At 69.4% G+C, this 57671-nt stretch carries 48 protein-coding genes and 7 pseudogenes (1 of these 55 running past the window's edge); 18 read left to right on the forward strand and 37 right to left on the reverse strand.

From position 1 onward, the window contains the following. Window positions 1-43: 43 nt before the first annotated feature. The 15 genes and pseudogenes from AC5P09_RS30665 to AC5P09_RS30735 all read right to left on the reverse strand — a co-directional run. Window positions 44-1389, reverse strand: a pseudogene (locus AC5P09_RS30665) (AfsR/SARP family transcriptional regulator); the annotation flags it as partial. Between the two features lies 1 nt (window position 1390). Further along, a complete protein-coding gene (locus AC5P09_RS30670; RefSeq protein ID WP_493876995.1) occupies window positions 1391-2035 on the reverse strand; it encodes a transposase in 645 nt (214 codons plus the stop codon). A 296-nt stretch (window positions 2036-2331) separates the two neighbouring features. After that, a complete protein-coding gene (locus AC5P09_RS30675; RefSeq protein ID WP_493876996.1) occupies window positions 2332-2841 on the reverse strand; it encodes a hypothetical protein in 510 nt (169 codons plus the stop codon). Then, on the reverse strand, window positions 2841-3620 hold the full coding sequence (locus AC5P09_RS30680) for an aldo/keto reductase (RefSeq protein ID WP_493876997.1): 780 nt from the start codon (window positions 3618-3620) through the stop codon (window positions 2841-2843). Before AC5P09_RS30680 ends, AC5P09_RS30675 begins: the two co-directional genes overlap by 1 nt. Next, window positions 3617-4213, reverse strand: a complete 597-nt coding sequence (locus AC5P09_RS30685; protein WP_493876998.1) for an AAA family ATPase — start codon at window positions 4211-4213, stop codon at window positions 3617-3619. The genes AC5P09_RS30680 and AC5P09_RS30685 overlap by 4 nt, the downstream gene beginning before the upstream one ends. Then, window positions 4210-4812: a 3'-5' exonuclease gene (locus AC5P09_RS30690; RefSeq protein ID WP_493876999.1), complete on the reverse strand. Its 603-nt coding sequence runs from the start codon at window positions 4810-4812 to the stop codon at window positions 4210-4212. Before AC5P09_RS30690 ends, AC5P09_RS30685 begins: the two co-directional genes overlap by 4 nt. After that, window positions 4809-6002, reverse strand: a complete 1194-nt coding sequence (locus tag AC5P09_RS30695) for a radical SAM protein (protein ID WP_493877000.1) — start codon at window positions 6000-6002, stop codon at window positions 4809-4811. The genes AC5P09_RS30690 and AC5P09_RS30695 overlap by 4 nt, the downstream gene beginning before the upstream one ends. 26 nt (window positions 6003-6028) lie before the next feature. Continuing rightward, window positions 6029-7078 carry a nucleoside-diphosphate kinase gene (locus AC5P09_RS30700; protein WP_493877001.1) on the reverse strand — a complete coding sequence of 350 codons (1050 nt, stop codon included), beginning with the start codon at window positions 7076-7078 and terminating at the stop codon, window positions 6029-6031. Further along, window positions 7075-8097, reverse strand: a complete 1023-nt coding sequence (locus AC5P09_RS30705) for a thymidylate synthase (protein ID WP_493877002.1) — start codon at window positions 8095-8097, stop codon at window positions 7075-7077. Before AC5P09_RS30705 ends, AC5P09_RS30700 begins: the two co-directional genes overlap by 4 nt. 121 nt (window positions 8098-8218) lie before the next feature. Next, entirely contained in the window at window positions 8219-8689 is a 471-nt protein-coding gene (locus AC5P09_RS30710) for a DUF6082 family protein (protein WP_493877003.1), read from the reverse strand. 138 nt (window positions 8690-8827) lie between these two features. Next, on the reverse strand, window positions 8828-9493 hold the full coding sequence (locus AC5P09_RS30715) for a hypothetical protein (protein WP_493877004.1): 666 nt from the start codon (window positions 9491-9493) through the stop codon (window positions 8828-8830). Further along, window positions 9490-9686: pseudogene (locus tag AC5P09_RS30720) on the reverse strand (DUF5999 family protein). Before AC5P09_RS30720 ends, AC5P09_RS30715 begins: the two are co-directional and overlap by 4 nt. Before the next feature lie 54 nt (window positions 9687-9740). Beyond that, window positions 9741-10178 (reverse strand): DUF6302 family protein, encoded by a 438-nt coding sequence (locus AC5P09_RS30725; RefSeq protein WP_493877005.1) that lies wholly within the window; start codon window positions 10176-10178, stop codon window positions 9741-9743. Then, window positions 10166-10636, reverse strand: a complete 471-nt coding sequence (locus AC5P09_RS30730; RefSeq protein WP_493877006.1) for a DUF6415 family natural product biosynthesis protein — start codon at window positions 10634-10636, stop codon at window positions 10166-10168. The genes AC5P09_RS30725 and AC5P09_RS30730 overlap by 13 nt, the downstream gene beginning before the upstream one ends. Before the next feature lie 128 nt (window positions 10637-10764). Further along, a complete protein-coding gene (locus tag AC5P09_RS30735) occupies window positions 10765-11250 on the reverse strand; it encodes an ATP-binding protein (RefSeq protein WP_493877068.1) in 486 nt (161 codons plus the stop codon). Between the two features lie 239 nt (window positions 11251-11489). Here AC5P09_RS30735 and AC5P09_RS30740 point away from each other — a divergent pair, with 239 nt between their 5' ends. Both AC5P09_RS30740 and AC5P09_RS30745 read left to right on the forward strand, forming a co-directional pair. Next, window positions 11490-12743: an NsdA family TPR-like regulatory protein gene (locus AC5P09_RS30740; protein WP_493877007.1), complete on the forward strand. Its 1254-nt coding sequence runs from the start codon at window positions 11490-11492 to the stop codon at window positions 12741-12743. Continuing rightward, window positions 12740-13267, forward strand: coding sequence for a GNAT family N-acetyltransferase (locus tag AC5P09_RS30745; RefSeq protein WP_493877008.1), 528 nt, complete (start codon window positions 12740-12742; stop codon window positions 13265-13267). The genes AC5P09_RS30740 and AC5P09_RS30745 overlap by 4 nt, the downstream gene beginning before the upstream one ends. A gap of 374 nt (window positions 13268-13641) precedes the next feature. Here the strand turns inward: AC5P09_RS30745 and AC5P09_RS30750 are convergent, their stop codons facing one another. Continuing rightward, entirely contained in the window at window positions 13642-13851 is a 210-nt protein-coding gene (locus tag AC5P09_RS30750) for a hypothetical protein (protein ID WP_493877009.1), read from the reverse strand. Between the two features lie 23 nt (window positions 13852-13874). Between AC5P09_RS30750 and AC5P09_RS30755 the strand changes: the two are divergent. Next, window positions 13875-14375 (forward strand): annotated as a pseudogene (locus tag AC5P09_RS30755) (ISAzo13 family transposase); the annotation flags it as partial. Between the two features lie 47 nt (window positions 14376-14422). Here AC5P09_RS30755 and AC5P09_RS30760 read toward each other — a convergent pair. From AC5P09_RS30760 to AC5P09_RS30770, 3 genes and pseudogenes are all read right to left on the reverse strand, one after another. After that, window positions 14423-17905: a LysM peptidoglycan-binding domain-containing protein gene (locus AC5P09_RS30760; RefSeq protein WP_493877010.1), complete on the reverse strand. Its 3483-nt coding sequence runs from the start codon at window positions 17903-17905 to the stop codon at window positions 14423-14425. Further along, window positions 17905-18357 carry a TadE/TadG family type IV pilus assembly protein gene (locus tag AC5P09_RS30765; RefSeq protein WP_493877011.1) on the reverse strand — a complete coding sequence of 151 codons (453 nt, stop codon included), beginning with the start codon at window positions 18355-18357 and terminating at the stop codon, window positions 17905-17907. The genes AC5P09_RS30760 and AC5P09_RS30765 overlap by 1 nt, the downstream gene beginning before the upstream one ends. Then, window positions 18357-18659, reverse strand: a pseudogene (locus tag AC5P09_RS30770) (pilus assembly protein); the annotation flags it as partial. The gene AC5P09_RS30765 and the pseudogene AC5P09_RS30770, both read right to left, overlap by 1 nt. On the opposite strand from AC5P09_RS30770, the pseudogene AC5P09_RS30775 reads away from it, so the two are divergent. The 4 genes and pseudogenes from AC5P09_RS30775 to AC5P09_RS30790 form a co-directional block, all read left to right on the forward strand. After that, a pseudogene (locus AC5P09_RS30775) lies at window positions 18632-19183 on the forward strand (hypothetical protein); the annotation flags it as partial. The pseudogenes AC5P09_RS30770 and AC5P09_RS30775 overlap by 28 nt on opposite strands. Then, window positions 19180-20637, forward strand: a complete 1458-nt coding sequence (locus AC5P09_RS30780) for a hypothetical protein (protein WP_493877012.1) — start codon at window positions 19180-19182, stop codon at window positions 20635-20637. The pseudogene AC5P09_RS30775 and the gene AC5P09_RS30780, both read left to right, overlap by 4 nt. 134 nt (window positions 20638-20771) lie before the next feature. After that, window positions 20772-21377 carry a hypothetical protein gene (locus AC5P09_RS30785; protein WP_493877013.1) on the forward strand — a complete coding sequence of 202 codons (606 nt, stop codon included), beginning with the start codon at window positions 20772-20774 and terminating at the stop codon, window positions 21375-21377. 72 nt (window positions 21378-21449) lie between these two features. Beyond that, window positions 21450-22277, forward strand: coding sequence for an SAM-dependent methyltransferase (locus tag AC5P09_RS30790; RefSeq protein ID WP_493877014.1), 828 nt, complete (start codon window positions 21450-21452; stop codon window positions 22275-22277). Between the two features lie 665 nt (window positions 22278-22942). Here the strand turns inward: AC5P09_RS30790 and AC5P09_RS30795 are convergent. The 5 genes from AC5P09_RS30795 to AC5P09_RS30815 form a co-directional block, all read right to left on the reverse strand. Next, window positions 22943-23866 (reverse strand): replication-relaxation family protein, encoded by a 924-nt coding sequence (locus tag AC5P09_RS30795; RefSeq protein ID WP_493877015.1) that lies wholly within the window; start codon window positions 23864-23866, stop codon window positions 22943-22945. A gap of 136 nt (window positions 23867-24002) precedes the next feature. Further along, window positions 24003-24281, reverse strand: coding sequence for a hypothetical protein (locus AC5P09_RS30800; RefSeq protein WP_493877016.1), 279 nt, complete (start codon window positions 24279-24281; stop codon window positions 24003-24005). A 207-nt stretch (window positions 24282-24488) separates the two neighbouring features. After that, window positions 24489-25205 (reverse strand): hypothetical protein, encoded by a 717-nt coding sequence (locus AC5P09_RS30805; RefSeq protein WP_493877017.1) that lies wholly within the window; start codon window positions 25203-25205, stop codon window positions 24489-24491. 133 nt (window positions 25206-25338) lie between these two features. Next, window positions 25339-25677, reverse strand: coding sequence for a hypothetical protein (locus AC5P09_RS30810; RefSeq protein WP_493877018.1), 339 nt, complete (start codon window positions 25675-25677; stop codon window positions 25339-25341). Window positions 25678-25723: 46 nt separating this feature from the next. Next, on the reverse strand, window positions 25724-26746 hold the full coding sequence (locus AC5P09_RS30815; RefSeq protein ID WP_493877019.1) for an adenine nucleotide alpha hydrolase family protein: 1023 nt from the start codon (window positions 26744-26746) through the stop codon (window positions 25724-25726). 993 nt (window positions 26747-27739) lie between these two features. Between AC5P09_RS30815 and AC5P09_RS30820 the strand changes: the two genes are divergently transcribed. Further along, window positions 27740-28129 (forward strand): peptidoglycan-binding domain-containing protein, encoded by a 390-nt coding sequence (locus AC5P09_RS30820; RefSeq protein WP_493877020.1) that lies wholly within the window; start codon window positions 27740-27742, stop codon window positions 28127-28129. Window positions 28130-28140: 11 nt separating this feature from the next. Next, complete coding sequence (locus AC5P09_RS30825; RefSeq protein ID WP_493877021.1) at window positions 28141-28935, forward strand: hypothetical protein; 795 nt, start codon at window positions 28141-28143, stop codon at window positions 28933-28935. Window positions 28936-29459: 524 nt separating this feature from the next. On the opposite strand, the gene AC5P09_RS30830 is transcribed toward AC5P09_RS30825, so the two are convergent. Beyond that, window positions 29460-30941: a WD40 repeat domain-containing protein gene (locus AC5P09_RS30830; RefSeq protein WP_493877022.1), complete on the reverse strand. Its 1482-nt coding sequence runs from the start codon at window positions 30939-30941 to the stop codon at window positions 29460-29462. 513 nt (window positions 30942-31454) lie between these two features. Between AC5P09_RS30830 and AC5P09_RS30835 the strand changes: the two genes are divergently transcribed. From AC5P09_RS30835 to AC5P09_RS30855, 5 genes are read left to right on the forward strand one after another with little or no spacing between them, the layout of a single operon-like run. Next, a complete protein-coding gene (locus AC5P09_RS30835; protein ID WP_493877023.1) occupies window positions 31455-34121 on the forward strand; it encodes a DUF6603 domain-containing protein in 2667 nt (888 codons plus the stop codon). 9 nt (window positions 34122-34130) lie between these two features. Next, window positions 34131-37679, forward strand: a complete 3549-nt coding sequence (locus AC5P09_RS30840) for a hypothetical protein (protein ID WP_493877024.1) — start codon at window positions 34131-34133, stop codon at window positions 37677-37679. After that, window positions 37676-42325 (forward strand): ATP-binding protein, encoded by a 4650-nt coding sequence (locus AC5P09_RS30845; RefSeq protein ID WP_493877025.1) that lies wholly within the window; start codon window positions 37676-37678, stop codon window positions 42323-42325. The genes AC5P09_RS30840 and AC5P09_RS30845 overlap by 4 nt, the downstream gene beginning before the upstream one ends. Before the next feature lie 2 nt (window positions 42326-42327). Then, window positions 42328-44055 carry a hypothetical protein gene (locus AC5P09_RS30850; RefSeq protein ID WP_493877026.1) on the forward strand — a complete coding sequence of 576 codons (1728 nt, stop codon included), beginning with the start codon at window positions 42328-42330 and terminating at the stop codon, window positions 44053-44055. An 11-nt stretch (window positions 44056-44066) separates the two neighbouring features. Beyond that, the gene (locus tag AC5P09_RS30855) at window positions 44067-44993 is read left to right on the forward strand and encodes a Shedu anti-phage system protein SduA domain-containing protein (RefSeq protein WP_493877027.1); all 927 of its coding nucleotides are present in this window, start codon (window positions 44067-44069) and stop codon (window positions 44991-44993) included. 115 nt (window positions 44994-45108) lie between these two features. On the opposite strand, the gene AC5P09_RS30860 is transcribed toward AC5P09_RS30855, so the two are convergent. After that, window positions 45109-45591, reverse strand: a complete 483-nt coding sequence (locus AC5P09_RS30860; RefSeq protein WP_493877028.1) for a Mom family adenine methylcarbamoylation protein — start codon at window positions 45589-45591, stop codon at window positions 45109-45111. Between the two features lie 243 nt (window positions 45592-45834). Between AC5P09_RS30860 and AC5P09_RS30865 the strand changes: the two are divergent. Next, window positions 45835-46028 (forward strand): annotated as a pseudogene (locus AC5P09_RS30865) (transposase family protein); the annotation flags it as partial. Here AC5P09_RS30865 and AC5P09_RS30870 read toward each other — a convergent pair. The 3 genes and pseudogenes from AC5P09_RS30870 to AC5P09_RS30880 form a co-directional block, all read right to left on the reverse strand. Then, window positions 46028-46153: pseudogene (locus AC5P09_RS30870) on the reverse strand (IS5/IS1182 family transposase); the annotation flags it as partial. The pseudogenes AC5P09_RS30865 and AC5P09_RS30870 sit on opposite strands and share 1 nt — an antisense overlap. Window positions 46154-46284: 131 nt before the next feature. Next, complete coding sequence (locus tag AC5P09_RS30875) at window positions 46285-46677, reverse strand: hypothetical protein (protein WP_493877029.1); 393 nt, start codon at window positions 46675-46677, stop codon at window positions 46285-46287. Window positions 46678-46746: 69 nt separating this feature from the next. After that, window positions 46747-47061 carry a hypothetical protein gene (locus AC5P09_RS30880; protein ID WP_493877030.1) on the reverse strand — a complete coding sequence of 105 codons (315 nt, stop codon included), beginning with the start codon at window positions 47059-47061 and terminating at the stop codon, window positions 46747-46749. A 428-nt stretch (window positions 47062-47489) separates the two neighbouring features. On the opposite strand from AC5P09_RS30880, the gene AC5P09_RS30885 reads away from it, so the two are divergent. From AC5P09_RS30885 to AC5P09_RS30895, 3 genes are read left to right on the forward strand one after another with little or no spacing between them, the layout of a single operon-like run. Beyond that, entirely contained in the window at window positions 47490-48998 is a 1509-nt protein-coding gene (locus AC5P09_RS30885) for a hypothetical protein (protein ID WP_493877031.1), read from the forward strand. A gap of 17 nt (window positions 48999-49015) precedes the next feature. Then, window positions 49016-49633, forward strand: coding sequence for a hypothetical protein (locus AC5P09_RS30890; RefSeq protein WP_493877032.1), 618 nt, complete (start codon window positions 49016-49018; stop codon window positions 49631-49633). Window positions 49634-49687: 54 nt separating this feature from the next. Further along, complete coding sequence (locus AC5P09_RS30895) at window positions 49688-50413, forward strand: hypothetical protein (protein WP_493877033.1); 726 nt, start codon at window positions 49688-49690, stop codon at window positions 50411-50413. 387 nt (window positions 50414-50800) lie between these two features. On the opposite strand, the gene AC5P09_RS30900 is transcribed toward AC5P09_RS30895, so the two are convergent. The 8 genes from AC5P09_RS30900 to AC5P09_RS30935 all read right to left on the reverse strand — a co-directional run. After that, a complete protein-coding gene (locus AC5P09_RS30900; RefSeq protein WP_493877034.1) occupies window positions 50801-51064 on the reverse strand; it encodes an AAA family ATPase in 264 nt (87 codons plus the stop codon). Beyond that, window positions 51061-51729 carry a hypothetical protein gene (locus tag AC5P09_RS30905; RefSeq protein WP_493877035.1) on the reverse strand — a complete coding sequence of 223 codons (669 nt, stop codon included), beginning with the start codon at window positions 51727-51729 and terminating at the stop codon, window positions 51061-51063. Before AC5P09_RS30905 ends, AC5P09_RS30900 begins: the two co-directional genes overlap by 4 nt. Beyond that, window positions 51726-54320, reverse strand: coding sequence for a tyrosine-type recombinase/integrase (locus tag AC5P09_RS30910; protein ID WP_493877036.1), 2595 nt, complete (start codon window positions 54318-54320; stop codon window positions 51726-51728). The genes AC5P09_RS30905 and AC5P09_RS30910 overlap by 4 nt, the downstream gene beginning before the upstream one ends. Then, on the reverse strand, window positions 54317-55471 hold the full coding sequence (locus tag AC5P09_RS30915) for a tyrosine-type recombinase/integrase (protein WP_493877037.1): 1155 nt from the start codon (window positions 55469-55471) through the stop codon (window positions 54317-54319). Before AC5P09_RS30915 ends, AC5P09_RS30910 begins: the two co-directional genes overlap by 4 nt. A 132-nt stretch (window positions 55472-55603) precedes the next feature. Further along, a complete protein-coding gene (locus AC5P09_RS30920; protein WP_493877038.1) occupies window positions 55604-55963 on the reverse strand; it encodes a Mom family adenine methylcarbamoylation protein in 360 nt (119 codons plus the stop codon). Continuing rightward, window positions 55960-56478 (reverse strand): DUF6248 family natural product biosynthesis protein, encoded by a 519-nt coding sequence (locus tag AC5P09_RS30925; protein WP_493877039.1) that lies wholly within the window; start codon window positions 56476-56478, stop codon window positions 55960-55962. Before AC5P09_RS30925 ends, AC5P09_RS30920 begins: the two co-directional genes overlap by 4 nt. Then, the gene (locus AC5P09_RS30930; protein ID WP_493877040.1) at window positions 56475-57107 is read right to left on the reverse strand and encodes a hypothetical protein; all 633 of its coding nucleotides are present in this window, start codon (window positions 57105-57107) and stop codon (window positions 56475-56477) included. Before AC5P09_RS30930 ends, AC5P09_RS30925 begins: the two co-directional genes overlap by 4 nt. Before the next feature lie 84 nt (window positions 57108-57191). Continuing rightward, window positions 57192-57671, reverse strand: partial view of a hypothetical protein gene (locus tag AC5P09_RS30935; protein WP_493877041.1) — the 3' portion only. 30 nt of this gene lie beyond the right edge of the window; only the last 480 of its 510 coding nucleotides appear in the window; the start codon falls outside the window, past its right edge — the gene reads right to left on this strand; the stop codon is at window positions 57192-57194.

Here is a 57671-nt window from a genome sequence, read left to right on the forward strand (position 1 = left end):
ACTACCTCGCGGTCGAACCCCCCACGTCACTCCAGAAAGCCAGCTAACTCAGTCTCCACGAAACCCGGGGCTTGACAAGTTGGACGCGGGTGACGACGGTGTGCAGTCCCTGACGGTTCCCGCCGCGCTCTCAACCCTCACCCAGTCCCGATACAAAAGCTCCGCCGTATCGTCAACGTCGAGGCCGGTCGCGATTGCCTGACGGGCCGCGCTGAGGTCGTGGTGAGGGCTGCGGGGGTGCGGTAGGTGGCCACGGTGTGCGCGACGTCGATGATGCGCGTGATCATTTCCTGCTGGTAGGGCTCGGCCCAGGGCAGGGGCTTACCCCCGAACGGGCGGCCCCGCACCAGAGTGAGCGCCCGCTCCAGATCGGTCAGGCCAGCCGGCCCCAGCGGCAGCGCCCGTTCAACGAGCTGCAGGAAGCGGCTCCAGTCGCAGCGGACACCGGGGGAGAGCCGGTACGGGTCCTCGCCCGAGCTGCGGCGCGGCACGTAGGGATCGCCGGCGGGATCGCTGCCCAGGGAGCGACGCAGGCCCTGCAGCCGGGCGTTGAGGGTGCTCGACGACCAAGGGGTGACGGGATCCATGTCGGAGCACAGCACGTCCGCACTCCGCCCGGGCCGGAAGAAAAGCAAGGCGGCGAGCTGTGCCATCCGAGGGCCGTGGCATGTGCTGTCCACGCCGGTCACCTCGACCGGCCAGGACCCGGATCTCCGGCGCGTGCAGGTCATGCGCCTCGCCCTCCTCAGCCTCCGCCGCCTTGCTGTCCTTGGCGGACTCCTCGTGGCCGTTGGCCCCCTCGGCATCTTCAACGGCCGGAGTCTATGCGGGCGCCGGGGGCGCTGCTTCGGTGTCCGGGCCGGGCTCGCCGGTGGACTCAGTCGACGTCGTGGCGGTGGGCAGGAGGCGAAGTCCGAACGGATCAGTGGTGGCGGCGAGCAGGGCCGGGAAGCCTTCGCCGCTCACGCCCGCTGCCGCTGCCGGCGAGAGGCTCGTGGCAGCGGTGGCTGCGGGCGCGCTGGCTTCCTCCGGAGCGGGCTGGGCGGGCTCATCCATGCCGGCGGGCTCGTTGGGAACCTCCTGCCAAGGCCCCTCGGCCGCATGCGGCGGCTGCCCGGACACCTTCAACGCGGTGGTGATCTGCAGATAGGCAGCGTGTTCCAGGCGCTGCACCGTGACGTCGATGCCGGCGTAGTCGAGGTACTGCGGCCCACTGAGTGAGGCGTTGAGGATCTCCGCCTCGGGGAAATGCACGGCCGCCGAACTCGCCGGGGCGATCAACGTGACGGGGACGGTGCCGGACTTGTCGATGACATCGGCGAACTGCCAGGCCGTGTCCGCGCCCAGAGAAGACGCGCACAGCAGCAAATACGGCTGATGCTGGGTTTCCTCACCGACACCTCAGTCTCCTCCTCGGCATGTTTCCGCAGGTAGGAGCGGTGTTGGTGGCAGGTCTTCTCCACGGCCGCACCGAGGTTCTGCAGCAGGTGCCAGCGATCTGCGACCTCCAAGGCGTCCGGCGCGGCTTCCTTGATGGCCTTGCTGCAAGCAGTGGCACCCTGCAAATGACCTCGGCGCCGGGATGCGCGGTGAGCCAGGCGGCAAAGGTGTCGCACTCGCGGTCGGGCAGGACGTCGACAGCGCGGCCGGATTCGACGTCGACCAGCAGCGTGCCGTACCGCTTCCCCTTCCGGAACGCGAAGTCGTCGACGCCCAGCACCAGCGGCGCCCGCTCGGGGACGGCCGGCTCCGTGAGCAGGCCCAGCAGCCGCGTCCGGCCCGCCTTCAACAGCAGCCGCCGGCAAAGACGTTGACCGGGACGACCACCGAGCTCGACGGTGACCGCGTGCTGCCACTGCTTCAGCCCGAGGCTGGAGCGGCGGTACCGCTCGCTGAGCTGGGCGACCTGCTCGACAAACGTCCGCCGCGAACACCGACCGCGGTCGCAGAAGAACCGCCGGACCTGTAACCGCAGGGTCAGGCTCCGCCCGTTCACCGGCAGCCCGGCCACGCCCCGCTCGTACGACGAATGCACCCTCGATGCCCGCGAGTTACACCCCGGACAGCGTGGTGGGCGGCCTGCACGCGACCGCCTCGACGACCAGCCCCTCGGCGGCCTCGGTGACGCGCGTCAACCGCACATCGAAACCGGAGAACAGAACATCAGCGAGCGATTCGACCCCGATACGCAGGATGTCCCGCAGAGGAACGTTCCTGCATGCCGCCCCTGACCTGGGCATTCACGGAACTGCGGTCAGAACCGTTTTCAAGAATCGCCATCAACTCGCGGGCGCGGCCGCCGTCGCTGACGGTCGGCCGCGCCCGGGAGCGCTACGCGGCGAGATCCGAGGGCACCTGGGTGCGCACGACCCCGTCCTCGATGCAGGCCGTGTCCCCGGTCGCCAGGGCCTGCAGGCTGACGAGGAGACGCGCACGCCCGGTCGGCCACTGGTCAAGGAACTGCAGGGTGGGTATGACGCGCACGGTGGCCCGGGGGTCCCGGTATATCAGTCCCGTCACCGCCTCGCCGGTCATGGGCGCTGCGGCCATGACGTGGGTGATCACCTTCCTGCGTCGCATCTGCACCCAGTCGACGGCGACGCGCCGCATGAGCCGTAGTCGGCCGGAGGGATCGGTAAGGACCTGGTAGCCGGCTTCCTCCGGGGTCTGCCCGTCGTAGACGCCGCCCACGGGCAGCATCAGCATGCTGCGGAGTTCGGCGACGGCGATGCAGTCGGTTCCGACAGGGACGAGCAGTGAGACGCCGATGACCGGCGGCCGCCAGTTCTCGTATGAGGCGGGACGGCGCTGCACGGCTGCGGTGGCCGTTGCGGTGGGCATCAGGCCGGACCGTCCTTCACGGCGGCCACGATGTCGTCGAGGTGCTGGGGCTGGCTGGTGCTCGGGATGGGGACGACGTGCGGCCCCTGGGAGAGGAGCCAGTTCAGCGGGGCGGCGGGCCCGTGGGCGTGGGCCAGCACTCCGGCGTCCAACGATCGGTAGGCCACGTAGGGGATATTGAGGTCGCGGCACATCTCCACGGCGGGGTCGTCGCGGTCGGTGGTGTTGAGCAAGTTCTGCACCGCGGCGATGGGCACGTACTTGACCACGTACCGGATGTCCTCGGTCGTCACCTTCGACAGGCCGATGTGCCCGATCTTCCCCTCGACCTGGAGGGCGTGCAGCACGGCGATCTGGTCGTCCCGCGAGACTTCCGGGTCGATGCGGTGCAGATAGCACAGCTCCAGCCGCTCCACCTTCAGGCGGCGCAGGCTCGCTTCGACGCATGCCCGCAGGTAGAACGGGTTGCCCAGCGGCTTCCACTGGCCGGGTGCGGGGCGGACCATGCCCACCTTCGTGGCGATCAGTACGTGCTCGGGGTAGGGGTAGAGCGCTTCGCAGATGAGGTGTTCGACGGTGTGGGGGCCGTAGGCGTCGGCGGTGTCGATGTGGCTGATGCCGTGGGTGTGCACGGCCTGGCGCAGCACGCTGAGGGCGGTGTCGCGGTCGTCCGGGTCGCCCCACGTGCCGGGGCCGGTCAGGCGCATGGTGCCGAAGCCGAGTCGGGAGACGGTCTTCCCGGCGATGGTGATGGTGCCGGTGGGCGGCGCGGGGATCATACGAGTGCCTCCTTCAGGCAGCGCTGGACGGCGATGTCAACGGCGAGGGCCTGGCTGTCGGCGTCGCTGGTCACCCGCTGGTGGGGGATGACGTCGTTGGCCAGCAGACGGTGCACGCGGTCGTCGACGAGGCGCCGGAAGTGGACGTCGTAGTCGTGGCTGGTGTCGACGGGTACGCTCTCGTCGAGCACGGTCGCGAACAGCGGGTCGTACTTGGGGAGCTGCGTGGAGGCGAGGGTCAGCAGGCGTTCGCGTTCGAGCCGGGGCGGGGTCTCGGACCGGAACGCCTCCGCGGCCTCGAAGTAGGCGATGGCGTCGTGGGCGGCGCGGTCGATGAGAACGACCTCAGCTCCCTGCGCGGCCGCGTTGGTCTCGTCCAGGATGCCCTGGGCGATGATCCACTCGGTGGACAGGGCGGTGTGGTGCTGCATTTTCGGCAGGCCGGCCGCGGCAGCGCGTTTGCCGAGCTGCCCGGTGCGCGCCACGGTGAGGCCGTGGCCGCGCAGCTCCATCTCTATGCGCTTCAGGAGCGTCGTCTTGCCCGTCGAGTGGGTGCCGAGCACGGCGATCTGCAGGGGCTGGGAGGAAGTCACCACAGTGTTGGGTCCTTTGCTGGTTCGGGGGCGCCGGGCAGGCCGGGCGGCACGGCCGCGACGACCAACCGGTCCCAGGTGTCGTAGCGGGAGGCCATGGCGATGAGGAGCTGCGCCGTGGCGAAGGCGTCGAAAGTTGCACGGTGCCGGGCGCCCGGCGCTTCCTGCAGGTCGGGCTGTACGTGCTCGATCAGCTTGTCCAGGCTGTACTTGCCGAGGTCAGGGAAGGCGTCCTTGGCCAGCCGGAGCGTGTCCAAAACGCCAGCGGGCTTCCAGCCGGGCAGGTGCGCGCTGAGCACGCGGTAGTCGGTGTGCGCGTTGTGCGCGCAGATCCAGGCGTCGCCGAGGAAGGCGCTCACCTGGTCCGCGACTTCGGCCCAAGCCGGTTGCCCGACCAGGGCCTCGTTGGTCAGACCGTGCACCCGGGTGGCGAAGGGGGTGACGGGGCGGTTCGGACGGGTCAGCCACCAGCCCGCGGTGCTCTTGTCGGGGCGCCCGTCCCGGATGGGCAGCGCGGCGACTTCGACGAGGTCGGGCGGGTTGGTGCCGTTGCCTTCGACGTCGACAACGAGCAGCGCGGGCCAGGTGGCGAAGTTCATGGCGTTTCGGGTCCGTCCCCCGCCTCCCAGCCGATGGGGGCCCGGCCGTGCTGGCGGTAGTGGTGTGGCTTGCTCCGGTCGTGACACTGGTAGCCGAACCCGTGCTGCAGGTAGTAGCGGGGCGGCTCGCCCAGTCCCTCCACGACGATGGCACGGTCGTTGACCTCGATGTCGCCGACGGCGCCGAGCGCACGTGCCTCGCGGACGACGTCGTCCAAGTCCGGCTTGCGCCATGCCTTCTTGCACAGGGAGATCTGTTCGGGCGGGCAGATGTCGCACAGCTCGCGGACGCCGTAGTGGCCGTTGTAGTCGGCCTCGCCCCAGGCGTACGCCACGCCGCAGCTCCTCTTGCGGAACAGCGTTCCCCACTGGGCACCGCCGGCGGCCTTGTGGAGGTCGAAGGCATCCAGGATTCGCTGCTCCGCCTGCTCCGGCATGATCTTCCGCCGGGCCGTGTCGTCGTACGGCATCGGCATGCCGTGGCTCTCGAAGTAGGCCTTGATCTCGTCGCGGAAGAACAGGCCCGTGAAGACCGTGGCGTGTGCGTGCAGGGACAGCTCGCGGGCCCGCTCGATGTGCTCGTCGGAGTCGTTGAGACCGGGCACGATCGGCCGCCAGTACAGGACGGTCCGGTAGTTCTCGGCGTGCTCGTACAGCATGCGAAGGCTGTCGGCGGCGTATGTCGAGTTGACGGGCTCGATCTGCGGATGGTCGATGCCGGAGTGGGTGACCAGGACGGTCAGCCGCAGGTTCTTGAAGGAGTTGAGGACGGCGCAGTCCTCCGCGCTCACTCGCCACCGGGTGATGACAAGGACGTGGTTGGTCAGGCCCTGCTCGTCGAGCAGCCTCAGCACCGCGAAGGTGTGGGGCTTGACCACCGGCAGCATCGGGTCGGTGGCCCGGTTGAACACCTGGATCGGTGTCCTGTGCGGCCGGAAGTACGGGTGGCCGACGAGTTGCGCGACGGCGTCTTCGTCGCTCATCAGGCGCCGCGGCGTCTTCATCTCGAAGTTGTCGAACAGGTGCCGCACGCAGTAGCCGCACTCCAGCGGGCAACCGACGATGTGGTTCAGCGACAAGCCCGATTTGCGGTACTCGATCACGTCGGCGAGACCGGGGTTGAGCGTGCTTATCTGCTCAGCGCTCAGGAGGGGCAGCATGCGGCGACGCGGCATGGCGGGAGCGGACACGGGGGCCTCCATGGCAGGAAGACGGGTCAGCGGTGGGTGCGCGTGGTCTGGAGGGGCACGCCAGCCGACGGGGAGGTGAGCAGCACGCGGCGGCGGGCGCCGTACCAGGTGCCGAAGTCGCGGCGGGCCGCGTCCGGGTCGTCGGAGGTGTGCACCAGGTTGTGCACGAGGCGCTTCTGATCGAGCGCCGCCTGCAGGCTGTCGTTGCCGAGGTCGCCGCGGATGGTGCCGGCGGCCGCGCGGGTGGGGTCGAAGTGCCCGATGAGCTGCCGCAGACGGCCGTGAATGCCCGGCTCGCCGTACGCGAGGGCGATGGTGACCTGCTTGCCCGCGTACGCGTTGTCCAGGCAGGCGGGGATGTCCCGGTCGGGGAACCAGTCGGCATCGACCAGGAGGTCCCAATAGTGCACGTGGGCCTGCCACGGCTGCACGGTGACGTCGATTCGGTTGGCGATTGTGACGCCGGCGGCGATCCGGTCCAGTACGGCGTCGACCAGGCCCCGCGAGACGGCGTCCGGCTTGCATAGCACGACCGAGCAGCGGTCGAAGTCGGTGATCTGCAGGTGGCGGCCCGGTCCGTACCACGTGCCGTACTCGCGGCGGGCCCCGGCCCGGTCGTCGGAGGTGTGCACCAGGTTCCGCACGAGGCGGTTCTCCGCTCGAGCGACGGCGAAACTGTCGTCACCCAGGTCCCCGCGGATCGTCCCGGCCACAGCCCGGGTCGGGTCCGTGTGGCCGATGAGCTGCCGCAGCCGGGCGTGGATGCCCGGCTCACCGTGTGCCAGGGCCAGCGTGACGGGCTGCCCCGCGTAGGTGGCGTCGATGTACGAGGGCAGGTCTCGCATGTCGCGCCGGCCGGTGTCGGCGAGCATGTCGCGGTAGGCGACGTGCGCCTGCCATGGCTGGGCGATGACGTCCATGCGGTCGGTGATGGTGAAGCCCGCGGACGAGATCATCTCCAGGATGCGCGAGTTCAGGCCGCGCGCCACGGCGTCCGGCTTGCACAGGACGACGGCCCACCGGTCGAAGTCGACCCCGTCCACCACGGCGCCGCTCATCGGCTTGCCCGCGCTCACTGCGCACCTCCGTCGACCGCTGCGGCGCAGGCCGGCCATTTGCGGACCACCAGCCAGCGCAAGCCCGGGTCCAGGGCGTGCAGGAGCGCCGGGTCGACGGCCGCGACCTGGTCGTGCTCGATCTGCCGGTACAGCTCGAACAGCATCACGACCTGCTGCCAGTACGGATGCAGGTCGAGGCGGTTCTGGATGTGCAGGGCGTTGTAGCGCAGCTGGTTGGTGCGCAGCCCCTCTTCGTGGACCAGGAGGCGTTGGATGGTTGCCGCGGTGGTGTCCTCGGGCATGGACGGGAAGGCGAAGTTCACCGCCGGGCCGTTGGCGACTTCCTCCAGCACACCACGGACCCGGTCCGCGTTGTGGTCGTTGACGTGCGCCGAGCCGATCGTGTGCGTGTAGGTGCCCAGTTGCAGGCCGAGCTGGATGGCCGCGTACTCCTGAATCATCGTGAAGGAGAACACGTCGGACAGTAGGCCGCAGTCGAGATCGTTCGCCCGCATGTTGCACACCATGTGCAGGTGGCCATCGCGCGGGATCAGGTGCAGGCCGGCCAGGCAGGCAACGTCCGGGTTGGAGCGGTCGGCGAGTTCGGCCGCCGAGAACACGGGCAGGTAACCGCGCTTGCTGTCGGGCTCGGTCAACAGCAACTCGACGACGCCGTCGAAGGGCGACTGGCCTCCGCCGTTCGGGGTGAAGAGGGTGTAGCCGTACGCAGATCCGCCGAGGTGGGTGCCGTCCGCGCTGCTGGCACGCATGGACGGCGCGTAGTAGCCGATCATCTCCAAGTCGCGGCGGCCGGCGAGGTACCAGAGCGCTTCGGCGAACTGGAACACCGGGTTGACCTTGCGTTCGGCCAGGTAGGGCAGACGCTGACGGGGGTCGGACAGGCGGAAGCTGGCGCCGATGACTTCGCGGGCGGCGTTGCCGCGCGCGTTGATCCGGTGCTCGGGTTCCTTCGTGGCGAGCTGCAGTAAGGCGACGTAGGCGCCTTCGACGCTGCGGAAGGTCTGTGCTGTGAGCAAGACACCCTCCTGATCGGGGGACAGAGGTGCGGTGGGTCGGGTTGGTGCGCCGACGGTCCGGGCCGCGAGAGCACCGGGCCGCCGGCGGGTCATGGGGTGAGGGCAGGGTCGTCGCGGGGACTCACGCGGCGACGGTGTCCGGGCCGCTGAAGGCGACGTACTCGTCGGCCAGGATCTGGTTGAAGAGGCGGTCCACGCGGTCCTGGGCTTCCTGCTCGCGGAAACCGCCGAACTCGCGCCAGTAGGTGCGGCCGATCTCCCGTTCCATGAGCCACTGGGCCTGAACCCGCAGAGCGTGACGGTCCAGCAGCCCCGCCCGGAACTTGGCGGACAGCAGGGAGACCTGCCGGTTGCAGTGCACCAGCAGCGCGTAGTCGTTGGTCGACAGTTTCTCGCCCGGGGGCGCCCAGGCCGCCCGCAGCGTCTCGTCCGACGCGATGTCGGACAGCCACGCCTGGTGCATCTCCGCCGCGTGCAGTGCCAGCTTCCGCCGGTGGTACCGCTCGGCCTGCATGATCCGCACGATCCCGATCCCGATCCCGACCGCCGCGGCGGCGAGAACGGCGCTCGAGGTCTTCGAGACTGTGGGCAAGGCACTCTCCTGGTGTGTAAGGGGGTGAGGCGAGGTGACCGGTGCGGGGGGGGCCGAGGAGGAAGCGCCGTTCCCCACACCGGAGTGAGGCGTCCGACGGTCCAGGTTGAGGAGGGGGCACCGGACCGCCGGACGGGTCTATACGGCCAGGGCCATCAGGTGGTTGACGTCGACGGGCGTGCAGCCGTGCAGGGAGACGACGTCGCGCGCAGCGATGGTCCACGGCAGTCGCGGGGATTCGTAGGGCACGAAGGTCAGCTCTTGGCCCTTGCGGGCAGGAGGGATCGGAGCGAGCGTGAGGAGGTCGTACTCGATGCCGGCCACTCCCCAGGGCAGTGGGTTCTTCACCCAAGCGGCCACGGCCCCATCGCGCAGATGCGGGCAGTGCTGCAGCGATTCGGCGGCACAGGGCTCGTGGATGGGCGGCATGGCCGTCGTCTCGCCTTCGACGATTGGTACTCCGCCCCGTTCGGCCATGAGGAACAGGTGCGTGCCGTCCTTGCGGCCGAACGTGGAGCGACCGCAGACCTGGCACAGCATGTGAGCCATGGCCTGGCGTTGCCGCAGCGCGTGCACCTTGGCGAGACGCGGGTAGCCGACGCCGCGAACTGCCGGCATTCGCACCCAGAGGATGCCGTTGCGCCGGTCCAGCCGGGGGTGTTCACCCTGGTAGGCGATTCCGCCTCCGAGCAGGCTGGGGCGGCGCACGAGCGGGACGTCCGTCTGCTTCTCGCCGGCCCAAGGGGCGATGAAGGGCACCCGCATACCCCGCCAGCGGAACTGGCGCGGTCCGTCATTGCTCATGACGCCACGCTCGCGGGAACGAGGCGCAGCGGGGGGAAGACTCGGCCGTCGGGGAGCAGCTCGCCCGTGTCGTCGAAGAGCAGGACCCCGTTGCACAGAAGGACCCACCCCTGTTCGTCGCAGCGAGCGACAACGGCGGCTGCATCACGATCGGCCGCCTCCCCGGCGGGGCAGGGGGTTCGTGCCGACACATGGAGGTCTTCTTCCTTCCGGGCGTGCAGGACGGTTGGGGCCCTCTTTCGGCGTTCTACGGAGCCGTGGGGGAACAACTGGAAAAAGCCGAAGAGGGAGTGCAGGGGTGACCAGGGCCGGATCGCACAAGGCCGTAGAAGGTCAGGCGTTCGTTCTCGCTCGACCAGGTGGCCGGAGGGCGCTCGCCCCACTCGACGACGTACGAACCGCGCGGCTCGCTCTGCCAGGTGATGCGCAGGCCGGGGAACCCGCCAAGAGGCGCCAGGACGTCGCGAACAGCCAGCGCGATGGCCAGGTTGTCAACGCCGAACCAGCCGCCGCGCCTGGTCCGGCCCACCGGCACGGCGAGGAGTGGCATGCGGAACAGGCGGATAGCGATGCTGTGCGACAGCAGCTCTGCGGCGACCCGGCCCTGGAAGTAGTCGAAGTCGTAGGCCTCGGCCGGCGGCATGACGGTGATGTCCGGCTCTGCCAGCGGTGTCAGGAGGGCCACGGGGTTGCCTCCTCGTCGTCGTCAGGCAACAGGAGCTCCAGCAGGTCCTCGGCGGCGGAGGCCAGGCGGCGCAGGTGCCCGAGCGAAGCCCTGTCTGCTCCCGTCACCGTCTCCGCACGGACCGTGCGCGCCCGGAAGATGAGCCGTTCTCGTTCGTTCGGGTCGTCGCCGGACTGCTGCCTCTCGACGGCGTCGATCAGGACCATGAGGTGGCCAGGGGAGTCCGCGGTGCCCCGGAACCGGTCGATGAGGGTGGGGATCTCTTCCTCAGTCGGGGTGGAGCCGTCTCCGACGACCGTTGCGACGTCGTCGTACGCCTCGTCGACGGGCAGGCCCGCGCGGAGCAACTCGACGATGCGTTCCAGATCTCCGCGACTGTGCGTCCAGGACGGCCGACGCCAGTCCTGACCAGGCTCACGCAGCGCGAGGGGCTCTTCGGCGGTCGCGGTAGGCAGCATGGGATCAGTTCCTTCGGGGGATGGGGGGAGGTCATCGAGCTACCGCCGGTGCGGTGGGGCGTGGCCGGGCGTGTGCGACGAAGCTGAAGTGGTCGGAGAGCCACTGCAAGGTCTGTTCGTACGGCTCATCAGCGTCCGAGACCGCGGACCGATCGTCGGTCACCACGCCTTGGACGAAACCGCCGCGCAGCTTGCGGAGGACTTTCGGCCACTCCTCCCGCGCCTACGGCTGCGCATCCGCAGCGACATCGACTAAGCGGCCTACGACGAGCCACCCGCGGTCGTGCGCGTATGCCCCTGCCGCTCTCGGCGTTCTCGGTGGCCGTCTTTACGCGTGGGGCGGCATGCGATCGGTCGGACACTCCGATGCGAACGGCGCTGTCGCCCCGGCGCTCGATGGTGACCTTCGACAGGGGTGTCTCGGTGTGGTCGACGGCGTTCGTCAGCAGCTCCGAAATGATGACCACTCCGCAGCCGGCCACGTCGTCATCCATGCCCCAGACGGCCAGCACGCTGGAAACGAGAGCGCGGGCACGCCGCACGGACTCGGGGACGCATGGCACCTCCGCGGTGTAACCGGGGGCGCCGATCGCATTCGGTTTTGCGATGGTCATGGTCACGAGGTCTTTCCCTCCGGCGTGGGGGGCCTGGCCCTGACGGGGGAGGCAGAACCAGGCTTTCCTCCATGCCGCCGTGCCGATCGCGACTCGGCGGCTGCTAGCCAGTCAACGAGCCACAGGCGGAGGGCAACAGGAAGAGTTCCGGGCTCGTGCACGCCCACCAACCGGAAGACTTTACGTTCGCATTACCCAACTTCTGGGCAAGAGAGTGACGGCGGTACTACGTTCGGTACATGGGAGCGAACCTCGCCCTTCAGAGCCGGATGGATCAACTCGGCCTTACACAGGAAGAGTTGGCTACTCAGCTCAACACTGCGCTACAGGAGATCACCGGGCGGCCCGGGGAGATTTCCTCTCGGACGGTCCGCAACCTCCTCAACGGGTCAAGTCGGCGCCCAATCGGCCGCACTTGCGCTGCACTTGAGCGGGTGTTCGGCTGCCCCGTGGCGGACTTAGGGTTCAGCGCACCCAGCTCCATGCAACACCCCCCGGAGGACCCAGTGCGGCGTCGCGACTTCATCGTTTCCACCACCGGAACGGCAGCCGCCGCTGCTCCGATCATCAAGCAGCGCCGGTCAGTGGGCATGACGGACGTAGCCCGCGCCTCGGCGGGCATGAACCAACTCGTGGAGGCCGACGACCGCCAGGGCGGGCACACGTCCCTGGCGACCGCCGCTCTTGACGCTCGCGCCAAGGTGCTGGAGCTCCAGCAGCGGAACGCCAGTGAGCGCGTGCGCCGCGCCCTGTACGCGCTCGCGGCCGAGTTCACCACCATCGCCGCCTGGTCGTACATCGACCTACGTGACGTGGACACGGCCCAGACCTACCTGCACGAGGCGACCACGTTCGCTGGCCTTTCCCAGGACCCACCCACGGGAATGCGCGTGTGGATCAACATGGCCATGCTCGCCTACCAGCGGAAGAACTGGCCGGAGCAGCTCGCAGCAGCGCAGGCGGCCACCGTGTCCCCGGCCGCGCGCAAGGACCCGTTTTTCGGCTCCATGGGCCGCGTCCGCCTCGCCCTGGCCCACTCGTCGCTGGGCGACCCACAGGCTGCCCAAAGAGCCCTGGGCGCGGCGCAGGAAGCCCTCGGGAAGGCCGCCGACGACGACCGCCCCCGATGGACCGCGTTCTACGGGCCGGCCGAGCTCCACCACCTCTCGGCGATCATCCTCAACCGCAACGGGGAGTCTGCCGAAGCCGAGGCGATGGCGCATCATGCCCTGGCCAAGATCCCGGCAGAGTTCCAACGCAACCGCGCACTGGCCACGTGCCAGCTCGCGCTCGCGCAACTCCGTCAGGGAGAGCCAGAGCAGGCCACGGCGACCGCGGCCACCGTCTTCACGATCATGGATGGCTCTCCACTGCCTGGACGCATGCGCACCCTGATCGGAGACTTCCACCGACACCTGTTACGGCTGGCGCCGTCTACGACGCACGCCCGCGACTGGGCAGACCGTATGCGAGATGAATGGAGTCAAGCGTGACCAGGGTGAGCGACCTGCGGCATTACCGACAGGGGAGCCCCCCGGAGGGCTTCAAGCAGATGCTGATCGAGGTGCACGCCGATGCCTACGCCGATGCGATGGACGACGAGTTCAACCAGCGGTTCCCCTGGTTCGTCGATCACTGGTCAGGGATGGACGGCTTCACCTGCGTCGTCGCCTTCGACGGGGATGAGCCCACCGGCTTCGCGTACGGCGCCCCGCTTCAGCCGGGCCGCGAATGGTGGCGCTCCACCGACTTCGAGCCGAACAACGGCTACACCGCGACCTACGCCGTCTCCGAGGTCATGGTGCGCCCGAAGTGGCGGAAGCAAGGCATCTCGAATCGGCTGCACGAAGCCCTGCTGGAGGAGCGAAGCGAGGATCTCGCGGTGCTTCTGGTCGACGTGACTCACCCGAAGGTGCAAGAGCTGTACGAGACGTGGGGCTACGAGAGGGTGGGCGAGCAGCAGCCGTTCGCCGACTCCCCTGTGTACGCGGTCATGGTGAAGAGGCTGCACCCCTGACCGCCCCCCGGGGGAGCGCGGGGACGGGGGCGGTCACGCCGTCTCGGGCGACACCGCGGCGGCGGGCCTCCGCGACTGCTACTCGGGCGGGGCCGTCGTACTGCGGAACCCTGTCGAGTGGGTCGCGTGTTCCGACGCCGTGGCGGCGGTCGTAGACCGTGTCGGCTGTATGGGAGCCGTCAGCCCACCGGCCGGCGCGGTTGCGTTCGGCGAGCGGTACGCCCTTCTCGGCCATATCGGTGTTCGCGCCCGCCCGCCACGAGTGGGAGGTGACATCCGGCCGTGTCCAGAGCCCGCGCCGAGGGAAGCGAAGCATGCCCGTCTTCCGCCGGCCGCGTTGAGCTGTCTCGCAGGCCCGCGTGAGCGCAGCGCGATCAATCAGGCATACGCAAGGAGCGCAGCCGCTCGGCGATGGTGAACGAGCCAAGTCGCAAAGCGGTGATGTCGGCGATCAGATCGCGCCACGCCTCGAACTTCGTGTTCACGCGCTCCCCGTGCATCCCCAGGTACGCGACGGCCGCTCCGAAGCCGTACAGCTCGTTGCGAGCGGGCAGCGGGCGGAGTACGACGCATTCCTCCAACATCACGGCCGCCCGCCAGAAGGCAGCGTGTGCGGCGTCCGGGTGGAGGCCGTAAGCGGGTCGCGGATCTGGATCCGGGGCTCCTGTCGGCGCTGTTGGCGCTGGTGGAGCCGGATGTGCGGGGTGATCTGATGTCGCCGCTGCGGTGGACGGTGAAGCCGACCCGCACGCTCGCGCGGGAGCTGACCCGGGCCCGACACCGGGTCCGTGCCGACACCGTCGCCGGCCTGCTGCGTGAGGAGGGCTTCAGTCTGCAGACCAACGCCAAGGCCATCGAGGACAGCCAGCATCCGGACCGCGATGCCCAATTCCGCAATCTCAACGAGCAGGCCCGCGTGCACCGGGACACCGGCCAGCCCGTGATCAGCGTCGACACCGAGAAGAAGGAGCTCGTCGGCGAGTTCAAGAACAGCGGACGACAGTGGCGACCCGCGGCCGATCCAGTTCGGGTGAACGTCCACGACTTCGCCGACCCGCAACTGGGCAAGGCCGTCCCCTACGGGGTCTACGATCTCGCGGCCGGGACGTTGCTCCCAGCCAGTGGAGGGCACCGCGCAGGTCTGCGCGCCAACCCCTACAGTGCTTTGCGCACCGGCGAGCCTGGGCCGTTGAGGAGCTCGTTGATGAGGTGTTCAGTCTCCAACTCCAGGGAGCAGTCCAGCGCCTGATTGACCTGCTGGACGCGGGTGATGGCGGTGTGCAGCCCCTGCCGGTTGCCAGCCGCGCTCTCGATCCGGAGCCAGTCGCGGTAGAGCAGTTCTGCGGTGTCGTCGACGTCGAGCGCGGTCGCGACGGCCTGGCGCGCCTTGCTGAGGTCGTGGTTCGGGCCTGTGGGCGTGCGGTAGGTGGCCACGGTGTGCGCCACGTCGATGATCCGCGTGACCATCTCCTGCTGGTAGGGCTCGGCCCAGGGCAGCGGCTTGCCTCCGAGAGGCCTTCCCCGCACGAGGGTGAGCGCCTTCTCGAGATCGGTCAGACCGGCCGGGCCCAGCGGCAGCGCGCGCTCGACGAGCTGCAGGAAACGCGTCCAGTCGCAGCGCACGCCGGCAGCGAGCCGGTACGGGTCCTCGGCCGCCTTGCGGCGCGGGACGTAGAGGTTGCCGGACGCGTCGCTGCCCAGGGAACTGCGCAGGCCCTGGATCCGGGCGTTGAGGGTGCTCGTCGACCAGGGGCTGACGGGATCCATGTCGGAGCACAGGACATCCGCGCTCCGTCCGGGCCGGAAGAACAACAATGCGGCGAGCTGCGCCATCCGCGGGCCGTGGCCGGTGCTGGCCACGCGGTCTACCTCGACCGGGCCCAGCACTCGGATCTCCGGGGCGTGCAGGTTATGTGTCTCGCACTCGTCCGCCTCCGGTATCGGTGCCGCCTCGGCGGCCTGCTGGGCGGCATGGTCACGGTCATCCGGACCCTTGGCGGCCGGGGCCACGGGGGCGTCGGTTCCCGGCTCGCCTTCCTCCGCAACCTCAGGCGTTGGCGTGGTGGCGGGCAGGAGACGTAGTCCGGACGGATCCGTGGTGGCGGCGAGCAAGGCCGGCAAGACCTCGCCGTCCGCGCCCGATGCCGACTCAGGGGGCGTGCCTGTGTCGGGGAGCGGCCCGGCGGACTCCTGCGGCGCGGGCTCCTGCCAGACGTCGGGCTCGTCGGGGACGTCCTGCCACGGGCCCTCGGCCGGGTGTGCCGGCTGCGCGGACACCCGCAGCGCGGTGGTGATCTGAAGGTACGAAGCGTGCTCCAGGCGCTGCACGGTGATGTCGGTGGCGGCTGCGTCGAGAGACTGCTGGTCCTTGACCGAGGCGTTGAGGATCTCCGCCTCCGGGAAGTGCGCGGCCGCCGTGCTGGCCGGTGCGACCAAGGTGACGGGCAGCGTTCCGGCCTTGTCGATAACGTCGGCGAATTTCCGCGCGGTGTCCGCGTCAAGGGCCGCCGCGCACAGCAGCAGGTAGGGCTGATGGCTGGTCTCGGGCATCTGGTGCGCTTCCAGCAGCCGTTCACTCAGGTCACGCAGCGCGTGTGCGGCCTGCCGCATGTGGGCGATCCGTGCGGTGGGCAGCAGCTGCGGCAGGTCCTCGCCGAACTCCACGGTTACGACCTCGACTTCGCTGGCCCACGGGCTCATCCCGAACTCCAGGGCGAGTGCGGTGCACACCTCGGTGATGTGGACCGGGTTGCCGTCCAGCAGTACAGCGGGCAATTGCGCGAGGTTGAGCAGCAGCAGGTCGCCCGCCCCAGTGCTGCCGATCGTGACCAGCGCCGGGTACGGCGCAGGCACGTCCCGGGCGGCTTCGTCGTCCAAGAGGACGGCATCAGCGGGCAGGACCCACCAACCGGGCTTCCCGGACACAAAGGGCGCCTGCGGCTCCTGGGAGAGATCCTCGGGCAACACCTCCATCGTGCGGGCGCCGATCCGCGCGGCCCGCAGCGGCGGCAGGACGGCCTCCGCCTGAGCCACCCGGTGGGCCAGGGTCCGCAGCGCCACGTCCAAGCGGGCGGCCCCATCCGGCTCGGCGGCCGCTGCCAGCTGTGCCTCTGCCGTGGACGTCTCCGGTCCGATGGCGATCTTCTCGCCGGGCTTGCGGCGTCGGCGCTGCAGCGTCCTGCGCAGGGCGAGGGCGCCGGTGACGGCGGCGGCCAGCAGCGCGCCGGCGCCGAGAACAGTGCGCAGGTTCAGCGGGCTGCCGGCCGGAGCCGTCCCCGGTGACTCGGACGCCGTGGTGTCGGGGGAGGAGGCAGCGGAGCCGGACGATTCACCCGACGCCGACGCCGACGCCGACGCCGACGCCGACGCCGACGCCGACGCCGACGCCGACGGCGACGGCGAGGCGGCAGACGGCGAGACGCTGACGCTCGGCTCGGGCTGTGCGGAGGCCGATGCGGAAGGAGAGCCCTGATCCTGCCCGGGCTGCTCGGCAGGGCGACTCGCCGGGGCGCTGGGTGCCGACGACTGCGGTGCAGGCGCTGCGGTGTGGCTGGGTACGGGCGCCTCAGTCCCTGCACCCTGGCCCGGCTTCTCCTCACCGCCGGGCTTTTGGGTGGCCGGGGGAGCGGTCTCCTGGCTGCCCGACTCATCACCCTGGTCGCGGTCCTGGGACGGCTGGTCGGGCTGGGCGCCGGGCACGGTGACCTGCTGCCCCGCGTAGATGACTTCCGGGTCGGTGATGGCGGGCAGGCCGTCCGGCTGCGGTTTTCCCTCGGTGGCCTCGAACAGCTGAGGCCATTTGTCGCCGTCGCCGAGTTCCTCTGCCGCGATCTTCGACAGGTAGTCGCCGGAGTGGACCGTGACGACGTGCTCGCTCTTCTCGTCGGCAGCCGGGGCGCTGTCACCCAGCTGGGTACGGACGCCTCCCACGGGATCGACCGTATCGGGCATCTGTAGCTGCCAGCCGGGTTGCAGAAAGCTGTTCGCACGGAACACCTGTCCGTCGGCCATGGTTCGGCCCTCGTTGAGCGCGGCGATCTCCCGCCACAGCTCGCCGTCCCCCAACTCCCGTTCGGCGATGCCCCACAGGCTTTCCGCGGGCCGCATATTGCGGACCGTGTACGTGCGGGACGCCGGCGTACTCGCGGCGGACGACCGAGCCTGATCGGCTTCGGTGGCTTGCGGGGCCCGCGTCGCCTGGCCGGGGATGGGAGCCGCGGTGGCGGCCGGCGCGGCCTGCGCGTCGGAGGCCAGAGCCGAACTCGTAGGCAGCAGGACCAAGATGCTGCCCACCAGAAGCGCGGCGGCCCGCTGTGAGGAGCCCAGACCGCGCGGGGCGCGCCAGGTCCGGCCCCGCAGCTGTGCGATCAGCTCACGGACGGCGCAGAACGCGAACTGCGCCCACCCGAGCCAGCCCACCGCGACGAGTAGCAGCAGGAACACTGCCCCGGTGTCCTGCCGGTCCAGCAAGTGCATGAGGTCGTCGTGGGTGGAAGCCCAGATGGCCGGGGTGGCCCAGGCCAGCAGCAGCGGCAGCCCGGCGACCGCGGCGGCCAGGACGATCAAACTCAGCACGGCCTTGAGGACACGGGCCAGGGTGCGGCCGGCCGACGCGGCGGGGGAGTGGGTGGTGCGCATCAGTTTCCTTCAGGAGCAGTGACGCCGTGCAGGAGGGTGGCCTTGCCGTGGCCGGTCACCGACAACGAGCCGATCCCGACCGCCGACAGAAACTTCGTGTCGTAGGAGCCGGTGACGGTCACGTTGAGGGTTGTGCCGTCGCCGGACACGCTGACCGTGCCGGTGGCACCCGCGGAGCGCAGGTAGGCCTGGGCGGCGGCCTGCGCGTCCTGCGGATTGACGACGATCGCGTTGCCGCTGATGGCCTCGGCGGGGTCGATGGCCTGTCCGCCCGCGCGGGCCGCTTCGCCGGCGACGTAGTCGGCGCGTTCCGTGGCACGCATCTTGCTGCCGCCGTCGACGGCGACACCGATGATCCCGATCAGCGCGATGACGCACATGGCGACGAAGACGCTGATGCCTCCCCGGTCGTCCAGCCGCCTTCGGCACCGGCCTATCCGACGGAAGATCATCAGTCACTCCGCTGCCTGTACTGGTCCACTACCGAGGTGGCGGTCGACGTGAGCGTCTTCGCTCCTGGCACCCCCGGAAGCAACAGGTCGGCGAGAATGACCGTGCAGGTCACCGTCGCGGTGACCGTTCCTACCTGCCCCACCGGCACGCTAAGACCGCCCGTGTTGACGCTGACGCTGGTGGAGGCGCACTTGATGCCCTGGTCGTTGAGGGACTCAGCGGCCGCCACCTGTGCGGCGCCCTGAGCGGTCGCCGCTGTGCGGTGGTTGGAGGCCTCCCGGGCCGCGTCCTCGGCTGCTGCTGTCGATCGGGTCGGCCCATCCCGAACTGCTTTTGCAGGAGAAGGCCTTGTACGACCAGGGCCGGGTCATGACCGCGATGCTGGACGCAGGCTGGAGCTCCGAGCAGCTGCGCCACGTCATCACCAGCCGCCCGCTGCCGAGCCAGATCCGAACGTCTGTCGGCGCGATTGTCGCTGCCCGACTGCGCTCCGCGCAGCTCTATCCGCCTCCCGTTGCCAGCTTCGACGACGTCGACCCGGGCGAGGTCTCGTGGACGACGCAGCCCTCCACGACGTCGTCCGCCGCCGCCCGCACGGTCGACCAGGCGCTCACCTACCGGGCGCTCGTCGAATGCGCGGGCTGCGGCAGGCCCGGCACCGCCCCCGGTGAAGACCTCTGCCCGGCCTGCCTCGACTGGCCGCTGTGCCGCACCTGCCCAGGTCCGACTCCCCGTCGCGCTCACCCCGACGGCGACGGCCGCTGCGCCACCTGCACCTCCGCCCTGACCGCCATGACCGAACTTCTGGAAGGGAGCACTTCATGACGGACACGCTCAACACACCCCGGACGGCACCCCAGCAGCCTCTCCGTCCCTTCGCCTGCGATCCGCGACGGTGGGAGGAAGAACGATCCCGCGCGCTGCTGGCCGGCCACGTCTGCGGCGACACCACGTGCACTGGCACGAGCGAGCCCGCGCTCGTGTACGAGCGCACCGGGTGGGGCTGGCTGACCTGGACCGTGCCCGGTGACGGCACCCTGCCCGACCTCCCTCGGCAGATCGGGGTGCTCGCCCCGGGCGCGACGCTGACACAACGGCTCGCCGTGCGCTGGCTGACCCGGCGCCCCGCTCACCGCATCGCCCTGACCGCCACGAGCCCCGCATCCCTGCGGTTCTCTGCGGTTCTCGTGGGCGTCATCAGCCTCTTCGCAGCCCTGTCCGCCCTCAGCCACGGCATCCCAACCGACCTTGTGCTGCCGGCGATGCTGCTCGCCCCGCTGCTCACCGAGCACCTGCCCGACCGGCTCGACGACCGGGCCCGCGAACACGTCCGCAGCGTCGAAGGAGACGCCGCCTGCCAGTACCTCCAGCGACTCGCCGCCCTGCACACCTACATCGTCCAGGCCGCAGCCGGCAGCGACCGCTACGAACTGCGCCGCTCGGCCGAGATCGGCCAGAACCTGCTGTGGGACGCTGCCGACCTGCTTCAGAACCAGGACACCCGCTCGGCCTCGACTCGCCTCATTGACCGGGAACGGCTGATGGTCCAGCTCGCCGACCAAGTCGCCCAGACCGTGGAGCGCACCCGCACCGAGTCGGCTTCCGGTGAGGCGAACCAGCCCCGCGGTGGCGAAGGCCCGTTGGGCCCGCTCCCGCCTGGCTTCGAACCAGCGGCACGGCCAACACCTTCGCCCACAACCGACACTTCACCGCTGAAGGGATTCCGACCCATGGCTCAGACCCAGCCTGACGACGCAGTCCGCACCACGGACGTGTACCTGCTCTTCGCGCACGAGCCGTACTACCCCGGCGATGGCGCACAGGAGATCAACACCACAGTGGTCGCCGCCGCCTCCTTGCTCCACCCCCAGGTACAACAGCCCGACGGAGCCCGGATTCACGACCGCCTCACCCAGGGACGCGAGCCAGGCGAGATCATTCCGCTCTCCACCCTCACCCACGAACTGGGCGGCGGCGCCGACTGGCCGAAGGTCGGCGACTGGGAGAAGGTCACCACCGACCTCGTGCAGCTCGTCCACGCGAGGGAGTGCGACGCCCTCAGCCTTGGCCTCCCCGAGATCGCGCGCGCCCTCGTCTGCACCGGCCCGCACAGCCACGTGCGCGCCTTCGACGCCGCAGCTGACGAGTTCATCGCCTACGGGCCGAAGGAGCGTGCCGCCGTCCTGGCCGAGGTCGACAGGTTCCTCGCCTGCCTCGTAGCCGAACAGGATCTCTGGCCTGGCGATGGCCTGCTGTCCCCGTTCTTCCGCCATGCCTGAGGCGACGGCCGCGCCCGCGAGGTCCGTTGTCAGAGCCGGCTCATACGCTGGCCGACGGCGGCCCGCGCCACCAGCCTCACAAGGAGACGCTGACCATATTCCCCACCACAGGACCCGAGGCATCCTTCACGGTCGTGGTCGTCGCCATGCCCGTGTTCAGCGCCTCGCAGCTGCTGATCCCGAGGTGCTTCGGCACGCGACCCGAACAAGAGGTGTGGGACCGACACCTGCGCGGCCTCGCCATCGCCTGGCCGATCCTGCTGCTCGGTGCTCTGACGCTGCCCGAGCTGTCCCGCAGGGCGCGGGCCGATCTGGGTATGGGCAGCGACGCCTCTCCCTGGTACTTGCGGATCTGTGCCGCCATCGCGGCTCGCCTCATCACCGCAACGGCAGTGGAATCGGTCCGCGCTGCGCGCGCGGAGGCAAAGCTCCGGCCCGTGGCCGAGGGACTTCTGCAGGACGCACAACCGCTGCGCATCTGGCTCGGCGATTCCACGGCCGATGATGCGCACAGCGCTCAGATCTGGCTCGACGAGGCTCAGGAGGCCCTCGCCTCCGGACGTGGTCGGACGGCCGTGCGCTACCTGCACCACGCCATTCGCCGTGCCGAGGACGCTACCCGCCAAGATGCGGGGCGAGGCGTACACGCGACCGTCGTCCCGCTCGAAAGCCTTCGCCAACGTGTGAACGAGATCGACGAGTCGGCGGGACCGTTCAGCGGCCCGCCACTCAAGGTGTAGCGGATCGGCCCAACAGCCGGACCGGCTGGAGAACTCCAAAACGAGGCTGCGCAGGCGACGTTGCGGTGAAGAATGGCAGCCATGACGAACGAGGGCTCCTCCATCGACCCGGCCAAGCCCAGCATCGCCCGCGTCTACGACTACCTGCTCGGCGGCAAGGACAACTACGCCGTGGACCGTGAGATCGGCGACGTGTTCAAGCGCGACCTGCCCGGTTCGGTGGCCATCGCCTTCGCCAATCGCGCGGCCCTGACGCGGGCGGTCAGGGAGATCGCGAAGACCACCGGCATTCGGCAGTTCATCGACCTGGGCAGTGGCCTGCCGACCGCGGACAATGTCCACCAGGTCGCGCAACGGCACGCTCCCGAGTCCCGGGTCGTCTACGTCGACATCGACCCCCAAGTGTTGGTCCACGGCCGCGCACTGCTGGAGAACAACGACCGGACCCGCGTCGTCGCGGTCGATGTGCGCAACCCCGAAGGCATCCGCACTCACCCCGACACCATCGAAATCATCGACTTCGCTCGCCCCGTCGCCGTCATCCTCAGCGCCATCCTCCACCACGTCAACGATGACGAGGACCCGGTCGGCATCGTCCGCTACTGGCGCGACCATGTCCCCTCCGGAAGCTACTTCTTCATCAGTCACTTCCGCTCTGGCAACAACCCGGAGACCGCGGAGGCCGAGAAGGTCCTCCAGCAGACGTTCGGCCGCGGCCGGTGGCGCACCGACGCGGAAATCGCCTCCCTGCTGGACGGCCTGGAGATCCTCGACCCCGGGATCGTCCCCGCGTCCCTGTGGCGTCCCGACGAGACCGACAACGCGTGGGGCAGGGGCGAAAGACGAGAGCTCACGGTCTGGGAACACCTCATCGCCGCCGGACTGGCCCGGAAAGCCTAGACGTGATCCCCGGATGGCGATCGCCGGGCGGTTGCGCCTCTGGCCGCCAGATCGCCGGGGTGGCGAAGCGCCTCGGTATCGACGCCGGCGTTGAGCGGATTGACGTCCTGCCCGACCGCACCGCCCAGACCCTGGCCGCGTGGCTGCGCGAGTGTCCCGGGGCCGAGTACGTCTGCCACGACGGTGGGATTGATGTTGCGACGGGCTGGCCCTTCGCGCCTGGCGAAGCCGAGGACTCCTCGCCGTCCTGTGCCGGGTGGCCACAAGGCAGACGCCTTGACAGTGAAGTCAGTCGCCCCAGATCAGAGCGACGACGTCGACTAACTTCAGTGTCGAAGGACAGCATCCGGCTGGTCGAGCGACCACGGCGGTGAGTAGCGAGGTCAGTCCGGTGGGCCAGCGCCCAGCCGGGCGGTGAGGTAGACGAGGGCGCCGAGGGAGGCAACGAACAGTCCGACGGAAACCCACTCGTTCCACCGTCCCCCGAGAAGCACTGGGAGAGGACAAGACCCGGACCGCTGCTGTCGGCACGGAGACCGCCGAGCCACCGAGCATGAGGTACAGCCCTCTCCGATGCCGGCGCCAGTCGCCGTGACGGTGCCGCACAAAGAAGTACAGCCCGGTGAAGTTGGATATCCCACTCCCGGTCCGCACGGACGACGTCATCACAGATCGGTCCACGGGCGGGGCTCGCCCCCAGTCAACGGCACCCACACCGACCCGGACGGACCGTGCTCCTCGATGTCCTCCAGGACGACGGCTCCCAGCTGAACCTCGCGGGCAAGGGCTGCGACGAGCGGGTGCTGAGCGACCATCGCCTGCAGATCGCTGATTCGGTCACCCAGCCTGGCCCGGGAGGCGCCGGTAAGCACGAAGAGGACGCGAGGATAGACCGGATACCAGCGGAGCCACGCCGGGCCGGTGGAGGTCGGCCTGCGTCGTCCGACGGGCTGGACTTCGTACTGGAACAATCTGGCGTACTCGATCAGCTTCACGGCCAGGCGCTCACTGCTCATGGTGCTGCGATCGACTTCCACGAACGCGCGCAGCTTCCGCCGGTGTTCGCCGTGGACGACGGTGTAGTGCATGACGGCATCGGCATCGGCAACGAGCCGCTCGCCCTCACCGATGGGGTGAGCCACCTCGGGAGTCCAGTCCCACGGGCCGTGCTCGTGCCCGAGCCGGCGGGCGTCTGCCGCAAACGGCAGGTGGGACCGTACGACGGTCAGCGTGTGCGGCGTCTTCAGCGACGCTGCGGTTGTCGAGGTGATGGGGTACGGCGGACGCCCCCGAAGGATGGGGAGATCGCGGGTCAGACGCGACCCCTCCGGGGTGAGGTACCAGGCGTGCGTACGCGACCGGTCCGAGTCCGGCAGCGGGGTGAGGTCGATGAAGCCCGCGGAACGCAGCTTGTTCAGCACGCGGGAGACCAGTTGGCGTGAGCTGTCCGGCCGCAGCATCTGGCGCAACTGGCCGGTCGTGGCCATGCGGTGCAGGGCGAGCGCGGTCAGGACCTGCAGGCGCAGCGGTTCAGCGGGGCTGGGGGCCAACTCGGCGGCCGCCGCAGCATCTGATGTGGGACGGGTCATGGAGAAGAGACAACGCTCAGCCCCCGACCCGACCCCCGACCACGAGACCCCGACCAAGGTCACAACGCAAGAACACTCTCGTGGTCGGGGCCATGGTCGGGGCTCCACGGCCCCGACCACGCGACTGCGCGAGAGCTCAGGAGGACCCGCGGCTGAGGCTGAGGCCGCGCACGGCGAGGGCTTCGTCGAGGTGGATGTCGGCCACCGTGCCGAGGTGGCGGGCAAGGTCGTGGTTGCCGCGCGCACTCTGCTCGACCTGACACGCGCGGGCCGCAGCGGCATCGTTCAGGGCCGTGGTCACAAGCCCCTCGACGGTGGCGGTCGGGCTGGCGGTGGCACACGCCACGCACGAGTCGCGGTCGATGTTGAGAGTGCCGCAGCCTCCACAGGTGAAGCTGGTCATGGTGGTTCCCATCGCTCTGTGGTGATCAGGTCAGAGTTCAAGAACAGGTGCTTGAAGAGAAGCGATGGCCGGTCCGCAGCAGCAGGTGCTGCTGCGGGGCGTGGTGGCGAACCACGCCATGCCGGCCATCGTGCGACACCCGGCCCGCAAGGGACCAACGCCCAAAACCGGGGGCCGCGTTCATAGGGTGGTGCGCGGAGGTCCGCTCACCACCGGGTACTACTTCCTGGACCGCTGGGCGGCCTGCTGGAGGATGCGCCGGCGCGTCCACCGTCGGCGCCCGGTCTGGCGCCCGGCATTCTCGGCGACCCCGTCCGTGGTCTTCAGCAGAGGAAGGTTGCCTTGGGACAGGCTGCTGGAGAAGGAGCCGACGCTCTTGTACCCCAGCAGGGCAGCCGCCTGGCTCGCCCCCAGCAGCTCGTCGGGATCACCGTCGACCGAAACCTCGGGCAGGGGCGGAGCCTCCTTGGCTCCGGCTCGCCTTCCGCGGCCGGGCCGGGTGGCCATCCACTCCTGCAGGGTCTGCACCTTCCACAACTGCCGTCGGTAGCGGTTCGCGGCCGTACCCAGCTCTTCGACGACGTCCGGTTCGGGGAAGTAACCGGGGTGGTCGCGCACGAAGGTGGTGACCTGGTTGGCGTTCTTGTAGCCGAGGAACCTCGAGGCGTCCGCGGCGTTCAGCAACGTCTCCGGGTCGAGGGAGGGCGGTGCGTGTTCAGCGAGCCGCGCCGGCGCCCGGTGGGAGAACCACTTGGTGACCTCCGCGTGGTCCCACAGGCGGGCGCGGCCGCGCTTGTCGACCGGCTCGGGGAATGCCTCGCCGACCGCGTTCTCCGCGCGCCCGGTGTAGAGGCCGGTGATCCGTGCGGCAGTCAGGCCCTGTTCAGCCGCGATCTCGGCAGCGTCGGCCAGGCGAGGCTCACGGCGCGAGGTCATGGCAGAACCGTCCGTCCTGTCAGCAGTGAGCCGGCCAGCCCGGCTCACAAAGCAAATAATGGCAGGAGTTGCGGTGGGAGGTCCAGCCCGCGGCCCAAGGTTTTTCCCGGCGGCCGCGCCCGCGGCGCACGGCCTACTCCTCGGGGATCAAGCAGACACCGCGGTGCGCGGCGGCCTCGGCCATCTCCGCGTACGCCATGGCGGCCGGCGTCATCTCCCACTCGACCAGGGCCAGCAGCAGGATCACCTCGTCGCGGTCCTGCGAGGCATCACAGGGCATACCGGCCGTGTCCGCGGCGAACATCAGATCCGCCGTGGCGAGTCCGCCGAGACGCGCTGCCACATCCCGGTGCAGGTCGTGAAGACCCTGCTGGTACAGCTCGTTCGCTTCGCTCAGGAGCAGCACCAGGTCCTCGCCGTGGCTGGCCGGTGCCGCCGCAGCGAGGTCGAGGATGCGCTGGGTCGTCGTCATTGTCATTGAGTATCCCTCCCTGATGGGGGTGAGTGCCGGGTGGTGGTCAGCTGCAGCCGTCGCACATCGGGCGGCGGCCGCTGTCGCGGGCCAGCTCGGGCTTCTTGCGGGGCTCTACCTTGAGCGCGGCCCGCACCTGGTTCTGCAGGGCGGTGAACTCCGGGCCGTCGTCCGGGCAGACGACGCCCGGGTCGATGCCGCACGTCTTTGCATGCCGAATGAGGTCGGCGATGCGCCTGTCGGCGCGGAAGCTGTCGCCCCGGACGTGCTCGACCTCGGCATACAGGTCGGCGAGCCGCGGCCGGCGTCCGCTGGAGAGCAGCAGGTCGGGGAGGGACGCGTAGCTGCACAGTGCACAGGAGCAGCGCGTGTTGCCCCGCCAGTCACCGGCACCGGGCACGGAGTCGTACGACCAGCAGAACGGCACCGGCGCGCTGGCGTGCCACTCCTTGACCGCGTCGGTCGGCCAGTCCTTGACGGGCAGCCACTCGTCCACGATCCGCGCGGAGTTGGCCAGCACTGTACGGAAGGGCGGACGCTTCTTTCGGTCGGCTCCCTCGTCGCTGCGCAGACCCATGACCTTCAGGATCCGCACCGGGCGGCCGAGCTCGCGCTTGAGGCGGTTGACCATCGGCGTCCAGGCGCTCGAGACCACGCCCTCCTTGGCGTACTTGCGGCAGTAGGGGCTGCCCATGCGAGGGAACCGGCCGTACGCCGCGATCTCGGTCAGCAGGCTGCGCGGCATCGCGGTGCCGTCCGGGCCAGGCATCGTGCGAGTGACTTCGATGTGACGGTCTGGACGTACCCCGAAGGCGGCACTCTGCATGGCGGCGAGCTCGGAGACGCCCGGATAGCGGGTGCCCTCGAACACGATCGGCGGCCACTCCAGCACTCCGAGGCTGGAGTGGTAAGAGATCACCCGGTCTTCGACGCCGGCGGTCCGGGCCGCGTCCATGAACACGGCCATCATCACCGCGCTGTCCTTGCCTCCGGACAGCTGGGGTGCGAGCAGATCGTAGGTGCTCAGGTCGGGCAAGCCGGACGAGGCGCGGGCAAGACTCGTAGCCATGATTCCTCCAGAAGGGGACGGGACAAGGACGGTGAAACTGCGACCGCGCCGGGCCGCAGGCGATGAGCGGGCGACGGCACAGATCGCGTAGCGCAGCAGCCTCAGGCCCCGATCGGCTCGGGGTCGGCCTGCTTGGGATAGGGCTGTTGAGCAGGGAGGCCGAGCTTGATCTGCTCCCGCTCGTGACGGTTTCTGCCGAGCCGCCATACGTAGCGGTGGTTTCCGCCGTGGTCGATGGTTGTCGCTCCGATCGCTTCCAGAGCCCGGGTGAGGTAGGCGGCGCCGGGTTCGTCGGCTCGGCGTGCAGGAGCTCCGAGAGATCGCAGACCGTTCTCAACTCCCCTGTGACCAGGCTCGTTTCGCCGCAGTTTGCTTGAGGCACGGTCGGAAGCGCACGAGTGCGCTGATTCCTGGATGCCCTCGCGCTGGAACCCGCCTAAGGGACTTCGCGCGCGGGTTCGCCGTTCGGTGGGGGCGAATCAGCCGGGTTCTCAACGCACGCACCCCGCGTCGGTGCGCGGGGTGCGGGAAGAAGGATGTGGTGCTCAGCCCGTCTGCCGAGCCGACCGCCACTTCGTGCTCAGCCCGCGGTCCAAACGAAACGGCCCAGCGGCTCGGCGATCTCCGGACGGTCCCTTCAGTCCCTCTGCCCTCTCCAGATTGTGCCGCACCCGCCGCTACCGGTCCTCAAAACCAATGGCCAAATCTCTTTCGGGCGGATACCTCCCCTGTCCAGCCACATCCAGTTTGTCGTGTGCGGTAAACACCGACCCGGTGTACAGGCCGTAGGGCAGCGTGCGGGGTCGGCACGCCTGGATGGTGAAACGTCGACAGATGGGTGACGTGTCCGGCGGTTCGGCAGGTCTTCGCGATCGGCGTGCTCCGGCCGGGGGAACTCGGGTGACACCCCCGGGTGTGGGCCTCGGTGCGCGGACGGCGGCGCTGCCATCGTGTACGACTGACGCCCAGTAGAGCCTGTGTGGAGGCCACCCCATGCCCATCAGTCAGTCGGTCGGCCGGAACGGCGCGAATCTGCGGCGTGAAGTGCAGTACGTACAAGCGCTGCTCAACGTCTTCCGCGCCGAGCGCGGTCAGACTGTGCTGGACCTCGATGGACTCGTCGGCCCCAGAACGATCGGGGCGATCGAGGAGTTCCAGACCGCTGTGACGGGGATCGTCGACGGCCGGATCGATCCCGGAGCGCAGGCCATCACGGCGCTCGAAGAGCAGACGGCGGGGGTGCTCGACGAGCTGCGCGCCGTCACCATGTTCGCGCTGCTGCTTTCCCACCGGCCGGTCGAGGAGGAGCCACCGGTCGTGGAGGACCCGGTGCTCGACGACGCCGAGCTGCAGACCCTCGTACAGACGATCTTCGCGGAGTAGGAGCGCAGGCCGTGGATCCGACCGAAGAACTCATCCTGGAGCTTTCCCAGGCCCTTCTCGCACTCTTCAACTCCTCACGCGGTGCGATGCACGGCATCTACCAGGGTTCGCACGAGGCCGCGCTGTTCGAAGCCCAAGGCGGGGTCATCGGCCCCGGCGGCTTCAACCACCTCGGGGACGTGCTGAACACCGCCCGTAACATCCAGAGCAACCGCGACGCGGCCGAGCTGGCCCTGAACCGCTTGCAGGGCGTTGGACCCGCGCTCGGCGTGCGCGTACGCAGCCTGTGCGACCCCGTCCTCAAGCTTGCGGACGACTACTTGAGGATCGCCCGGGAGACGAACAACGCGGCGACCGTGCTGCGGCAGACCGATCCCACCCGCCTGCAGGGGGTCGTGCTCGGGCAGGGCGGCCTCGGTCCCGAGATCGGCCGCACCCCGCAGGCCCTCGTCACCAACCAGCTGAACGCCATGTCTGCGCAGCTGACCGCCCGGGGAATCGAGCCTCGACTGATCCCCTCCACCCAGTCCGCCCTCCAGCCCGTGCTCACTTCCATCCGGCAGTTGCCCCTCAACGGCCGGGAGGCCGCGGCGAAGCTGGCCGGGGTGCTCACCGCAATGCGTGCGCTGATCAGCCAGACCGCCGTGCAGGCCGGGGTGATCGGCCGCGCCAGGCTCACCGCCACGCTGCTCGGCATCGAAACAACCCTGGTTGAGTTCGGCGGCCGCCTGACCACGCCGATCATCATCATCGACCGCCGCCTGCTCCACCAGCTCATGGGCGTACCGCATGTCGACGGCGCCTGACACCGTGTTCTACATGGTGAGTGTGAGGAGGCGCTTGTAGCAGCAGATGGCGGTGAAGGCCAGGAAGTGGCTGGCCTTCACCGCCATCTGCTGCACCCTCATCTGCTACCGCGAACTCACTAGACGAGACGATTTGGGCGTCTTGCAGCTTGGTGTGAGCCTTCTGCATCTGCTCTACGGCCGGAGTCCGGCGGGCCTGCGTCCGTCCGCGCGGCCTTTGCGCGCAGGACGGCACCGCCGGCTTCGTCGAGGGATGCCGCTCCTTCTATGCCCGTCGGCTCGGGCAGGCCTCTGCGCGTCGGCGCCGGGAGGAACAGTTCGGCTCGGAGGGTACCCCCGGTCAGGGCGGACGGTGCATAGGCCACTTCCATGTCGAGGCGGGGCACCGTTCTCATCACCGTACCCCCCGCCTGCCCCCGCTTCTCGACTCGGCGCGGGAGGACGAGGGCAGGCGGGCAGGGGTCAGAAGGGGGTCGGGCTGTGAATCTCCAGGCGCGGCGCGGTATCCATCCGGGTCTGCGTTTTCACCGCGCTTTGACCGCCAGCAGGACCGGCTCACCCGCGTGGCGTGTCCAGCGGCGGATAATGCCGTCAAAGCCTGTCGTGACGATCTCCGTGCCGTCCAGGGTGAGGGCCAGAGCCCAGATGCTGACGTGTGGGGTCTGGACGGGAGGTCCGACGGGCTGCCCCGTGGCCCGGTTCCAGCGCCGCACGGCTCCGTCGTCGGCGCCCGTGACGATCTCCCCGTCACGGGTCAGCGCCAGGGTACGGATGGCGGCTCCGGAGGTCAGAGGGGCGCCGAGCGCGGTCCCGCTCACCCGGTCCCAGCGCCGGACCGTGCAGTCCCGGCCTCCGGTCACGATCTCGGCACCGTCGAAGGAGACGGCCAGGGCCAGAACTGCTCCTGAGTGTCCGATGAGGGTGGCGAGCGCGGTGCCGGTGCTCCGGTCCCAGCGGCGGACGGTCCCGTCGTCTCCGCCTGTAACGATCTCGCTGTCGTCGGGAGTGAGAGCCATCGCCCGGACAGCGCTCGCATGGGCGTTCAGCGGTGTGCCGAGTGGTGTGCCGTCGGCCCGGTTCCAGCGCCGTACGGTGCCGTCCTGGGCGGCGGTGACCAGTTCACGGCCGTCGGAGGTCATGGCCAGCGCCCGGATCCAGTCGGTGTGGGCGGTGAGAGACTCGGCCACGGAACTGCCCGTGGCCCGGTTCCAGCGGCGGACCGTCCCATCGCTTCCCGTCGTGACGACCTCGGCGTCGTCGGGGGCGAGGAGCAGGTCCCAGACGGTGCGCCGGTGCGCGGCCAGCGGCTGCCCCAGCGCTTCGCCGCTTTCCCGGTTCCAGCGCAGCACTCGGCCGGCGATATCGGCGCTGACGATCTCGCTGCCGTCACTGGTCACGCGGAGGGCGCTCACGGCGAGTTCCTCGACGAACTGCAGAGCTTCTACCATCCCGCCGATCTGGAAGTGTACGCCGTCGTGCCCTTCGCCGTCCGTGAACCTCGGTTTCAGGGTGAACGCAATCGACCGGAAGAGCCCGTTGAGGCGGACACTGCCGTTGGAATCAGTGGGCTCGCCTGGGGGTGGGGGTGGTCGACGCACCTCGCCCATGACCTTGTTGCCGTCGACCTTGAAATCGTCGGTGTCGCCGCTGAGCCGGGTGACCTCCGTACCCACCGGAAGATCCAGAAACTCAAGGGTTGAGGCGAGCGATCCCAGATGAAAGACGGGATCCTTCACCTCGGCATCGAATTCCACTCTGAACGAACTCCCGCCTCTTAGACCGACGATTTCCATGAGGTCCGTGGCGGGCAGCGGCGGGGTGAAGGACGCCGTATGAAAGTGTGAGGACGTCCCGTTGAGCATGGCGGTGCCCAGGGGCGCCCATTCCGTGGTCACGGTGCGTTGCCCGGTGAGCGTCACCTTATGGCCGCCCAGGGTTCCGATGGCCTCGGTCTTCTCGTCGTTGCAGAACGTCCAATCGACGAACGCGAGCCGGAGCGTTGCCATGTTTCTCGGCCTTCCTGACGATCTGGCCCAGGTGAGCCAGTGGGTTGACCGGGAGGCTCCCACTGGACACGCCGCGGGCCTCTCAGGGGGAACGGCCTTGCCTCATGGGGAGTGTCCTGCCTATTGGGCTCCCTTCCTTCAGATTAGCCGGATATGAGATGCGCGGCTCCCGGGCCTTACTTGACCTGGGTTACCGGTCCCTCGGGTCCGGCGGGAGGGCGCCATCGACTGGCTATGAGTCAGATCTCCTCCGAGGACAAGGCTGGGTGGAGTAATTCGTTCAGCCGCACGAATGGGAAAAGCGCTCCCGGCTTGAGGCCCTGCCAGGCAAGACGATGATGAAACGCGACCGGGTGCGGATCGTCGCGGCCTCGATGACCGCCCATCAGTTCCGCTGCTGGAGTGGTTGTTGGTGCGCCACAAAAATGCCGACGAGAGCCAGAGAACCTCGCCGCGACCTCGCCGTCGCAGCGCCGCCCGGCCCGCCCGACGCCGAACCGTGAGTGTGACCCGGTGACCGGCACAGTCGCCGATGTCGCTGGCCAGCTGCGAGGGGGACTGGCCGGGGTCATGGGCACGCTCGGCGGACTCGATGCCACCCAGCGGCGGGAGAAGTTGGCAGAGGCACTCGGGCTGCCCTCGCCCGGGATGGTGCCGGCGACGCTGCTGTCTCGGCTGGGGGCGCCGGATGCCGATCAGGCCGCAGAGCTGTGGCCGTCGCTGATCGGCATTCTTGCCGAGGCCGCGAGCGCTGTGGCCCCGACGTGGAGCCTCGAAGTCCCCGGTGTCGTCAAGGCGGACGCCGGCCACGTTCAGGTGCTGGCCCAGGAACTTCCCGCGCAGATCTCCTTCGTGCTGAGCCTCGGGCAGCTCCGGCTCACCGACGGACTGCACGTGCGCAACGCGATCACCCTCACCGTCACCGTCCCGGCCGTTCCCGGTGACGCGTCGCTGGACCTCGCCGTACGCGGCCTGCGGGTCACGCTGTCCGATGACGACGGCCTCCTCAAGCTCCTGGCACCGGGCGGGCTGGTCTTCGAAGGCGACATCGTGGCGCGCTTCGACGCTCAGGGCGTCCGATTCGAGGGCGGCGGGAAGAGCGGCATCGCCCTGCCGCTGCACGCCGTACCGCCCGGCCTGCGAGCGCCCTCCCTCTACCTCGCCCCCAGGAACGGAGCGCTGCGGTTCACCGCCTCCTTCGGCGCGTCGCTGCTCGGCCTCGCGGACGCCACGATCGACGGGGTCGGCACCGAGGTGGCGCTCGGGGCCGCCCCCGTGGCAGTCACCCCGAACGGGATCGGACTGAGCCTGGCGCTCGGGCCGACCAAGGGCAGCGGATACCTGGAGCAGCGGGACGGCGAGTACCGGGGGGCGCTCGGGCTCAGCCTGGGCGTGGTCGAGGTCAAGGCCTTCGGGATCCTGCGTACGCGTCAGGAGTCTCTTCTGGTAGCGCTCAGCGCCCAGTTCACGCCGCCGGTCGAACTCGGCCTCGCGTTCACCCTCAACGCCGTCGGCGGCATCGTGGGCGTCAGCCACGCCATCGACCGCGCCGGGCTCGCGGCAGCCGTACAGGCCGGGCACCTCGACGACATCCTTTTCCCCGCCGACCCCGCCGCGGCGGCTCCGCAGATCCTCAACACGCTGGCGTCGGTGTTCCGCACCCAGCGCGGCAGCGTGGTCGTCGGGCCGACCTTCCGAGTGGGCTGGGGCCGCCCGGTCTCGTTCCTCACTGCGGACATCGGGCTGGTCCTGGAACTGCCCAGCGGTGTCATCGCCCTGCTCGGCCGGGTCCGGGTCGCGCTTCCCGCCCCCCAGGCCCCGGTCATCGATCTCAGGGCGGCGATCGCCGGAGTGGTGGACTCCGCGGCCGGCCGCGTGGAGATCACCGCGGATCTCGCCGGCTCCCGTCTACTCACCTCGAGCATCGAGGGCGGACTTGCCCTGTGGGCCGGCTCGGGTTCGGACGCCGCCTTCATCCTCAGCGCTGGCGGCTTCCACCCCGGCTTCCCCGCGCCCGCCGGCTTCCCCGTACCCAAACGGCTGTCGATCGCCATCGCGGACAGTCGTCTCCTGAAGATCGTCTTCACCGGCTACTTCGCCATCACCCCGGGCACCGTGCAGGCGGGCGCGCAACTGACGGCCGTCATCGGCAGCCGGAGCACCGGCGTGAGCGGACGGCTCGGCTTCGACGCGCTGGTCCGCTGGGAGCCCAGCTTCGGCCTGGTGCTCGATCTCTACGGCTCGTTCGAACTGCGCTTCGCCGGTGAGAGTCTGTGCTCGGTGGACCTGAGGGTACGGGTGGAAGGGCCCACGCCCTGCTGGCACATCGCGGGACGGGCCACCGTCTCGTTCTTCTTCATCGACATCAGCATCCCGTTCGACGAGCACTGGGCCTGCACCGGCCAGGTCACCGCGCCGCCGGCGCCCGACGTCGCCCAGCGACTCGAGCGGGAAATCGACAACGCGCGCAGCTGGGAGCCGCTGCTGCCGGACGACGCGGGAGCCCTGGCCACGCTGCGGACCGACGGCGCGGACGCCGGCCGTCTGCTCCACCCGCTCGGGCGGCTGCGCTTCAGCCAGCGCGTGGTGCCGCTCGGCGTCAACATCACCCGGTTCGGCCCCGGCCGGCTGCCCGTCCCCGCCCGATTCGACGTCGCCGTACGCTTCCCGGAGGGCGCGGGCACTGAGGAGCCCGTCAAGGAGCAGTTCGCCCGCGCGGACTTCTTCGAGCTCACCGACGACGAGAAGCTGACCCAGCCCGCGTTCGAGCAGCTGCGCTCGGGCAGCGAGCTGACCCCGCCGACGCCCGTCAGATCAGCACCGCGCCGCACGGTGCAGATGAGATACGAGACCAAATGGATCGGCGAACGCGGCAAGGCGCCCGAGCGGCGGCAGCCCTGGCTCATGGCCGAGCCCCATCTGATCGCCGCGCTTCACCATGGCGCGGTGGCCCGTAGCGCCGTACACGCCGACCGTACGCGGTACCTGCCCCCACCGACACCGGACCGCAAGGCGGCGCTCAAGGCGCGTTCCTGGGCCATCGCCCGGATCGACACGCTCGCCGAGGAGGCAACCCTCGGCCGCGCGGCCACGTTCACCGAGGCCGCGGCGAAACTCGGCTCGGTGACCGGTCGGTCGGCCCTCCTCCATGTGGTACCCGCACACGAGTTGAGGCAGTGAGGCACGTCCATGACCGAGTACACCTTCGCCTCGTGGGAGCGGACCGGAGCCGCGGCTTCCCTGGCCGAATTCGACGACCTGCAGCGCCGCACCCCGGTACGCGGCACCCTGGCCGCCAAGGCCTCCGTGAACGGGCGTGCCGACCGGTCCGTACCGCTGCAGATGTACGGCCCCGGAGACGTACAGGCGTTGGACCCACGCCAGATCGTGCGGGTCTACCCGCTGCCGGGAACACCCGACGCGGAAACCACCATGTTCCCGTTGATCGAGTTCGACCGCAGCGACCTGCCCTGGTTGTTCACCCCGCTGGCACCGACGTCGGGAGGCGCGCTGCGCCCCTGGCTGGCGCTGGTCTGTGTACCGACGGCGAAGGGACGGCCACGGCGGGAACCCGGCCGCCCTCTCCCGGTGCTTCACGTGCCCGCCGCTGAGCTGCCGGACCCGTCACAGCTGCATCTGTGGGCCCATGCGCAGATGATCACCGGGCATGACGACGACCCGCGCCGGTCCGTCTCCCGGCTGATCGCGCCCCGGCGCCTGCACCCGCACACCGACTACGTGGCCTGCCTGGTGCCCACGTTCGAGGCGGGACGGCAGACCGGCCGCGGGGAGAGCGGCGGAGACCTGGCCCCGGCCTGGACGCCCGGCCTGGACGCCGCACTGCCCGTCTACCACTCCTGGACCTTCTCCACCGGAGAAGGCGGCGACTTCGAGACCCTGGCCGACCGGCTCCAGTGCCGGCCGCTGGGGGGCGCGGGCCGCCGGCCGATGGACATCAGCAGGCCGAGCCCAAACGGCCAGGGACCCGGCCCGGTCGTACAGCACGTCGAAAGCGCGCTGCTCAGTCCGAACGCCGCCCCCCGCGCCCCCTGGCCCGTCGACGCCCGGAGCACACAGTGGCAGAGGGGCCTCGCCACCGCTCTCGACGTGAGCAAGACCGAGGACGGGGAAGACGATCCAGAGGTCCTCCCTCCGCTCTATGGCGGATTCCATGCCCTGCGAACCTTCGTCGAGCCGGGCGTGGAGGGCTGGCCGCACACCCTGAACCTCGACCCGCGCTGGCGTGTCGCCGCCGGACTGGGCACCCGTGCCGTCCAACGGGACCAGGAACAGCTCATGGCCTCGGCCTGGACCCAGCTGGCCGACGTCCAGGCCGCCAACCGTTTCCTGGACCTGGCCCGCCTCGCCCGCCTGGTCGGCGCACGGCTGCACCACCGCCACGTACGGCCGCTGTCCACGGACGAGTTCCTGCACCTGGCCACGCCGCTGCGGACCCGGGCGGTCTTCGGCACCGCCACCCTGGCGACCACCATCCAGGCCAGCGCCATGCCGACGGCCATGGCCACGAGTGCGTTCCGCCGCACCACCAGGCCCTTCGGCGCCCTCAGCAGACGCGTCGCACTCGTCTCCGAACAGGCGGGAAACCGCCTGGAACACAGGCCGTTCGCCACCACGCTGACCGCAATGGCGGCTTCCGCCACCGGCCTCGCCGTGGCGTCCCGAAGCCCCGACGGCACCGTCGCCTTCGGTATCCCGCCGGAGAGCGTCGTCAGCGCCGAGCGGCTGCCCGCCGTACGGGCGGAACTCGGCCGGCACAGCACCTCCCTGGTCGGCTGGAAGGCGCTGGCCGCGGAGGCCGGCCGCCGCGCGGAGCTCCGGGACGTCACCACCGCGGAGATCGCCGCCGCCCCCCGCATCCCGACCGCCGCCCTCGACGCGGCGTTCCGGATGCACGCGGTACGGGAGATCGACGTCCCCACCGACTTCCTGGCCGCCACCCGGCTGACCCCACAAGGCGCGCTGATCTTTCCGTCCGGCCGGATCGCCCCCACCGGCCTGCTCGCCCTGACCCGCAGCACCTCCACCGGGTCCTTCGGCGGCTCGTGGTCCGGCCCCTGGGACCTGACCTCCGGCGGCTCCTGGAAGGGCGAGTGCGGTGGCACATGGACCGGCGGCGACACCGGCGAGGGCACGTGGAAAGGGGTGTTCACCGGATCCTGGGACTCGTTCCAGGAAGGGGATGTGTGGGGCGGCGGCTGGCGGACCGTGTTCACCGGCACCTGGCAGTCCGCCACCGATCAGGGAACTTGGCACGGTCTGGCCACCGGCACCTGGAACGACCCGGCCGTCACCTCCGAAGGCACCTTCAACGCCACCTGGCAGTCCGCGACCCGCCGGGGCAGCTGGCACAGCACCTGCCCCGGAACCTGGGACTGGGACGACACAGGTCGCGCCGGGATCTGGCGCGTGGACCTCTCCGGCAACTGGCAGCTCTCCGGCACGGACACGGCCGAACCGGACGAGGAATGGGAACCCAACCGCCTCGGCGACATCCTGGGCGGCTGGCAGTCCAGCGGTGGCATGCCCCTCGACAAGGTCTTCGGCCCCGGGCGCCTGCCGGATCTGGCCGGCCGGCTGCCCGCACCGTCCGTCCTCGGCATCACCCCCGAAGACGCCCACGACATGGCCACCCAGGCACACGGCGAGGCCTTGCGGCCGTCTGACGTGCCCCCCGCGCCCTCGCGGGAGATCTTCCCTGCACCTCAGGCCCACAGCGCCGTCGCCGACCTGATCCACCCTCAGAAGACCGTCGCCGCAGTGGTGGACTCGCGCATCGAACGCCTCGACGCGGGGACGAACAGCGCCTCCATCCATTGGGCCCCCACGTTCGGCGCCCCGATGTGGGAAGCGCTGTCCGCACAGTCCACCGAGTGGATGCTGGCCGGACTCGACAAGGTGCCCGCCGACACGGCGGCCCTCGCCGTCACCAACCCCGTGTTCGTCGCGGCCTACATGGCCGGCCTCAACCACGAGTTCGCGCGGGAACTGCGCTGGCGCGAGTACCCGACCGATCAACGCGGCACCTACTTCGCGCGCTTTTGGGGAGCCGCCCCCGACATGCCGCCTTTGGCGCAGTGGAATACCGGATCCCCGCTCGGCACCCACCTGACCGCCCCGCCCGATCGCGTCGTCCTGCTCCTGCGCAGCGCCCTGCTGCGCCGCTACCCGGGCGCGATCCTCTATGCGGCACCACTCCTCACACCCGGCGCGAACGCACCTCGCCAGGAGCCCGAACCCGACGACTCGCGTGCCAAGCAGCCGATCTTCCGCGGCGGCCTCGACCCCGAAACAGTGTTCCTGGGCTTCGACCTGACACTTCCCGAGATCCTCGCCACCCCCTGGTGCTTCGTGATCGCCGAGCAGCCCACCGAACCACGATTCGGCCTCGACAAACCGCCGCCCGGCGCCCTGGACGTCCCGACACCCCCCGACGTGTGGGGACGGCCCTATGTGCCGCCCGCGGAGACCGTCCCGCCGACGGACGACGACTGGAACAACCTCGACTGGAGTCATCTCTTCGACTCGCCCGAGCAGTTCGAGGCCGCCCTCTACGCCCCCGGAACGCTACGCACGAACATCGCCCTGGACGGGCTTGTCTGGGGCGACAGCGCGGCGGGCGTCGCCCGGCAATGCTTCCAGCAGCCCGTACGCGTGGTCATGCCCGCCGAGAGGCTGCTCCGCACCTCACCGCCCCAGCCCCAGGGAGACCCCGGATGATTGATCTCGCACCGCTGCGCCAGGCCGTCACAGAGGCCGAGCAACGGCGCACCGGTCTGGGCCCGCAGGCGACCCGCGACGAGCGCCGTGCGGCGTTCGACGCGCTCGACGCGGCCCGGGCTGCCCTCCACCAGGCGCTCCAGGAGTTCACCTCGGTGGCCGACCCCGACGAGCTGTTGGCCAGACTCGACCCGGCGGTGCCGCTGATGCTCACCCCCGTACGTCTGGAAACCCGGCTGCGGCCCGACCAAGGCCGGCCCGACACGCTGCTGGTGCGGATCTTCCCCGACGACATCCACGTCGAGAGCCACGAACCGGTCCCGACCGACGGGGAGATTCAGCAGGGGCGGCGGTACTGGCGGACGGTCTGGCGGGCAGGGCGGGTCGAGAACGCCGCAGGCGACCGGGCCCGTATCCGGCTCGGCGCCTGGGAGCAGTTGTGCGGCGCACTCGGACCCGCACGGGCGCGCTGGATCGCCACCGTACTGACTCCGACATCCGACGACCGTCCGGAACAACCGCTGCCCGACGACGCGGCGGCACCCGAACCCGCGGCCTGGCCCGACGTGACGGCGCGGGCCCGCGGCTGGAACGGGCCCGCGACCGCCTCCACGCTCCCCGACTCGTTCCTCGTACAGGCCTTTCAGCACACCCCCCAAGGGAACCTGCTGGTCGGCCAGGCACACGGTTCCGCGGTCCCCGACGTCGTCCAGATGGGCCCGGACCCCGACGCCACAGGCTCGGCAAACACGCCGGTGGAACCCGGCCTGCACTGGCTCACCGACTTCGACGAGGCAAGAATGAAGGGGCTCGCCGTCATCGTGCCCCTGGACCGCCCCGGCTACGATCCGGAGGCCCGGCCGCTGCTGACCCGCGTCGTCGCCTTCGGGGTGTCTGCCTCCCTCGACCCGCAGACCTCCGCCGACCGGGTCGCCCGGCTGCTGTCCGAACGCGCCCGCGACGGCGAAGCCGCGTTCGTCGCCCAGGGCACACCGACCAACAACATTCCCCGAGCCCGCCGCCAGGAGCACACCGAGCCCGACGTCGACGCGCTTTTGCGCGCTGCCGCACCCGCACCCGCCGCACCAGCCCCGGCTTCGGCCCCGGACCCGTGGACCAACGCCACCCGGGTCGCCACCGCGATCGGCGTACCCGTGGCCGCCGTCGCCGCGCTCCCCGGGTCCGCCGAGCCGGAACAGGCCGATGCGCGCGCCCTGCAGCTCGCCCTGTGGAGCGCGACCGGCGACTTCTTCCTGGACCAGCTCCTGGAAAGAGACATCCACACCGACGAGCTCGACATCAACCGTGACTGGCTACGCCTGCACTACGCGGATCACGTACGGGCCCGCGGCCCGCTCCCCGCCCTCCGGGTCGGGAAGCAGCCCTACGGCCTGCTTCCGGTCACCGCAACGCGACGCTGGCGCCCCGACCCGCAAGCCGAACGACCCGAACTGACCGGCCTGCACCGCGTCCTGACCACCCTGCGGCCCTTCTGGGACGTCGGAGTGCCGACCCTGCCCCGCGTCGGCGGCCCCGACCAGCCCGGTGAGTCCCTCGACCTGCCCAAACCCGAGCGTGACGTGCTGCGCGCCCTCGGTATGTCCCCGGTCTCCCGCACCTGCGAGGTGCGCGGCGTACGCGGCGCCCTGAACGCCTGTTTCACCAACTTCTTCCTAGGGCTCGACCAGCACTGCGGCGGCAATACCGAGGAGCTGCTGTCCCGGGCACTGAACCGGGCGCTCGGCATCGACTACCAGCCCGTCATCTCCCATCACCAGAACGCGCCGCACCCCAGCAGGCTCTGGCTCCCGTACACACGGCTGCTGAACCTGCCGGTGGACTCCGACCCCGTCGAGGAACTCGCGGACTTCCTACACAGAGCGGTCGAGCAGTTCGAGCCCCTGCGCATCAAGGTCGGACCGGAACGGGCCAGGACCCTGCTGGAGGCACTGCTCCTGCACACCGCAAACCTGGAGTACGCTCACGCGGCCCACGGGGCCGCGCACTCCAGCCAGCTGGTGAACTGGAACGGGCTCCGGTTCTCGGAGGTTCTCCTCTCACCCACGGGGGCCGCGGCTTTGGCCACCAGTGCCGGTGTCCGACTCAGACCGTTCGCCATGGGTGCCACCCTTGGCCTCAGGCTGCCGGGAACCGACGGCGGGGCGGGCATCTCGGTGCACGAGGCGATCGTCCAGGCACGATCCGGGCTGGCCGATGTCGTCGACGCCGCTGCCAGGCGCCACCACGGCGTCCTTGGCCTCGCCGGAATCGAACGCCCATGGAGCGGCCGCCTCGCGGAGATCGATGCCGCACTGCGCTACCTCGCCACCCGGGTGCGTACGTGGAGCGACCGGGGCGAGGACCCGTTCGCCGCCCTCGAACGGCTCCTCGGCGAATGCCTCGACCTCGTCTCCCACCGGCTCGACGCCTGGATCACCTCCCTGGCCACGACCCGGCTGGATGCCATGCGCGCCCCCACCCGGCGGCCCACCGGGCTGCAACTGGGCGCGTATGGCTGGGTGGAGAACCTGTCACCACTCGAGGCGCGGCGCAGCGACGGCTGGGTACTGGCCCCCTCACTGGCCCAGGCCACCACCGCCGCCATCCTGCACAGCGGCAGCCGGTCCCACCCCACGGACCCCGGGGCGTTCGCCGTGGATCTGTCCTCGCGGCGGATGCGGGTCGCCATGGCGGTACTGGACGGCGTACGGCAGGGCCAGCCGCTCGGGGCACTGCTCGGCTACCGCCTAGAGCGGCGGCTGCACGACGCACGGGAGGACGAGACCGACCCGCTGGAGCTCGACCGGGTCATCGCACCCCTGCGCAAGCAGTGGCCCCTGCAGAGCGTCCATCACCAAGCCGACGGCGCCCAGGAGTTCATCGCCCCGCACGACGTGACCGACGGAGCCGCCCTCGGTGAACTCACCGTGGATGCGGCCATGGCGAAGCTCGGCCCGCAGGTCCGGCCGAGCCTGGACCCTGCCAAGGAGGAGCCGGCCGTCCGCGCGGCGCTGACCGCTCTGCACGACGACATCGACGCGGTCGCAGATTTGCTGCTGGCCGAGAGCGTGCATCAGCTGGCCAACGGCAACCCCGAGCGGGCCGGCGCGACGCTCGACACCCTGGCCGCCGGAGGGCAGCCGCCCCCCCGGCCTCAGGTGCTCGACACCCCCAGACAGGGCACCCCGGTGACGCACCGGGTGATGCTGGTCGTACCGAGGGACATGGCCCCGACGCCCGGCTGGGGGAGCGCAGCCCAACGCGGCCGCGCCCGCGCGCTGGCCGAGCCCCGCCTCGACGCATGGGCCGGACACCAGCTGGGGCGGGCCGACCGGATCCGGCTAAGGGCCGAATGGCTCCGGCCGGGCCAGTCCGCCACGGCAGCCGCCGTCCGCGAGCACCCGTGGCCACTGACCAGCCACTGCGCGCTCGACGTGGTCGCACTCGCCGCCGAGGGAACCCTGCGCACCGCACTCGTCCAGGCCCTGGTGGCGCAGCGTCCGCCGGATGTAGCCGCCGACGCGATGCCGACACTCCGGAACGATCGCGATCCCGCGTGGCCGCGCACGGTCGTGTCCCTACTCGAGACCGAGGCCCTCACAACAGCGATGGCGGCCGTTCTCGCCTCCGGCAGACCCGGCACCGCGGCCGATCTAGCACCCGCCGCCTCCCCGCCGCAGCAGAGCGCGGACAACGAACTGCGCACCCGTGCGGTGGACGTCTGCCGCAAGTTGAAGGAAGCCAAGGACGCCGGGGACCTCGAACTCCTCGCCCAGTACGGCATCGTGGTGCCACCTTCGCCCGATGACGGAGGACCGTCCGCTCAGGTGGCCGCCACCGTACGGGAAGCGACCTCACGGCTCGGCCGCGCCGAGGAAGCCCTCGCGAGGGACGAGCCGAGCAGCCCTGCGGCGGCCCTGGAAGCCGTCTTCGGGCCCGGGTTCCGTGCCGTCACTCTGGTCACTGCCCCGGACCAGGCCACGCTCACCGCGTCGTTCGGGCCAGGACTGGACCGGGGCGACACCGACCGTGACACACCGCGCGACTGGCTCGAACAGATGGCCACCGTACGGCCCGGCGCCTCCGCACTCGCGGACCTGCTGCTGCACACCGAGGCGGCCGGGACCGGTGGCGAGCACCGCCTGCACGTCGGGCAGACACCCTTCACCGCGGACGACCACTGGGTGGGCGCCGCGGGCAGACCGGACAACGCCGACCCGGCGACCGGCCTGGTCGTCCATGGCGTCGGCGGCCCGGACGGGCCGGACCTGTCACAGCCCATCGCCGCCTTCGTGATCGACGAGTGGGCGGAGGTTATCCCGGCCCGCCGACACACCGCGGGGGCCTGCTTCCACTACGACGCCCCAGGTGCCCGGGCGCCGCAGGCCGTCCTGCTCGCGGTGCCCCCGGTTGCCGGTTCGCCCTGGACGGTGGACGTCCTGAGCGACGTCCTCGCCGAGACGCTCGACCTCGCAAAACTGCGCCTCGTGGACCTCCAGGCCCTGGGCTGGCTCGGGCGCTACCTGCCCGCCGCGTACCTTCCCGACGACACGTTGGGCACGGCCCCCGGCATCAGCATCAAGAAGCTCATCAAGAAGAGCGCAGAGGACGGAATCATGTCCAAGCTGATCAACATGGAGTCGTAGCCATGGCCGAGGCGGCAACGTTCGCGCAGTTCCACCGGGTGGAGCCCAATGTCAGGCCGAGCGGCACAGGCGGCCAGCTGGACGAGTCCCTCGAAGCAAGGATGGCCGATCCGCTGTTCCTGATGGCCAGACAGTGGCAACTCGCCGAGTTCCACGGGGAGGACGGCGGCTCACCGGTCTCGTGCCGCATCGCCACAGCCGGCGGCCCGATCGAACGCTTCCGGTCCGCCGACGGCGGTCCGCCGCTGCCCTACCCACAGGGTGTCCCTGTCGAGTACCTCGCGGAGGCAGGAGCGGACGCGAGCAGCGCGACCCGCGAACTCCCGCTCAGGGCCGCGGCCCGGGCAGGCCAACGATTCCTGACCCAGCTCGGCGCACTGCCCGCCGCCGTCCTGGACGCGGTGACGCGTCAGGCGCTGAAGGCGTTCCCCCTCGTCGGAGACGACCCTCCGCCCCCCGCGGGGACAGGGCGGCCGGAACCCGATCCGGCCGGGCAGGCCCTGGGAGAGGCCCTCAAGGCCCGCGTCCCCCACGGGGGGCGTCTTTCCCAGGGCCTGCTGGCCGACGACTGGCACCCCACCGGCCTGAGCGCCGCCCATACCGCGACGTTCAAGCAGGCGGCGGTCCGCTGGCAGTCCTGGTTCGCCGCGGAACACTCACCGCCCGCTCCGCCGACCTGGGTGCGCGAGCGACTGGAACACCGCTTCGCCGTCGAAGCGAAGCTCGGCGACCGCCGTATCGCCCTGACCGCCCCGGAGTACCCGGGTGGCAGCGCCGACGCCTACCAGTTCGACATCGACACCAGCCAAGAACAACTCGGCACGCCCGCCGCCACCACCCCGGCACGCACCACACTGCCCACCCGCGCCACGTACCCCGGCATGCCCGCCGAACGCTGGTGGGAGTTCGAGGACACCACCGTGAACCTGCCGGCGATCGGCGCCGGCCCGCCCGATCTCGCCCGCCTGCTGGTGGTGGAATTCGCCAACGTCTACGGCAACGACCACTGGGTCGTCCCCGTGGAACTGAGCGTGGGACAGATCCACGTGGTCACTGAACTCACCGTCGCCGACACCTTCGGCGACACGCTGGCGATCGACCCGGCCGACGACGAGCACTGGTCGCTCTTCCGCCTCAGCGTCGCCGGTTCCGGCGAGCAGGGCCCCGCGCTGCTGCCGCTGCTGCCCCAGGCCCCGGGAAGGATCGAGGGCAGCCCCGTGGAGGAAGTGCTGTTCGTCCGCGACGAGATGGCCAACCTCGCCTGGGCCGTGGAGCGCATGGTCCAGAGCGGGACCGGCAGGCCCAGGCTTCGTGCCGACGAGATCCCCGAAGAGGCCCCGGCCGGCCTGTCCGGCCTTCCGGGCACGCTGGCCTACCGGCTGCTGACCCCGGTCCCCGCTCACTGGATCCCGCTGGTACCCGTGCCCCTGGTGGCCGGAGGAGCGGCCATCCGTTTCAGGCGCGGCCGCGTGCCGCACTTCACGACGAACGGTGTCCACCACCCCAAGGCGGCCGGCCGCCTTCTGGAACCGGAGGTCCGGCGGGTCTACTTCCGCGACGAGGAGATTCCGCGTTCTGGGGTGACCGTGAGCCGGGTTCCCGTCACCGCCCGCGGTCACGACGGGCAGCTCTACCACTGGGTGGGGCGCCGCGTCCGTGCCGGCCGGGGCGAGGCAACCGCGGGTCTGGCCTTCGACGGCGTCATCGCACCCAAGGACGGCTCGCCATGATGCACGAGGGCATGGACCGAACGGAGAAAAGCCCATCGGAAGCGATACCTGGCACCGAGACGCCTCAGATCGTCAAGGCACTCGTCGACACCAGCGATGTCCACGAAAGCTCCTGGAAGGTCATCCGCTTCCTCCAGAGCTGCGTCGGACTGGACATCCCTGAGAGCAGCCTGCGGCTGGTCGTCGGCGACGAAGCCGAGTTGGCTCGGCTCCTGGCCGACCAGGACCGCACGACGCTCCTGGAAGCCGTCAGGACCGCCGTCGGCGGCTCCCTCACGGAAGAGGACATCCGGCTGATCAGCAACCGCAAGTCACAACTCCAACGGTTCCGACAGCTCCTGACCGGTCAGGAGTACTTCGAGCGGAAGCGCCAACAGGCTGCAGGGCCAGAGGCGGTCTGGCAGGGCCTCTTCGAAGAAAATCCGTGGATCTTCGGGTACGGGCTCAACCTCGTGGCCTGCGAACCATTGAACGACGGGAAGCTGGAGCGCATCACGACCGGCACCAACATCTTTACCGGGGCGGGAAAGCGCAGTGACGCCGTCATGCGTTCCAAGGGCTTCATCAGCAGCCTGCTGCTCTGCGAAATCAAGACCCATAAGACACCCCTGCTGGCCAGCACGCCGTACCGGCCCCCGGACGTCGTCGGCGCAGCGGCGCAGGTTCAGAAGACCGCTCACAAGGCCCTACGACTGGTCACCGGCGAGCTGCACAAGCTCTACGAGGACGACGGAGCCCCGACCGACATCGAGATCTCCACGGCCCGCCCCCGACAGGTGCTGGTGATCGGTAGCCTCAGCGAGTTCACCGACCGCGGCTCGGCGAACCCGGAGAAGATCACCTCCTTCGAGCAGCACAGGCGATCCATCCAGGACGTCGAAGTCATCACGTTCGACGAGCTCTACGAGCGGGCCTGCTTCATCGTCGAGGACCGCTGAGGCACACCCGACCACACCAAGCCGAAACCTGCCAAGGCGGTTGGGAGTTCGGCCAAATCGTTGAACGACAAGACGGCTTGGAGGGCGTTAAATCGGCTACGGGCCCCTCGTCCTGTTACTGGCGTGGGCCAAGCGGCAACACGCGGAAACCGTCTGCAGAAGCGGTGCGCGCCGCGGTGCCGTACGTTGCGGGCGCCGACCGCGACCAGGGCCTCCCGCAGCCAGACGGCCGGGTTGCACCCGGCCCGCGGAACCGGAGCTCCGAGCGCGATGAGCTGGGCTTCGGCGTACTGGTGGCCCTGCTCCTGGCGGCGGATCTTCTGCGCCGTACTCCACTATGGAAGACGGTGCCGTCCGGCAGGAGCTTCACCGTCCGGGCGGTGGCCCGGCTGGCGTAGACCGCGTTCGTGGCTGCGTAGATCGTGCCGACGTGCCCAGGCATGACCAGAACTCCCGAAGCGGTCCGGCGCGGGACAGGATCCGCGAACGAGACGACTCCGTGTACACCACTGGCGAGCAGGCGTTTTAGGCAGTTCGCGAGGAACCACGACTCCGAATTCGCCGGGCACTCATCCAGCAGGACGAATCGCGAGCACACCAACGACTCGGTGTACGGCCGGTTCTGCGCACCGGCTGCGGCCGTAGTTGCAGGTCACAGAACACGCGATCTGTGAGTCGATGCGTTGATGGACTGGGGCGAATTCTCACCTGAGTTGGGGGAGAGGGACATCCGTCCTATCCCCGGCGGGTACCCGACGCGGTGGCGGAGTATCTGGCCGAACAGCTGCAGATCAGCGAGGGCTCGGTTATCAAGCAGTACGGCGAGTGGGACGGCACTTAGGCCCTGCTCGCCCTCGCCCACCTGCGATGTGGCGACACCTACGCCCAGCTCGCCGCCGGGTTCGGAATCGGGATCGCGACCGCCTTCCGCTCCATACGTGAGGCCGTCAACGTACGGCCGCCCTGGCCCCATCCCTGGCCGAGGCGATGAAGACGATCCGAATGAAGGCATTCGTCATCCTGGACTGCACCCTCGCCTGACGCCCTGGTGTCAGTCGTCGCCACCGCGTACCGATCTCCTGCCCCCGGGAGGTGAGTTGTCCGGCCAGATACCGCAGGGTGTGACTGGACAGGTCGATCGACGACGGGTAGACAAGCACGCGAGGCTCCTGGCAGCACGGTGGATCTTGGTCTTGACACCGTCTACCAGGAGCTTCGCCGTTGCGCAGGAGCGTCCAACTCGTGGCTGCTACGACCAGGCTGGAAGAGGCTCAGTCCCAGCATCGGACCTTCACGGCTGAGGCGGCCTTGCCCACCGACCGTCGAGATCGAAAGAATCAACTGGTGCATTGAAGATGAGGTCCCATTGTGCAAATACGAATCCACCCAGGAAGAGCTTCACAGGCCATTCATCCTGCGGAATGGTGGGTGGTGCCTCTTCGTCTACCAGTGTGAGTAGCCTTGCATCCGTAAGGTCCAGCAATGACAACGCACCTTGATCGCCAGATTGCTGAACGGACATGCTCTGAAAAGAAACCGACGTGACTACCCCAGGACCGTCGTCCCCATGGACGTGATCAAAAAAGAAATCCTCTACAGGGTTACCGCCATCATCAAACCTTGTGAAGGCGAACCTTGTCACCTGATTCCCGTTCTCATTCGTGCCGTTTACGTCTAGAGTCATGGGGGTCAGTCCGATAGGCATTAGATGAGCCTTTCTGTAAGTGCAGTGCTTAATCGTGGGGGTGGTTGGTTAACCGTGGAGGAATTGGTATCCGATCCACAGTTGGATCTGTGTCAGTCCGTTCAGGTTCAGCCCCGTTTCGAACTGCTGTTGAGAGATGGTCACCTGCCAGTCTCCGCCTACGCCTCGTCCCCAGAAAGCCAGAGATTTGGGTGCGTCGAGGGGCGGGTCGTCGCCGAATCCTTCATCAGGCAGCAGCGGCGTTACCTGGCGCCCTCCGACCTTCTGGGGCCACACGAACCCTCCCCTCAGATTTTGCCCGGTTGTCCACAGGCCGGGCCAGTTGTCCTTGATCATCTTTGGGTAGCCAGCGTCGAAAGACATCGATGTGATCATTGGCCACTTGACTCACCTGATCCGCCGGTCAGTCGCGCCACCGGCAACCGACTTGCGCCGACGTATGTCCGAGGTGGTATGGGGGACGGTGGGTGGTGCGCGTAGTTGCGTTTATCCATGCTCCGCCCGGCGTTCTGCGCCTGCAACCGGAGATGCATATGCGTAGGGTGACGGATAGTGGCGGCATGATTGACGTGCAATGCTTTCAGCATTTTCGGGTCCGTAACTCATATCCCCAGCCCAACGGCGGGACATCGAGAGCGGCCGTACTCGACCAGTTGCGAATTGTTGTAGCCGCGCCATCCTGGAGATTGTGTTGGACAGCTCGAAGAGTGGTGACCGCCGCTTCGACTGTAGACGCGCGGTCGCAAGTCCCGCCTACGCCTGGCCCCCTCGCCGCGGGCGCCACCCTAGTCATGACCCCTTCGAACGGGGTTCAGCTTGGCAACGACGGCGGCACCATCACCCTTCTGGATCCCGCCGGCATCAAGATCCATGGCGTCTCCTACACCGCAGAGCAAGCCAAGCAAGAGGGTTGGTCGTGCCTTCGCTGGAGGACAGACATGGGACAGCAGCTGAAGATCCCATTCGTGAGCGGGATGAAGGTTGGCCTAGGCTTCGATCTGCTGACCGGCAGCCCATCGAGCGCCCGGGTCATCCAGAACCCGCAGGCCAGTCCGCCACAGACTAGCGGCGGGCAGACCGTCACGACGACCTTCCGCCTGGTGCAGGGGACCAACTCGCTCCAGGAGGCCTTGGGACTGTCCGCCGCAGTGTCCGGCAGCTACGCGGGTTTCTCCGCGACGGCGAAGATGCAGTTCGCGAACCAGTGCGCGGTAACGCAGTACTGCCTGTACGCGGTGCTGGCGGTGGAGGTAATCAACTCCTGTGTGACGGTGGACGCGCCGGCTCTCGTTCAGGACGCGACCGACCTGCTGACCATCGGGAAGACGGATATTTTCCGTGAGCGCTTCGGCAACCGATACATCTCCGGCCTGAAATCCGGTGGTGAGTACTACGCGGTATACCGCGTGCAGAGTTTCGACGAGCAGGAGCGCACCGACGTTGCGGCGCAAATCTCGGCGAGCTTCCACAACCCAGCCTTGCAGGCCAATCTAAACGCTGCCGTCGAGAGCACGAAGTCCACCTCGCGCAACGAGCTGAACGTGAACGTCTTCGTCTACTCGGCCGGCGGGATTAGTGAGACGGAGACGGAGCTGTCAGAGATGATCGAGAAGGCTCACAAGTTCCCGAACCTGGTCTCGGGCGGCCAAGCTCTTCCCTACCAGGTCCTCCTCGACGAGTACAATGGGTTGAAACTCCCGGGTGACAATCTGAATTTCTTCGATCAGGAGCAGCAGACCGAGTGCCTCCTCTTCAATTCCCGGCTGCTGAACGACTTCACGACGCTGGTCAACGATATCGACTTTATCCGCAAGCATCTCGATCGATTCCACAATCCGGACGGGTCACCGCCGGACGACGTGGCCCTGCAGCAGGCCCGTCAGCAGTGCCTGGCCATCGTCGACCAGTTGACCAGGGCCATCTCCGACTGCACCCGGGATGCCTCCACCTGTGTGCACTTCACCCAGTCACCCGAGGACTTCACAAATCGGCTGCCGATCCTGCGCCAACCCCGGCCGGGTCTGCAGCGGGTTCCGCACCTGATCGGGACGAAGGCCGTAACGTCCTCCGGGATCTTTGACTTCACGAAGAACCGGGTGCTCGTGGACCTCCTGGGCGAGCAGGGGTTCTACTTCATCATCGACAACCCTGAGGTACTGGACTTCGGGGTGCTGGGCTCACCCATGTTGCCCGACGCGGGCACCATCGTCGGACAGACTCCAGCGGACGGCACGTCTGTTCCGCGCGGCAGCGTACTGCACGTCAGCGTGTCCCCACTGCAGGCGAATCCCGGACCGTAAATCTGAGCGAGGCGACGATGGCGGCGCAGACAGAGATCCCGTTCCTGGACGGAATGAAGGTGGGCCTGGGCTACGACGTGCTGACCGGCGTAGCGACCAAGAGCCCGGCGGTGATGGGCACATCGCTGACGGCGCCAGCGCAGGCCGGCGGGCAGACCGTGACGAAGACCCTGCAGATCGCGCAGGAGACGAGCGTCCTGAATCAGGCACTGGGCATCTCCGGTGACGTGAGTGCGGGGAGCATGTTTGGTGATGCCAGCGCGAAGTTCAAGTTCGCCACCGACATCGCGGTGAACAACTTCTCGCTCTACGTGGTGGTGGGCGTCCAGGTCTTCAACGCGACCCAGACGCTGGACAACCCGGTGCTGTCGGAGGAGGCTGCAGACCTCTTGCGCAAACACAAGACCGCCCGTTTCCGCGACCGGTTCGGGGACCGGTTCATCCACGGGATCAAAACCGGGGGCGAGTACTTCGCGATCTACAAGGTGGAGAGCCTGGACACGACGGAACGCACGTCGATCGCGGGGGAGATTCACTTCCGCGCAGGCGCACCCGGTGTCGCGGGCGGCTCGCTCGACGCCAACATCTCCTCAAAGATCGCCGCCTCCAAGAGCAAGCTCGACGTGAGCGTCTAGGTCTTCCAAGCTGGTGGCTCCAATACAGGGACCGAGACCACCCTCGACGCGATCATGCAGAAGGCTCGCGTGTTCCCGACCCTGGTCGGAGTCGACCAAGGCGTGCCGTACTCAATGCTGGTGCACGACTATAGGGAACTGGCGCTCCCCGGCGACGAGCTCACGTTCATCGACGTGCAGAACCAGCAGGACGTGCTGACCTTCAATGCGAGCCTGCTCAACGGGTTCAGCACCGTCATCAACAACATCGACTTCGTCCGCAAGAACATCGACCAGTTCAAGAACGCGGATGGCAGCAACGTCGATGACGCGGTGCTGGCCAAGGCGCGTAAGGACTGCTTGCAGCAGGTGGATGCGATCCGGTTGCAGATGTCGAAGTGCTCCAACGATGCCACCACGTGCATGCGCGTCCAGTCCGCTCCGGAGGACTTCGCGCGCCTGCTCCCGAAGATCGGGGATTCCACCCGGGTCACGGTCCCGAATATGGTGGAGCAATTCCCGATCAACGGTCTTCTCGTACCGGCGCCATTCCCGATCAACGGTGTTCTCGTACCCCCGGCGAACCCCAGCTTCCTCGCCCCGTTTACCGACGAGCCGATCGTCCTCGCGGGCGAGTTCGGAAACCTCGCGTATGTCGCTGACCTCGCCGCCGACGACATCCATCCACCACCGTTCGGTGGGGGACTCTTCGTTAAGGCGCAGGACCCGCCAGGCGGGTCGGTGGTGTCGAAGGGGTCCACAGTTAAGCTAGCGCTGCGAATCGGCGACACGGCGCCATGAGGCCGTCCGTACCGGCGGTCCGGACCGTCGAAGTTCGTAAGCGCAGTAGAATTGCGGCAACCTTGAGAAGACTCGGTGCGGCGTTCCCAGCGGACGGCGAGGCGCTTGAAGTGGACGAGACGCACTGCGGCAACGGCGCATCCTGCCCGTCATCTCACGCAAGGGATCACCGAACATCAAGGGCATCGGCAAGCTCCGCTACGTCGTCGAGCAGACCTTCGCCCTGCTCCACCAGCCTCATCTGCTGGAGACGCCTCAAGAAGGCCCGATCACGATCGTGTTACGAGCTCTTCGTGCGGCATACCAAGAAGCAGTAGAGCCAACCACTCGTGCTGGGACGGGTCATTGTCGGCTTCGATTCGTAGGCGTCGGGGCCTGTCGGCGCGTTCAATGTGAAGACCGAGGCGGCTGCGCGGTGAACGGTTCGGCCGTCCGGTGGTCGTTGCTGACGCGCAGGGTGAGGGAGGCGTCGGCTTCCCCGGCCGCGCGGAAGCCGTGCAGCTGGTCGAGTGCGGCGGCGCCGCCCGCCCCAGCGATGAGCCGTAGCGCTCCCCTGGCCTCGACGGCGGCGAGCTGGTAGGTGTCGCCGACCAGGCGCACCACCGCGGCCGCCGCGTCGGCGGGGAGTTCGTCGAGCAGCGGGCTTCTCATGGGCCGTACGGCTTGCGGGCAGCTGCGGCTGTCCCGGTTGGTTCCGCAGCACCTGCGGCGATCAGCCGACTGTTCTCGACCATCAGCCGCTGGTTGACGTTGCGGAGTGCCTGCATGGCGGTCTCTGCCTGGCGGCCGGCCGCGAGTGCTGCGTCCCGTTGCTCGCGTAGTTCCTGAATCTCCGCATCCCGCAGCGGGCGGGCGTCCAGGCCGTCGCGGAGGCGGGCGCCCAATTCGTGGGCGCGCAGCGTGCGCAGCTCGTTCTGGACCTCGTGAAGGGTTCGTTGCAGGACTGCGCTCTGTTCAAGCAGCATGCGGTTCTCGACTTCGAGGGCCGCCTCCCTGCGGGCGGTCGCTGCTGCCGCCGCCCGCGGCCCGTCTTGGACGAGGTGGGCGCGGACGGTCTCGGCTTCCGCTTTGAGGTCGCGGTGGCGTTGAAGGTACTGCGGGTTGACGGCGGCCCGCCTGGTGATCTCCGCGTCGGTGAGGGCCTGGCGGCTCCTGCGCATCGCGGCCAGGACGTCGAGGACCCGCTGTCGGCACTGTTCACTGTCGGCACGGCGCCGCTGAACGGCGGCCGCCCTGCCGGCATCGAGGACCTCAACCCGGCTGGCGGGGATCGTCGCCCGGCCTGGCTGCTTGCGCGGGTTAGCCGATCGTGTCATCCGGTCCTCCCTTCGGTGACGATCGGGTCGACGGTCGGCTGGTCCAGACGCTGCCGTCCGGCCAGAACCGCCGCTACGGGGACGATGGTGAGGAACCGGTCCCTGGTGTGGAGCCAGGACTCCACCGTGGCCCGTTCTTCGCGGGTGAGGGAGTCGACGTCGGCTTCGCATTTGCCGACGAGTTCGTCGATCTGCTGGATCTCCCGGCGCAGCAGTTCTAGGTTTGCCGCGCTCAAGGGGCCTGCGGTGAGCACGCCGCCGTAGGCGCTCTCCAGCGCGGCGAGCTGCTCCGCCTTCCCAGCGCGGAGTTGGCGCAGCTCGGGCAGGTGGGTGAAGTCGGTGGTGTAGAAGGTGCAGGAGAAGCAGCGGTTGTACACCGGGCAGCCGTGCCCGTCGGCGCGAACGTTGTTCATCTCGTGGCAGCGTCCCGCGGGGACGGGCACCGAGCCGACGCCCGCGCGGATCCGGTCGGCGAGGTCGTCGTCGGGGGTACGTGCGCGGATGCGGCCGCCGGTGAGGTCGAACTGGTACCTGGCGGCGATGGCGCGCACCGCTTCCACCCGCCGGGGGTGCGAGGGCCGGTAGTAGACCTGCGTGGTGGAGGGGTCCTGGTGGGCCATGAGGACTTGCAGGATGTCGAGCGGGACGCCGGCGTCGGCGCGGAGCTGGGCGTAGGTGTGCCGGAAGGCGTAGGGGAACACCCGTGCCTGGTCAAAGGGCTTGCCGCGCTCGTCGGTCACGGTGAACTGGTCGAGCCAGGTCTGAAGCCAGTAGCCGATCGTGCTGCTGTCGTACGGTCGCTCGCCGAGCGCGTTGGCACGGGAGCGGCGGGGGGTGGGAAAGAGCACCATGCGGGTGGAGCGGGGCCGGCCGTCTTCGTGGAACAGGTGCGGGGATTCGCGCCGCAGGTGGTCCTGCTGGCGGGTGATGACCTCGGCGTCGCTGGGGTGGAGCGGGAGTTTGTGCCGCCGGCGGACCTTCTGCATCCAGTACGCGAGGAAGGGGTAGGACCGGCGGCGCACCGTCCCGTCCGGGTCCTCCACCTCGATGTCGTGCCACTCCAGGCAGTCGAACTCCAGGTGGCGAAGCTCCCACGGCCGCCGGCCCACGCGCATGGCCAGCTCGACGCAGTTGCGGCGGCTCCCGGCCGGCAGCAGGGCGAGATTGCGCTCGTCCATGAGCTGGAAGAAGACCTGTTCGGGCAGGGCGTCCTGGGAGCGGCCCTCCAGCTCGCTGGCCGTGTCATCCCGCTCCGGGTAGGGCGGCACGTCCATCTCCAGCAGATGGACGTCCGCAGCATGATTGTCCGCGAGCCATGTCCTGCCATGTTCGAGGACCTCACGCAGCACCTTCACCAGCTCGTAGTGGCGCACGGGCGTGACCAGCAACGGTCTGGCGCCTTGGCGGGATGGCAGGAGGCGCTCTGCGACGATCTGCCGTACCGGGTCGTCCTCGTTGAGGAGCTGGTAGTCGCTGGTGTCTCGGGCTCGGTGCGTGAGCCAGCGCAGGTAGGTGAGCATGCCGTCGCGGCCTACGTCGCCCGGCCTTCGGCCCTCGCCGAGCAGGGTGCGCAGGAACAGCCCGAACCACCGGGACGCGTAGCCGACGGTCATCAACCGTGCCGAGGAGGCGCCGGCGGCGGCGAGGTGGTGCAGGTACTGCTGGGCGAGGTGCGTGACCCAGGGGGCGTGGACGTCTTGCAGATCGACGCTTCCGCCCTTGTAGCGGGGGTTGAGGATGTGCAGCCTGACCAGGGGCCGGGTGTGCTCCGTCGCGGGGTCGGCTTCCAGGAGCGGCAGGGTCCGCTGCCAGAGCCGCAGATACGTCGTCTTCGCGCCCTTGGACGGCAGTTCCGCGGCGGTCAGGTCGTTGACCGTGTGGTCGCACAGCCAGCGCACCGCCGACTTGACCTGTGCGGGGTTGATCCGGCCGCCCTGACGGAGCTGGGCCTCGTACCCGCGCAGCACCTGCGCCACGACCGTCGGCGCAAGATCGGCGAGCGGCACCACGTCGATGGATGTGTAGACCGCGGTTGCCGTCAGAGCCCAAGCCTCGCGGTCGGGCGTCCCCGCGTTGGACCACTGCCGCTGGTGAGGCAGGCACAGTCGGCTTCGCCGCACCACGGCCATGCGTGGGCACACGCGGACCAGGCACTTCCCGAAGCCCGGACGAGGCTCGCGGCCCCGGGCGAGGTACTCCTCGACGGTCAGCCGGAGTACTCGGCGCTCGGAGGCACAGCTCTTGCACAGGCCATGGACCTCCGCGGCGCAGTCGCAGCCCACCCTGCACCGATACTCGGCGTAGGTGCGGCGGGCGAGCGGCACGGGTGCGTTTGCGCTCCATCTGTCGATGTCGTCCGGGGCGCCAGCCTCCTGCCAGTCGGATGCGCAGCGGTGGCACAGCCAGGGCCAGCTCGTGGCCGGCCGCTCGCAATCGGTGTGCCGGCAGCGGCGCAGCGAGTGCCAGTCGGCGCCCAGGGGGAAGCGCAGCTGGAGCGGGGACCGGTCGAGGCCGTGCCGGGCCAAGTAGTCCCAGGCCGGTTCCCATCCGGCCGCGGGAGCTGGAGCGGGCAGAGGTGCAGAAGTCGTCATCTTGGTCCGAAGATCTTGTCGTTCACGGCCCGTGCGGCGTGGGCGACACGGGCGTCGGAAGGGTTGCGGTACACGTTCTGGCTCGTGACGTCACGGTGGCCGAGCAGGCACTGGAGGACGTCGCACGCGACGTCGAGGTCGGCTGCGGTCTCGCCGAAGGTGTGCCGCAGCATGTGCGGATGGATGTGCCGGATGCCGGCGTCCCGGGCGAGATCCGATACAAGGTCCTGCACCCGCCGCGTGCCGAGGACCTGCCCGCCCGGCTCTCCCGTGGGGCCCGGGAACGAGACGAAGGTCCAAACGGCGTTGCCCGCCCCGGGGATGGTGAGGCGTTCGCGCATCCAGTCGGCGTAGAGCATCACCACGGGTTGTGGCACGGGAACGATGACGGTGCCTCGGTTCTTGTTCGCCGCCCCGCGTGGGTGACCGTCACGCTTCTCCAGGTGCAGGTGGGGGCCCAGGCTGTAGGGACAGCCCGGGACGGTACTGCCGGCCGGGACAAGGCGAATGTCCTCGCGGAGCAGGCCGACGACCTGGCCGACGCGCAGCGCGCACGCGCCGAGCAGGGCGACCATGCAGCGGTCGCGGGCGGTCTTCGTGGCATGTAGGAGTGCGGCGAACTCCTCGTGGCTGGCGGCCGGTGCCCGGCCGGAAGCGTGGCTCGGTCGCGGATCCACGCGGATGCGCGGTTCCAGGACGAGTTTTCCTGTGGCCGGGTGCGGAGCGGTGATGAACAGGGCGTCGACCACCTTCGCGCTGATTCGGCGGAGGTCGGCCAGGTGCAGGTAGAAGCCGTGGATTGCCGCGAGGGCGGGGGCGAGCGTGGAGTCCTGTGGGAGCTGCCCCTGGCCGCGGCCGCTCGTCAGCCGGGGTGTGGTCCTCAGCTTCATCAGGTAGCGCGGGAGCTCGGCAGCCGCGTGCTCCCGCGACAGACTGTGCTCGCCGCACCAGGCGTGGAAGCGCTTGAGGTGACCGGCGTACGTCTTCGTGGTCGATTCCGCGCGGGCCCGGCCGAAGCGCAGGTGGCAGAGGAAGCCGTCCACGTCCTCGACGACCGTCAAGGTGGGCCCGGCAAGAACCGTCCAGTAGGCCAACGTGTCAGTGACCTCGACCCGGAGGATCTCGGCGGTTGGCCTGTCCACAATGAGCACCAACGGAATGTAGCAGCTCAATTACTCAACGAAGTATCCGATGTTGGGGCCGGGCGCGAGTGCATCACAGAGCGCAGGGATGATTCGCCTCACTGGACCGCCTGCTCGCGAACGGTACGAGTCAGTCGATGCTCAGACGCGATTCGCAGAAGGCCGGAGCTCGGGCAGTGGCTTGGTGAGGACGGCGGTGCTGACCGGCACCCCGAACACGGCCACCCCGCAAAGCCGCCGCTCGCCGTCGACGACTTCGTACAGGCCGAACTGCACCGTCACCGCCGGGTACGAGCCGGAGTAATGGTGTGCGAGCACGAACCCCTTGGCGGGCTCCTCGTCGGGGATGACGTCCACGGTGTATCGGCGGGCGTCGAAGCCTCCGTCGCGGACATGCGCCCAGGAATGCCTCCCCTCGCGCCACCGCTGGCACCAGGGGGACGCGGTCGGTACCTCCGGCAGGTCCTCGAACGGCAGGGTCTCCTGGACCGGGAACCTCACGGTGCCTCCCCGTCCCCGTGCTCCTGCGGGCCGCTCGCGAAGAGGGGGAGCTGTCCCTCCGGGGCGGCTGCAGGCCGCTGCGCGGGGACGGCGCGCTGGGCGGCAGGGGGTTTCTCGGGTTTGCCCGTCTCGGCGGTCTCTTCGACGGCCGCCGGGTGAGGGCAGGGGCAGAGCCACCGGCAGGGCCGCTGGCCCGGTCCGTACCGGATCACGGCGACGACGAACCCTTGGGCGTCGGTGATGGTGTCGGCGTGCTCGTCGACGCGGGGGCCACCGGCTCTGACGCACCGGTCGTGGTGCCCGGAGGCACAGCCGGGGCAGATGCCGCGCTCGCAGGAGCACCAGCGGTGGAAGCCGCGGGGGTAAGCGTTATCGATCTTGCGCAGGCCCTTGGTCCAGGCGTGCGCGCGGACCCAGGCGCCTTCCTCCTCGCTCATCGGCGAGGGCACGGTGGAGGGAATGGGGTCGAGGATGCCCATGATCGCGGCGCCGATATGGCGCAGTCGGGTCGTCATGCTTCGTTTCCGAACAGAGTTGGGATGGTGTGGAGTTCGTTCATCCAGGCCAGGAGGCGGGGGAGGTTGGTGTCGGGCCCGAAGGCGAGGTAGGTGCCGTCGCAGCTGGTGCAGCCGAAGGCCTGCGCGATGCGCAGCCGCCGACGGGAGTTGACGCGGCCCATGTGGACGGCCAGGCCGCGTTCCCGGGCCTCAACAGCCAGGCGGTGGGCGGCCGGTGAGGTCTTCCACTCGGTGCTGCCGGCGAGGAACAGCACGTCGATCGAGTCCCAGGGGATGAGGCCGTGCTCGCTGCCGTCCTGAGCGGCGAACGCGGCCGGGATGCCCAGGGCGCGGATGGGCTCCAGCCAGGGCAGCGACTCGGCGAGGGTGGCCGCGGCGTCCATCGGGACATCAGGGGCGACGGCCCACAGACAGCGGCCTCGGCCGTAGCGGTTGACGGTCGCCGTCAGCCACGCGAACCAGGCCCGCTCGCCGGGCCATCCCTTGCCGAACTTGCCGTTGTCGCACGCGTACAGGGCGCCGGGCGGGATCACGTTGCCCTGGGCCGGGGTCGTCATGCAGGCCAGGAGTCCGGCCTGCATGGCGGCCCGTACGTCAGCTCCGGACGGCGTGGCCAGGTACAGCACGGCGGAGACGCGGGGGAGGAGCAGGGGCTGAGGGCATGGGTGCGCCCACGGGAAGTCCTTCCGGAGGTGGCGGTGAGGGGCGGTTCAGGCGAGGGGGAGCTGGGCGGCGGAGCCCGAGACGAGGGCGTCCCAGAGCTGCTCGAAGTTCTGGTCCTGCTTGTCGATCACGCGGGCGGGGGCGGTGGCGAAGAGTTCCTCCGCCATCGGCCAGCCCTTGGCGCGGGGCCGGACCCAGGCCCGGGCGCGCCCGTATACCGGGTCGTGCTCGACGTCGACGCCGTGCCGCTCGGAGATGGAGATCAGGCGCCGGGCGAGCTGGTGCGGGCGGCCGAGGTCGACGCGCTCGGTGGAGCGCTTCACCGGGCGTCGCCTGCCGTCCTCCGTCAGTAGGAACAGCCGGCGCACGTGGTAGAGCGCCCACGGCATGTCGAGCTCACGCTCGAACGCCTCCAGGCACGCCCGGTCCCGCGGCTGGGTCGGGTCGAACATCTCCAGGAGGGTCTTGCGGCCGTACAGCTTCGCGTTCGGGTTGAGGCTCATCGCCGTGTACTCCAGGCGCAGCAC

This window comes from Streptomyces sp. a15 (genome assembly GCF_059026085.1).

Coding starts and splice junctions, on each gene's coding strand:
- AC5P09_RS30815 (WP_493877019.1), bottom strand. CDS start 26,746: ATGGCTACGAGTCTTGCCCGCGCCTCGTCCGGCTTGCCCGACCTGAGC.
- AC5P09_RS30800 (WP_493877016.1), bottom strand. CDS start 24,281: ATGGGAACCACCATGACCAGCTTCACCTGTGGAGGCTGCGGCACTCTC.
- AC5P09_RS30765 (WP_493877011.1), bottom strand. CDS start 18,357: ATGATCTTCCGTCGGATAGGCCGGTGCCGAAGGCGGCTGGACGACCGG.
- AC5P09_RS30885 (WP_493877031.1), top strand. CDS start 47,490: ATGACCCCTTCGAACGGGGTTCAGCTTGGCAACGACGGCGGCACCATC.
- AC5P09_RS30820 (WP_493877020.1), top strand. CDS start 27,740: ATGCCCATCAGTCAGTCGGTCGGCCGGAACGGCGCGAATCTGCGGCGT.
- AC5P09_RS30795 (WP_493877015.1), bottom strand. CDS start 23,866: ATGACCCGTCCCACATCAGATGCTGCGGCGGCCGCCGAGTTGGCCCCC.
- AC5P09_RS30780 (WP_493877012.1), top strand. CDS start 19,180: ATGACGGACACGCTCAACACACCCCGGACGGCACCCCAGCAGCCTCTC.
- AC5P09_RS30830 (WP_493877022.1), bottom strand. CDS start 30,941: ATGGCAACGCTCCGGCTCGCGTTCGTCGATTGGACGTTCTGCAACGAC.
- AC5P09_RS30805 (WP_493877017.1), bottom strand. CDS start 25,205: ATGACCTCGCGCCGTGAGCCTCGCCTGGCCGACGCTGCCGAGATCGCG.
- AC5P09_RS30855 (WP_493877027.1), top strand. CDS start 44,067: ATGGACCGAACGGAGAAAAGCCCATCGGAAGCGATACCTGGCACCGAG.
- AC5P09_RS30925 (WP_493877039.1), bottom strand. CDS start 56,478: ATGACGACCCGACTGCGCCATATCGGCGCCGCGATCATGGGCATCCTC.
- AC5P09_RS30890 (WP_493877032.1), top strand. CDS start 49,016: ATGGCGGCGCAGACAGAGATCCCGTTCCTGGACGGAATGAAGGTGGGC.
- AC5P09_RS30840 (WP_493877024.1), top strand. CDS start 34,131: ATGACCGAGTACACCTTCGCCTCGTGGGAGCGGACCGGAGCCGCGGCT.
- AC5P09_RS30760 (WP_493877010.1), bottom strand. CDS start 17,905: ATGCGCACCACCCACTCCCCCGCCGCGTCGGCCGGCCGCACCCTGGCC.
- AC5P09_RS30675 (WP_493876996.1), bottom strand. CDS start 2,841: ATGCCCACCGCAACGGCCACCGCAGCCGTGCAGCGCCGTCCCGCCTCA.
- AC5P09_RS30735 (WP_493877068.1), bottom strand. CDS start 11,250: ATGACCATCGCAAAACCGAATGCGATCGGCGCCCCCGGTTACACCGCG.
- AC5P09_RS30910 (WP_493877036.1), bottom strand. CDS start 54,320: ATGACGACTTCTGCACCTCTGCCCGCTCCAGCTCCCGCGGCCGGATGG.
- AC5P09_RS30905 (WP_493877035.1), bottom strand. CDS start 51,729: ATGACACGATCGGCTAACCCGCGCAAGCAGCCAGGCCGGGCGACGATC.
- AC5P09_RS30750 (WP_493877009.1), bottom strand. CDS start 13,851: ATGTTGGAGGAATGCGTCGTACTCCGCCCGCTGCCCGCTCGCAACGAG.
- AC5P09_RS30810 (WP_493877018.1), bottom strand. CDS start 25,677: ATGACGACGACCCAGCGCATCCTCGACCTCGCTGCGGCGGCACCGGCC.
- AC5P09_RS30790 (WP_493877014.1), top strand. CDS start 21,450: ATGGCAGCCATGACGAACGAGGGCTCCTCCATCGACCCGGCCAAGCCC.
- AC5P09_RS30895 (WP_493877033.1), top strand. CDS start 49,688: ATGCAGAAGGCTCGCGTGTTCCCGACCCTGGTCGGAGTCGACCAAGGC.
- AC5P09_RS30680 (WP_493876997.1), bottom strand. CDS start 3,620: ATGATCCCCGCGCCGCCCACCGGCACCATCACCATCGCCGGGAAGACC.
- AC5P09_RS30880 (WP_493877030.1), bottom strand. CDS start 47,061: ATGTCTTTCGACGCTGGCTACCCAAAGATGATCAAGGACAACTGGCCC.
- AC5P09_RS30740 (WP_493877007.1), top strand. CDS start 11,490: ATGGGAGCGAACCTCGCCCTTCAGAGCCGGATGGATCAACTCGGCCTT.
- AC5P09_RS30850 (WP_493877026.1), top strand. CDS start 42,328: ATGGCCGAGGCGGCAACGTTCGCGCAGTTCCACCGGGTGGAGCCCAAT.
- AC5P09_RS30845 (WP_493877025.1), top strand. CDS start 37,676: ATGATTGATCTCGCACCGCTGCGCCAGGCCGTCACAGAGGCCGAGCAA.
- AC5P09_RS30875 (WP_493877029.1), bottom strand. CDS start 46,677: ATGACTCTAGACGTAAACGGCACGAATGAGAACGGGAATCAGGTGACA.
- AC5P09_RS30900 (WP_493877034.1), bottom strand. CDS start 51,064: ATGAGAAGCCCGCTGCTCGACGAACTCCCCGCCGACGCGGCGGCCGCG.
- AC5P09_RS30715 (WP_493877004.1), bottom strand. CDS start 9,493: ATGAGCAATGACGGACCGCGCCAGTTCCGCTGGCGGGGTATGCGGGTG.
- AC5P09_RS30690 (WP_493876999.1), bottom strand. CDS start 4,812: ATGAACTTCGCCACCTGGCCCGCGCTGCTCGTTGTCGACGTCGAAGGC.
- AC5P09_RS30730 (WP_493877006.1), bottom strand. CDS start 10,636: ATGCTGCCTACCGCGACCGCCGAAGAGCCCCTCGCGCTGCGTGAGCCT.